Origin of the sequence: Streptomyces sp. NPDC007088 (assembly GCF_042869355.1) — a bacterium.
Lineage (GTDB): Bacteria > Actinomycetota > Actinomycetes > Streptomycetales > Streptomycetaceae > Streptomyces.
In genome coordinates this window covers 479,127-528,941 of the sequence record NZ_JBIAFO010000003.1, presented here as the reverse complement: position 1 = coordinate 528,941, position 49,815 = coordinate 479,127, and the positions used below count along the sequence as shown (strand labels likewise).

Genomic DNA, 49,815 nt, shown 5'->3' with positions numbered 1-49,815 from the left:
GACTGCCCAGCGGCGCCCTCGTCACCCGCACCACCTCGTACAACCAGCCGAAGGGGGAGACCGCCCCCACCGTCGTCACCCGCGTCGCCCGGGTGACCGGCGCGTCGCGCGCCACGGCCGTGCCCCCGCAGCGACAGCCACGGCCGCAGCGGGAGGTCCGGTTCCCACCGCGCCCGCAACCGGAACCGGAACCGGAGCCGGAACCACGGCCCCGCGAGGACGCGTACGAGGACGCGTACGAGGACCGGCACGAACCCACGCCACCGGCACCCGTCGCACCCGCTGCCTCTGCACCGGTCGTACCGGTCACACCGGCCGTACCGGTCGCACCGGGTTCCGGCGTCGGGGCCGGGGCCGGGGCCGAGTCCTCGTCGCCCCTCTCCCTCGTGCACGCGCGAGCGGTCCGCATCCTGGTCTCCCTGCGCCACGCCGACCCCCGGCTCCTCCTCTCCGAAACAGAAGTCGCCCGCCTCACCCCGGCCGTCACCCAATGGCTACTCCGCGAAGCAGGCCCCGAAGCCATCCGCACCGCCCTCACCACCAACCTCCCCGAACCCATGCACCGCCCCGCCGCCGTCCTCACCCACCGCCTCCGCACCGGACTCCCACCCCTCCCCCATCCACACCCCCGACCCACCCCGCACACCACACCCCCACTCACACCCCTCCGCACCACCGGCTGGACCAACAGCTGCGACACCTGCGAACGCGCCCTCCCCAACAACGCCCCCCAATGCCGGGACTGCGCGAGGGCGGGCACGTCCTGACCCGGTGGGCCGCCGTTCGGTTCGTAGCGGCCGACGGTGCCGGTCCGGCCGGCCGTCGCGCGGACGGCGAGCGGGAGGACACGGCGGCGCTCCCGTGCGGCCGGTGGCCCGGCCACCGCGGTGGATGCACGACAGCCCGCCGCAACGGACGTACGACAGCGCCGAGCCCCGCCCGGCGCGTAGGCCGGACGGGGCTCGGTGCTGTATTCAGTCCCTCCGAGGGGCCCGTCGGACGGGTGTCAGAGGGCCCTGTCGGAGGTGTGTGTCCGAGGGGTTTAGAAGTAGTGCTTCCGCCCGCCGACCGCGCGGCCGGTCGCGCCGAGAATCCACAGGACGGCACCGACCACGAGCAGCACCCCGCCGATCGTCGTGAGCAGCGGAATACCGACCAGCAGGCCGATGATGAGCAGAATGACGCCAAGAATAAGCATGACAGTTACGACCTTCACGTCTCTTAGGTGCGTACGGACTCTTTAACGCCGAACCCGCACCACCCTGTTCTCCACGCTGGACAACTTGGATCAAGGTGCAGTCCGGCCGCCCCGGCTGGGCGGCGGCTGTTGGATCACGGCTTCACAACCGCCGTGTGCCCCGGTCCCGCCCACCCATGCACGCACTTGTCAGCTACCTGTCATCAACTTGGCGTGGACCTGTCGCCGGGCCCCGCCTCGCGCGTCGGCGCGGGCGTGTCTCAGCGCGGCTCGATGTCCCCGGAACGGGAGGGGACGGCGTCCAGGGCGGCGAGTGTCGCCGCGTCCAGCTCGACCGATCCCGCCGCGACGTTCGCCTCCAGGTGCCCGGCGTCCGCGGTGCCCGGGATGAGGAGGACGTTCGGGGCGTGGTGCAGCAGCCAGGCCAGCCCGGTCTGCGCCGGGCTGACGCCGAGCGACTTGGCGGCGGCGAGCACGGCGGGCTCGTCGGTCACCTTGGGCAGGCCGGGGAAGGCGCTGCCGAGCGGGAAGTACGGCACCCAGGCGATGTTCTCGCTCACGCACAGGGCGAGCAGGTCCTCGTCCTCGCGCGACACGAGGCTGTAGGCGTTCTGCACGCAGGCGATGCCCGCCGGGAGCGCCCGGCGCAGGACGTCCAGGCTCACGCTGCTGAGCCCGATCGCGCCGATCTTGCCCTCGTCGCGCAAGGCGGTCATCACGGCGAGCTGGTCATCGAGGGGCACCAGCTGGTCGCCCTCGGCCTTCAGGCCGGGCCCGGAGTCGGGGCGCCGCAGGTTGACCAGCGGAATCTGTTCGAGGCCGAGGCTGCGGAGGTTGTCCTCGACGCTCGCCCGCAGCTCCTCGGGCTTCTGGGCGAAGCGCAGCGGGACCGGACCGGGGTCGGGGGTGGCGCCCACCTTGCTGACGACGGTGACGCCGTCCTCGGGGCGGATCGCCTCACGGATCAGGTCGTTGGCCAGGCCGTTCCCGTAGAACTGGGCGGTGTCGATGTGGTCGACGCCGAGTTCGACGGCGCGGCGCAGGATCGCGAGCGCCGTGGCACGGTCCTCGCCCAGACGCGGCAGCTGCATCGCGCCGAAGCCGACGCGGGAGACGGTGCGGCCCGCGAGCGCGAACGCGCCTCCGGGGCGCGGGACGCCGGTGGCCGTGGTGGACGCGGAGGAGGGGGAGGCTGGGGAGGAGGACGGGGTCTTGGACGTCATGAGCGTGTGCCCTCGTGAGACGATAGGAGAAACGGAGGTACCTCCGTTCTTTCGACACTAGCACTACCGGAGGGACCTCCGTTTTGACTGGGCCCACCTCGACGCCGCCCGGAGTCCCACCCGGGCGGCCCAGCGCCGACGGCGTCCGGACCGGCGCGAGCGCCGATTCCGGCACGGCTGCTTCCGGCGCCGCTGCTTCCGCCACGACTCCTTCCGGCGCGGCGGGCGGTCGTCCCGCGCGCGCGGACGCCCGGCGCAACCGCGAGAAGCTGCTGACGGCCGCGCGGGCCGTCTTCACCGCCGCCGAGGGCACCGTCCCGCTCGAAGCGGTGGCCCGGGAGGCGGGCGTCGGCATCGGCACGCTCTACCGCCACTTCCCCACCCGCGAGGCGCTCGTCGAGGCCGTCTACGGCGCCGAACTCGACGAGGTCACCGGCAGCGCCCCCGCCCTGCTCGCCGAACTGCCGCCGGAGGCCGCGCTCCGGGCGTGGATGGACCGGTACGCGGCCTTCGTCGCGACCAAACGCGGGATGGCCGACACGCTGCGCGCCGGGATGGCCTCGGGCAGCATCGCCACCCCCGCCACGCGGGAGCGCCTGACCGCCGCGCTCGCGGCGATCCTCGCGGCCGGGGCGCGTACGGGCTCGCTGCGCGCGGACGTCGAGCCCGAGGACGTCACCACGATGCTCCTGGGCGTGTTCCTGTCCACGGCCAACGCCGGTACGCCGGAGCGGACGGGGCGGCTGCTCGGCCTCCTCGCCGACGCGCTGCACACGGGGGCGGCGGGGAGGTAGGGCGCCGGAGCGGCCGGTCCCGGGCGGCTCCGGCCCGGGACCGGCCGCTCCGGCCCGGGACCGGCCGCACGGGGTGGCTCGAACCGGTGGCCGGGGGCTCGCACGGGTGGGCCGGGGGCTCGCACAGGTGGCCCAGGTGGCTCGTACCGGCGCGTTGGCGGCTCCCTCGCGGCCGTTCCGCCGCGCGGCCTCGGCGCGGTTCCGCCGGGGCCGCGGTCCTTCCGTCAGTCCTCGCGCGTGCCGCCGCGCATCAGCAGGTGGCCCCGCCGGAACCGTTCGCCCTCGCCCGGCTCGCGCAGCATCCGGCCGATCTCGGTGAAGCCCGCCGCGCCGGCCAGCCCGGCGATCCCGTCGACGGGCCACCGGTACGCCGTCGTCACCTTGTGGTCGAAGGCCGACACCGGGCCGCCCTCCGACTCGAAGAAGCCGAGCAGGAGGTGGCCGCCGGGGGCCAGTACGCGCCGGAACTCCGCGAAGTACGCGGGCAGTTCCTCCGGCGGGGTGTGGATGAGCGAGTACCAGGAGACGATGCCGCTCAGCGCGGCGCCGGGCAGGTCCAGCGCGTCCATGGAACCCAGCTCGAAACGCAGGCCGGGGTAGGCGGCGCGGGCGAGTGTGATCATCGCCGGGGAGAGGTCGACGCCGAAGACGTCCAGCCCGAGTGCGCGCAGGTGCGCGGTCCCCGGCCCGGGGCCGCAGCCGAGGTCCGCCACCGGTCCCGGGCCGGAGGCCCGTACCAGTTCGGCGAAGGCGGAGAGCATCGCGCGGTCCAGGGGGAGTCCGGCGAGCGAGTCGCGGGACAACTCGGCGTACAGGTCGGCGACGGCGTCGTAGGCGTCCGCCGTCCCGCCCGGGTACGCGGCGGGTCCGGCCGTGGCGGACGGCGCGGTGGGGGTCCCGGTAGAGGTTTCGGTGGGGGTCCCGGTAGAGGTTTCGGTGGGGGTTTCGGCGGTGGTTCCGGCGCTCTCGGCCGCGCGCTCCGGAAGGGTCCGGGAGGCGGTCTCCGCGGTGCGGGAAGGTTCGGTCATGAGTGAGGAGGGTAGGGCCTGTCCGCACCCCCTCGGCCACCCGCGCGCGCACCGGCGTGGACGGGGCGGCGGAGGCGGTGCCCGGGGTCGTCCGGCTGCGTCAGCCGGGGCCCCGCGCGTCCAGGTCCTGCCCGATCTCCCGGGCGACGTGCGCGAAGGAACGATTGCGCGGCCCGTTGCCGGACCTGAGCCAGGTGGCGGCCCACTGGATGGGCGGCGCGTCGCTGAAGGGCACGTAGACGAGGTCGGGGCGCTGGTAGAAGCGGGTCACCTGCGCTCCGACGATGACGCCCGCGCCACTCGCCCCGGCCTGGAGCAGCGCCTCCTGGAAGGTCACGGCCCTCGGGCCCGGCGGTACGGGGCGGCCCGAGGGGGTGCGCTCCGGCATGCGGTCGGAGGGCCAGTCGTCCGGCAGCGCGCCCGCGAGGCGCACCAGCGGGATGTCCGCCAGGTCCTCCGTCGTCACACTCGGCCGGGCGGCGAGCGGATGCCCCACCGGTACGGCCAGCATGCGCGGTTCGGAGACGAGGACCGGGCCGACGACGATGTCCGGCCGGCTGAGCGGCAGGCTCAGCACGAGCACGTCGACGGACCCGTCCCGCAGCCGGTCGAGGGCCTCACCGATCTGGACCTCCCTGACCTCCGCCAGCCCGCCGGGCACCCGCTGGGGGTACACGGCGGCCGTCCGGTGGACGACCTGGCCCGCGAGCACGCCGACGAAGCCGACCCTGAGCGCGTCCCGCGCGCCGCGCACGGTGTCGGCCGCGCGTGCCAGACCCGCCCTGATCTGCTCGTACGCCGGGTGCAGGTCCTCGTACAGCTGCTGCCCCAGCGGGGTGAGCCGGACGCTGCGGTTGGTGCGTTCGAAGAGCGGGCCACCGATCCGGCTTTCCAGCCGCCTGACGACCTGGCTGACCCGGCCGGTCGTCACAGCCAGCCGTTCGGCGGTCCGGCCGAAGTGCAACTCCCCGGCCAGGGTGAGGAATGCCTCCAGTTCCACGCGTTCCAGCACGACCGGGCACCTCCACGTTGAGCAGGATTAAACACGGGTTGCAGTATGACCGCTTGTTCGAACACCGCCGCCCGGACAGCATGGTCAGCGGCAAGGGAGACGGCGCCACCGCCCCGGGACCCCCCCGACACGTGCGCCGCCTCCCCGGGCCCGCACCGCCCTGCCGGCCATTCGGGGGACGGCAGGGCGGTGCGATCCGGCGCTGACGGGGCGAGGACGCGTCGGGCCCTCCTCGGCCCGCGCCTTCCCCGGCACCCCCGGGCACACCCCCGGCCCCGCGCCTGCCCCCGCGACGCCGTGGGCGCGAACACCGTGACGACCGGCCCGGAACCGCGCCCTTACGTCTTTCTGTGTGCTGGCCTGCCGGGCCGGCGAGAAGGCCGGGACCGCCTCACCCGTCCGCGGCGGGGTTCCCCGGGCGCCTTGTCAGGTGGGTCCGGGCCGAGCGGCGCAGGGTGCTCAGGAGACGGCCCCGGTCCTCGGCGCGGGTCGCGAGGACCACGTGGCTCGGATCGACGTCCAGGAGGGGGATCGCGACGAGGTCGGGGCGCAGCGCTCCGGGGCGCTGGCTCGCCGTGACGATCACCGCCTCACCGGCCGCGACGCTCTCGAACTTGTCCTCGAAGTTGCTGATGTACGGACCGTCCGGCGGCCGGCTGCCGTCCGGGCGGGGGTCCAGGCGCCAGAAGGCGCTCCACGCCGGGTCGACGCCGCGCATACGGGGGATCGGTTCCCCCGCGAAGTCGTCGAGGCGGACGGAGTCCCGGCCGGCCAGCCGGTGTTCGCGCGAGACGACCAGGACGCGCGGCTCGTCGTACAGGACCGTGACCTGCAACTGGTCGGTGCGCAGCGGGAGCCGGGTCATGACCGCGTCCGCCCGGTGCTCCAGCAGGGCGGCCCGCGCGTCGTGCCAGGCCAGGCTCACGGTGCGCACCTCGGCGTCGGGGTGCCTGCGCCGCACCTCGCGTACCGCCGGAGTGACGATGAGGCCCGCGGTGTAGCCGACGACGAGCCGGGCGGGCCTGGCCGCCGCCCGCGCCTGCCCCATGGCCTGCGCCGCCGTGCGCAGCAGGGTCTTCGCGCGGGGCAGGAAGACCTCTCCCGCGTCCGTGAGCCGGGTGCCGCGCGGGGTGCGGTCCAGGAGGCGGGCGCCTACCTGCTCCTCCAGCCGGCGGATCTGCCGGCTCAGCGAGGGCTGCGTGATGTGCAGTTCCCCGGCCGCGCGGCCGAAGTGCAGGTGGCCGGCGACGACGACGAAGTAGCGGACCAGCCGCAGGTCGATGTCCGGGCGCACGGTGGCCGGGAGCACCGGCCCCCGCGGGGCGCCCGCGTCCCGGTCCGGCTCCTCGCCCAGGCCCCGGACCGCCTCCTCGTCCTCCGCCACGTCTCCCCCTCGGAAAGCCGCCGGGTCCCCGGGATCGCCGTGCGGGTCCCTGGGGTCGCCGTGCGGGCCCGCGAGGTCGCCGTGCGGGCCCGCGAGGTCTCGCGTGCCTGAGGGGTCTCGCGTACCTAAGGGGGCTGCCGGTTCCTCCGGGGGGGTCGCGCCTGTCATGCTTCGAGTGTAGGACGCTCCCGGAGTGTGTGCCCGGAGAAGAACCCTTCTGAGCTGCGGTGATGCCTTGTACGCAACGCTCCATGCGGAACAGGTCTTGGACAGCGGTACGGCGGGTTCTTAGCGTGGACGTATCGAAACCGTCGCTCGCTCCACCCCCGCCGGACTCCCACGGCCCGGGGAGGGCGCGGGCGGCTCAGCGTCCGGACAAGGGATTGCACCATGCGCGTATTCGTCACCGGAGCGACCGGATTCATCGGTTCCGCCGTCGTCCGCGAACTCCTCCAGTCGGGACACGAGGTCCTCGGTCTCGCCCGCTCCGACTCCTCCGCGGCCGCCCTGGAGGCGACCGGGGCCCAGGCCCACCGCGGCGACCTGGAGGATCTCGACAGCCTGAGCGCCGGGGCCGCCGCCTCGGACGGCGTCATCCACCTCGCCTTCGACCACGCGTTCACCGACTTCGCCGGGGCCGCGGGCAAGGACCTGCGCGCCGTCGGGGCGCTGGCGGGCGCGCTCGAAGGCTCCGGCAGGCCGCTCGTGATCACCTCGGGCACGCTGCTGCTCGCCGGGATCGCGCCGGGCCGGACCGGGACCGAGGAGATCGTGGCCCCGCCCGGGACCGAGATCCCCCGGCTGGCCTCGGAGGCCGCCGCCCTGGAATGGGCCGGGCGCGGGGTGCGTACGAGCGTCGTACGGCTGTCCCCCTCCGTGCACGGTGACGGGGACAAGGGTTTCCTGCCCGTCCTCATCAACACGGCGCGAGAGAAGGGGGTGGCCGCTTACGTGGGCGAGGGCGACAACCGCTGGCCCGGCGTCCACCGGCTCGACGCGGCCCGGCTGTTCCGTCTCGCGGTGGAGTCCGCGCCGGCCGGATCGGTGCTGCACGGAGCGGGCGAGGAGGGCGTGCCGATGCGCGAGATCATGGGCGCCGTCGGCCACGGGCTGAACCTGCCGGTCCGGAGCGTCACCGCCGAGGAGGCCAAGGAGGGCGGGTACTTCTCCTTCCTCACCGACTTCGTCCAGCTCGACAACCCGACCTCCAGCGCCCTCACCCGGAAGCTGCTCGACTGGCACCCCGAGGGGCCCACCCTTCTCCAGGACCTCGCGGACGGCCGCTACTTCGACCACCTCGACGCCTGAGACCGAGACCGGGCGGAAGCCGGCCGGACCCCGGGCCACCGGGGGCCTCGGAACAGCGGGGCCTCGGGACAGCCGGGGGCAGGGGGCCGCGGGACCCCGGGGGCAGGCGGGTCTCCTGGGGTCGCCTGCCCCCAGGGTCCCGCGGCCCCGGGAGACCCGTTCGCACTGCCGTCCGGCCGCCCCGGCCGCCCGTTGACAACTACTGCTTGTTCCTCAACAGTTACTCTTTGTGGACCTTGATCTGACGCTGGTGCGGTCCTTCGTGGCCACCGCCGAGGAACTGCATTTCGGCCGGGCGGCCGAGCGGTTGTCGGTGAGCCAGCAGGCGGTGTCCCAGCGGGTACGGCGCCTGGAAGCCGCCCTGGGGGTGGCCCTGTTCCTGCGCGGCGGGCGGGGCGCCGAACTCACCGAGGAGGGGCGGCGGTTCCTCGCGCCCGCGCGGCAGGCGCTCGACGCGGCGCGGGCCGCCGTCGCCTCGGTACGGCCGCTCCAGCCACCGGCCCCGCTCCGGGTGGACGTGGTCGACGGGCGGCTCGCTCCGCTGCGGTTCGTGCGGCGGCTCACCGAGGAGTGCCCGGGGCTGCCGGTCCATCTGGGCATGCGACAGACCCTCGCCGCCGCGCTCCCGGCCCTCGTGCGCGGGGAGATCGACGCGGCCTTCGGCCGGGTCCACGACGTCCGGCCCTGGCCCGCCGAGGCCCTCCACCACCTCGTCCGCCTCGAACCCCTGCACGCCCTCGTCCTGCCGGACCACCCCTGGGCCGGGCGGGCGTACCTGCGCGTCGGGGAACTGCGGGAGGGCGGGGTGTGGTTGCCGCACTACGGACAGGCCTCGGAGTGGGAGCAGTACGTGCGCCGTCTCGCGGAGGGCTTCGCCCTGCCGCTGACCCGCTGCGGCCCCGCGTTCAGCGAGGAGCACGTCCTGCACCTCATGCGCGAGCACCCCGCACAGGTCACCCTCGCGGGGGCCGACGTCGACTACGCGCACGGGGCGGCGCTGCGCTCCGTCCCACTGATCAGCCCGGCCCCGCTCTACCCGTGGTCGCTCGTACGGCACCGGGACCGGCCGCATCCGGCGGTGGAGCTGCTGACCCGGCTCGCCGAACGGTCCGCCCCCACACTCCTGCGCTACGACGCGGACACCCACTGGCTGCCGGACGCCGATCGCACACTGCTCGAACATCCCCCGCGGGCGGCGCGGCTCGCCCACTGAACCGGCCATCGTGCGCCGGGCCCGGCCCGGCGGTCACGTCGCGAACTCATTCGTTTACCGAGTGTGACCTATGGGTAACTCGGCATACTCGGGCCCGACCCGGTGACGGGCGACGGGGACGCGGGGCGGGCGCGGCGCCCAGGGGCCGCCGCGACGGTCCGGTGTCACCCACGGTAACCGAACGGGAATTCGTGGGAATTCCACGTTCGGGCGGCCTTCCGCCGCCCTTCCGCCGTTTCCCCCTCCGCCTCCGCGCACGGGCCGTACACCCTGATCCGGACAGGACGACAACGGCCGTAAAGGCGCTGCCGGCATTGACCGGGGAGGCCGGCCCTCGTGATGATCGGAGCGGAATTCCGGTGGTCACTCCTCCACCAGCCGCACCACACCACGTACCGGGAGTCAGCCCTTGCCCCCCGCCCCGAGCCGTGCCCGTCCCCCCGCCAAGGCCCGCGCCGCGGTCCGCCGCCGTACCGCTCACGTCCTGCTCCGGCCGGGGCTGGCCGCGACCGTGCTGGCGCTCGCCGTGCCGGCCGCCGCGCCGGGCCCGGCGCAGCGCGTGACCCCGGTCTCCGCCCCGGCGCAGGCGCGGGCCGTCCCCGCCCCACCCGGACTCGCCCGTATCGAACGGCATGTCGAGAAATTCCAGCGCGTCGCGGACCGGAACGGCGGGCGGCGCGCCTCGGGAACACCCGGCTACGACGCCTCGCTGCGTTATGCGGAATCGCTGCTGGAATCCGCCGGATACCGGACCCGGCGCGAGGAATTCTCCTTTCCTTACACCGAGACATTGAAAGAGCAACTGCTTCTGGCGGGCGGACGGTCACCGCGTGTGGTCGTCGCCGGCTACGCCCCCTCCACCCCCGCCGCCGGGCTCCGCGCCCGTTTCGCCGTCCTGAGGGGAGGCGCGGAGCGGGCCCGTGGGTGCGCCCCGGCCGCCTACGAAGGGGTGCGGACGGCGGGGAGGTTCGCCGTCGTACGGGCGGGCGGCTGCGCTCTCGACCGGAAGGAACGGCTCGCGGCCGGCGCGGGTGCCCGAGCCCTGCTCGTCGTCAACGAGGCGCCGGGGCCGTCGCACGGCTGGCTCGCGGCGGACGGCGCCGCCCGGCTCCCGGTCGGCGGGGTGAGTCCCGGGACGGGCCGTCTCCTGGCGCGGGAGGCGGCCGCGGGGAGGACGGGTGTGCTGACGCTGCGCTCGCGCACCGAGCGGCGCCGTACCCACAACCTGCTGGCCGACGCCGGGCCCGCCGCCTTTGGCCGTACGGTCGTGGCGGGCGCCCACCTCGACTCCGTACCGGACGGGCCGGGGATCAACGACAACGGCGTCGCGGCCGCCGTCCTGCTCGAAACGGCCCTGCACGCGGCCCCGTTGACGGGTGCCCGGGGCGACGGGGCGGGGGTGCGGCGGCGTTTCGCGTTCTGGGCGGCGGAGGAGTTCGGGCTGCTCGGCTCGCGCCACCACGTCGCCTCGCTCGGCGCCCGGGAGAGGGCGCGGGTGACGGCGTACCTCAACCTGGAGATGGTCGGCAGCCCCAACTACGGGCTGTACGTCCTGGGCGCGGCGGCCACCGCGCCGGGGCCGGGACAGCCGCCGGCCGCCGGCTCGGGCGGGATCGAGCGGCGCTTCCGCGCGGCCTTCGCCGCCCTCGGGGAGCGCACCCGCCCCGCCCCGGCCGACGGACGCTCCGACTACGTGCCCTTCGTCGCCGCCGGGATTCCCGCCGGGGGCCTGTACGGGGGCTCGTTCGAGCCGAAGACCGCCGGGCAGGCCCGGCTGTGGGGCGGGCGGGCCGGGGCGCCGCACGATCCCTGCTACCACCTGCCGTGCGACCGGTCCTGGCAGTACAGCCGCCGCGCCACGCGCCTCAACAGCGCCGCGTTCTGGCGGGTCTGGGCCTCCTACGCGCTGAGCCCCCCGGCGCGGAACACCCACCCGCGGCGCACCGCCGCTCCCCCGGAGCCGCCCTCCCCGCCGGTGCCCGCGGCCCCGGTGCCGCTCCTGACGCGGGGCCGGTCGTGACGGCGGGGCGGGCCGTGGTCGGGGCGCTCGTGGTGGACGGCCTGGGCCGGGTCTTCGTCCAGCGGCGCTCCCCGGACCGGCGGCTGTTCCCCGGCTGCTGGGACGTGGTCGGCGGCCGGGTCGAGGACGGGGAGCGCCCGCTCGCGGCGCTGCGCCGCGAGATCGAGGAGGAGACGGGATGGCGGCTGCGGCGCGTGCTCGGCCTGCTGTCCGTGCGGGACTGGGAGGCGGACGGCGTCACGCACACCGAGCACGACTACCTCGTCGAGGTCGACGGGGACCTGGCGGCGCCCCGGCTGGAGGCCGGGAAGCACACGCGCGGCGCGTGGCTCGGGCCAGGGGACCTCGGCCTGCTCGACGTGAACCTGCGCCTGAGCGGCTCCCCCTTCGTCCACGACCTCGTGCGCGCCGCGCACACCTGGCTCGGCCGGCACCGGACGCCGGGACCGGCCCCCCGCTGATCCACCGGAGGCCACCGGCTTCCGGGCGGGCCCTGCCCGCCCCGGCACCGGCGCGTTCCGTCCGCCCCGCCCGTCCGGTTCTCACCGTCGAAGGAGGAGCCCCCGCATGCCCCCACGTATGCCCGTGCGGCGCCGCCGCGTCCTGCTCGTCGGCTTCGCGGGCCATCAGGGCCGCGAGTACCTGGGGCCGGTACGCGAGCAGGCCGAGGTCGTCGGCGGTGTCGAAGTGCGCGCGGAAGCCGCCGAGTTGGCGAGGAGCGCCGGGTTCCCCTGTTTCGGCAGTGTCGGTGAGGCGCTGCGGGAGGCCGAGTTCGACACCGCGCTCGTCACCGTCCCGCACCACGCGCACTTCGCGGTGTGCGAGGAGCTGTTACGGAACGGCAAGCACGTCGTCAAGGAGAAGCCGTTCGCGGTGACCGTCGCCGAGGCCGAGCACCTCGTGTCCCTCGCCGCCGCCGTGGACCGCGGCGTTCTCACTCTGCTCCAGCGCAACTTCAACCCGGTCTTCGCCTTCGCCCGTGAGCAGCTCGGCCGGATCGGTTCGCCGTACTGGTTCTCGTACGACTACCACCTGGCGCTCGGCCGGGCGACGAGCGGCTGGCGGGCCTCCCGCGACCAGGCGCTCGGCGGGGTCCTGCTCGACATGGGCTACCACCTGATCGACGTCCTCGCGGGGCTGTTCCCGCCGCCCTCCCGGGTCGAGGCGGTCTTCACGCACCGCTACGCGGAGATGCGCGACCGGCGGCTGGAGGATCTGGTGTGCCTGCTGTGCGGCTACCCCTCCGCGACGCTCGCCGGTTCGCTGCGGGTGTCCCGGCACCACTACGAGAAGACCGAGCGGCTCCTCGTCCTCGGCACGGCGGGCGCGCTGAGCGTCGAGCCGGACCGGGCGCTGCTGCACCTGCCGGGCGATCCGCCGCCCGTGCGCTTCCTGCGCCCGGGGACCAAGGCGGACATGGTGCGGGCGATGTTCAGCGAGTACTTCGGGCGGCTCGACGACCGCGCGTACCGCTCCGCGCACCTGGGCCGCCAGCTCAGCACCGTACGGACCATCGAGGCGGCGTACCGGGGGCGGGCCGGGGCGGGTGCGGCGGCCACGGTCCCGCGTCCCGCGGCGGCTCCCGTCCCGCCCCGTACGCCCACCCCGGGGGAAGGGAACGGCCGTCCGTGACGATCCTGCTCGCGCGCTCTCCCGCGCAGTACCTCGCCGCCGCCCTGGCCCGCCCCGGTGGCGGCGGCCGGGAGGTGCCCGCGCTCGACGTGGGGGGCGCGCACGTGTGGCCCCGGCGGATCGCGGCGCGGCTCGGGCACGAGGTGGCCGTGGCCGGGGCGGGGACCGCCGAGCCGGGCGAGGCGGTCGCCTACCTCGCGCGGCACGGGCGCGCGGACCATCTCGTCCTCGCGGTGGGGCCCGGGGAGTTCGCGTATCCCGCCGCCGTCTTCGCGCTCGCCAAGGGCGCCCGGCTGGCCGTCCTGCCCGGCCCGGAGACGGACGCGGTGTGCGCGGCGCTCGCGCGCGAGCCGGACGCCCGGTACGTGACGCTGGCCGGCCCCTCCGCGCTCCTGAGTTTCCGGCTCACCGCCGCCCTGCGCGCGCGTTTCCCCGCGGTGGACCTCGGGGTGCTGTGCGCGGGTACGGTGGCGGCCCTGTCCGATCTGGTGTGCAAGACCCTCACGCACCAGGAGGCCCCGGCGGGCTCCGACGTGTTCCTCGCGCCGCTGCTCAAGGGGGCGGAGCCGCTGCGGCAGGGGCGGCTGACGGTGTACCCGCAGGACGCGGTGGACCCCTCGCTGTTCGCGGACCGGGGCCCGCAGTACGAGGACGAGCGTGGGGAGGCGGCCCCGACCGGGGCCGGGGCCGCCCCCGGCGCCGCCCTCGACAGGCCGCTGCACCGCGTGTTCAGCCTCCTCACGCACGGCAGCGAGGACTACCTGCGGCTCACCTCCGGGGACCTGCTGTGCGGGCTGACCGGGGACCCCGGTGAGCGGGCGGCGGCGCTGCGGGAGCCGACGTCGGCGCCCGCGTGCCTGCGCGGCGACGGGTGCGTGTACCCGCGGACGAGGCGCTGGGACCCGGCGAGCGTGCCCGCGCAGATCGTCTTCGTCAACGCGTGTCTCACGGTGAAACTCGGCACTCAGCTCTTCGGGGGCGGCGAGCGGTTCACGGTGGGCCGCCGTTTCCTCGACGCCTGGGCCGGTACGTACGTGGCGAGCCCGCTGCTCAAGGACGGCTCCCCGGCCGAGAACCTCCTGTTCCACCAGCTCCTCGACGAGGGGCTGTCCGTCGCGGCCGCCGTACGCGTCGTCAACGACAACCTCCGGCGCTGGGGCGTCGACGCGCCCGAGATCCTGGTTTTCGGCGACCCGGAGGCGGTGTACGCGAGCCCGCCCCCGGGCGTCCCCGACCCGGCGGTGCGGGTACGCGGTTCGTCCGGCGGCGGGGTACGGATCGAGTTCACCGGGGAGCTGCCCGCGCGCGTCCGCGTCCCGCTTCCCGGCCCGGAGACGCGCGAGGCGTACCGCGCGGGGCGGCTGCGGATCACGGCGGGCGCGCCGTTCGGCGGGCGGCTGCCGGTGTACGGGGCGCTCGGCGAGGTGGACGGCGAACTCTCCGCGTTCGTCCTCGGCTTCCGCACGCGCCCGCTCGACCCGGACGGCCCGCCGTGCGCCGTGACCGTCACCGGCCGGCCGCAGGTCACGGACGCCGAGCGGATCGTGCGGGCCGTCGAGCGCTACGACAACCTCGCGAGCCTCGACATCAGGCTCGACAAGACCCGCTCGGTGCTCGCCGACGCCGCCAACAGCCTGCCCGCCGTGGCCCGCCGCACCCGCGCCCTCACCGCCGAACTCACCCAGTCGGAGCCGCTGCACCGGGCGACCGCCCGGGTCCTCGACAACTGCGCGCGCCTGGACCGGCACCTCCTGGACACCCTGCTGCGGCTCACCGAGACCCGCGAGTACCACTTCGTGGAGGCGTACCGGCCCACGTACGCGGTGTGCCGGGTCGACAGCCCGCACGGCGCCTGCCCGTACTGCGGGGAGGCCCTGTACCGCTACCACAGCGCCCATGTCCTGCGGCCCGCGCTGCGCCGGCTCCTGCTGTCCTGCCCGGTGTGCGGCGCGGTGCAGGACACCGAGGACGACTCGGTGCGGCTGCGGCTTTCGGGCCCGGGGCTCCTCGTCCCGGGGCGGTCCACCGAGGTGCGCGCGGAACTCGCCAACGACGGGGCCGCGCCGCTGGACGTGCTGCTGGGCGCGCGGATCACCCGGGGCAGGCCGTACGGCTTCGGCTTCCGGCTCGAACCCGACCGGCTGCGCGTGGACCCCGGCACCTCCGCCACCGCCCGGCTGACGGTGACCACGCCCGCCCCGCTGCCGCCCGGCGCCGTGCGCCACACCGTACTGCTGCGGCTGTACGCCGTCGGCATGGGCCGCATCGACTTCGCGGGCCGCGACCTGCGGTTCGGCGAGCCACCGGGGGGCGGGGGGCCGGAGGCCCGGGAGCCGGGGGGCGGGGGGCCGGAGGCCCGGGAGCCGGGCGGCCCGGAGCAAGGGACCCGGGAGCTGCGGGGCCGGGAGCCACAGGCCCGGGGGCCACGAGCCCGGGAGCCAGAGACCTGAGAGCCAGAGGCTCCGGACCGCGAGGGCCGCGCGAGGACCGCCCGGACCGCGAGGACCGCGAGGACCGGCCTCAGCGCCCGGGGCCGCGCGGTACGCCAGCGCCTTCTCCTCTCCTCCTCTCCCCTCGACGACCGCCTCTCTCCCCCTTCGACCACCTGGACCACCGCGACCACCGCGACCCGTAAGGACGACGCCCCGCCCATGAGCACGCGCACCCCTACCCGTACCCATCCCGCCCCGGACGCGCTCGCGCTCCTCGGAGGCGCGCCCGCCGTCACCCGCCCGCTGCCGCACGAGGTGTGGCCGCCGCCCGCCGGGGAGGCCGAACTGGCCGAACTCGCCCGGCAGCGCGACACCGACATCTCCATCAAGGGCAGCAGCGGCCCCGTCAAGGCGCTGGAGGAGGCGTTCCTCGGCTTCCTCGACCACGGCGCCCGCTGGGCCGTCACCTTCAACTCCGGTACCAGCGCGCTGCTCGCCGCCTACTTCGCGCTCGGGGTGCGCGAGGGCGTCGAGGTCGTCGGGCCCGCGCTCACCTACCACGCGGCGCTCAGCCCGGTGTTCGCGCTGCGCGGCGACGTCGTACTCGCCGACATCGACCCGGTCACCCGCTGCCTGGACCCGCGCGCCCTGGAGGCCGCGATCACCGAGCGGACGAAGGTCGTGACCCTCGTCCACCAGTGGGGCCACCCCGGGGACGTCGACGCGGTGCTCGGCCTCGCCCACAAGTACGGGCTCAAGGTGGTCGAGGACTGCTCGCACGCGCACGGCAGCCGCTACCGGGGCCGGCCCGTCGGCACCTTCGGGGACGCCGCCGTCTTCTCCCTCCAGGCGAACAAGGCGGTGTACGCGGGCGAGGGCGGCGTCCTCGTGACCAGCGACGCCCGGGTGCACGACCGGGCGACGCTGCTGGGCCACTACCGGGACCGCTCCCGCGAGGAGGTGACGGATGCCGCGCTGCGCGCCCACTGGGTCACCGGGTTCGGGCTGAAACTGCGCATCTCGCCGTTCAACGCGATCGTCGCCCGGCACGCGCTCGCGGCGTTCCCCGCGCGCATGGCCGGCCGCCACCGCTGCCTGCGCCACCTCGGTGAACTCCTCGCGGACGTACCGTATCTGGAGCCGGTACGCGTCGCCGACCACGTCGACATGGGCGCCTGGTACGGCTACAAACCGCTCTACCGCCCCGAGGCGCTCGGCGGGGTCGACCGCCGCGTGCTCATCGCCGCGCTGCGCGCCGAGGGCCTGGAGACCGGCGCCCCCTCCGGCCCGCGCCTGGGCACCCTCCCGCTGTACACGGCCCCCGAGAACCCCCTGTTCCCCGGCGTCCCGAAACGCCCGTCGGGGCCGATGCCCGGTTCGCACGCCGAACACGTCGAACGGCACGCGCTGTCCCTGCCGACCTTCACCGACTGGCCCGGCGACCGGCCCCTCATCGAGGAGTACGCGGCCGGCTTCCGCAAGATCGCCCGGCACGCGGACGCCCTCGTCCGGTACGCGGCCGGCGAAGGGCGTCCCACCGCACACCCCCAGCCCGCCTGAGCCCGCGCGCCGAAGGACGCGCCGCGCGCAACGCACCACGGAAGAACGCACCACGGAAGAACGAACCACGGAAGAACGCACGGAAGAACGCACCACGGAAGTAGGACACATGACCGTCAAGGAATCCCCCGAAGCCGCCGCCCGGGTCCTGCGCCACGCGATGGAGGGCGAGGACCTGCCCGACTCCTTCACCCTGCTGGGCCGGGAGTGGGACCTGCACCGGGGCGTCTTCCCCGGCACCCTGACCGCCGCGACGGAGGTCATGGCCTCCGCGGTGCCGTACCCGGTGGGCGGCTCCTTCCTGGAGGTCGGCTGCGGGACGGGGGTCGTCGCCGTCACGGCGGCCCTCGCGGGCTGCGCCCACGTCACCGCGCTCGACATCAACCCGAAGGCCGTCGCCAACACCCGGGCCAACGCGCGCCGTCACGGCGTCGGCGACCGCGTACGGGTCCTGCACAGCGACCTGTACGGGTCGCTCGGCCCCGAGGACCGCTTCGACGCCGTGTTCTGGAACGTGCCGTGGACGTACGTCGAGGAGGACTTCGCCCTCAGCAGCGACCTGCACTCCGCCGTGTTCGACCCCGGGTACGGCGGTCAGGCCCGGTTCGTGTCCGGCGCGGCGCGGCACCTCGCTCCGGGCGGCCGGCTGCTCATCGGCACCGCCGACCTCGGCGACCGCGAACGCCTCGACGCCTTCGCCGCCGAGGCCGGCTACCGGGTCGAACTCCTGCGCCGCGTACGGCGGATCGAAGTGGTCCGGGTCATGGAGTACCACCTGCTGGAACTGCGGACGGCCACCGCGTGACGGCGAGGAGGGACCGTCCGTGACCACCGCCGCGGACCCGTACGCCGACGGGCCCTACGCCGACGGGCCGTACGCCGCCGATCTCGCGCTGGCCCTGCGGCTGGCCCGGCGGGCCGGCACCCTCACCCTGTCCCGGTTCGGCGCGCGGGACCTGCGGGTGCACGGCAAACCCGACCGGACCCCGGTCACCGACGCGGACCTGGCGGTGGAGGACGTGCTGCGGCGCGCCCTGGCCGCCGCCCGGCCCGCCGACGCCTTCGCCGGTGAGGAGGGCGGTGGCGAGGCCGGACCGGGGCGCACCTGGCTCGTGGACCCCGTCGACGGGACGAAGAACTTCCTGCGCGGACTGCCCGTGTGGGCCACCCTGATCGCCCTGCTGGAAGGCGGCGTCCCGGTGCTCGGCGTGATCGGCGCGCCCGCGCTGCGCCGCCGCTGGTGGGCGGTACGCGGCGGGGGCGCCTGGCTGAGCGAGAACGGCGCGTCGCCCCGGCGGCTGGGGGTCTCCCGGGTGACGGAACTCGCGTCGGCCTACCTGTCGACGACCCGGGTCGACACGTGGCGCGCCTTCGGCCGGGCCCCCTCTTACGCGGCGCTCGCCGCCGCCTGCTGGGAGGACCGGGGCTTCGGTGACTTCCTCCAGCACTGTCTCGTTGCGGAGGGCGTGCTCGACCTCGCCGCCGAACCCGCCGTCGCGCCCTGGGACATCGCCGCCGTCCAGATCCTCGTGGAGGAGGCCGGCGGCCGGTGCACGGACCTCGACGGCGGCGACCCGCAGCACGGCACCGGCGCGGTGTCGGCCAACCCGGTCCTGCACGCACGCGCGCTCAGCACCCTGGCCGCCGCCCACACCCCGCACCACTGACACCCCGCACCCCTGGCACCCCCACCCGCCCGCCTCACCTCCACGACGAGCGCACTCACCACGAGGAGCAAGCCATGACCGCATCGACCCCGGTCCCCCCGACGCAGCCGCGCGAGAGCGAGGTGCGCCGGGCCCGCCCGGACGACGTACCGCGCGCCGTACGGACCCTGGGGGCGGCCTTCGCCGACTACCCGGCGACCCGCCACACCGTCGACGCCGGGGACCACGCCCGCCGGGTGGCCGAGGTGCAGGAACTGCTGCTGACCCGGGTGGGTATGGAGGCCGGGGAGGTGTGGGTGGCCGACGACGGCGACGCCGTCGCCGTCTGGACGACGCCCCGGCACGACAACGTCGGCGCGGTGTTCGCCGAGATCGGCCCGCGGCTCGCGGAACTGTCCGGGGACCGGATCGGCGCCCAGGCCACGATGGAGGCCGCGCTCGCCCCGCACCGGCCCACCGGACCGGTGTGGTTCCTCGCGACGGTGGGTGTCGCCGACGGCCGCAGGGGCCACGGGCTCGGCAGCGCCGTGCTGCGCCCCGGGATCGAGGGGGCCGCGAAGGACGGCGTCCCCGCATTCCTGGAGACCTCCGACCGCCGCAACCTGCCGTTCTACGCGCGCCTCGGCTTCGCGGTCACCGCCGAGGTCGACGTACCGGACGGCGGCCCCCGCACGTGGTGCCTGACCCGGCCGCCGCACTGACCGGCCGCCGCACTGACCGGCCCCGCGCCCCGTCACCCCGCCCGTTCCCGCCCGCTCCGACCGGCTCCGACCGGTTCCGACGGGCTCCCGCCAACGGAAGGACGTACGCCGCCATGCCCGACCCCGCCTCCCGGCCGGCAGCGCCGCCGCCCTCGCAGCCCGTCCCGGCAGGTCCTCCCGGGGAGGGAGCGGCGCACCCGGAGCGGTTCGCCGATCAGGTGCTCCTGTTGCGGCTCATCTGGGGCTACATGTCCTCGGACCTCGTGGACCTCGCGACCCGGCTGGGGGTGCCCGAACTGATCGGGCGGGACGGGGCGAGCGCGGAGGAGGTCGCGCGGTCGGTGGGCGGGCGGGCCCGGGACGAGACGGGACCGCCCGGCGGGGCCGAGGACGGCGCGCACCCCCTCTCCGTACTCCGCTTCCTGCGGGCCCTCGCCTCGCTCGGGCTGCTGACGGAGGACGCGCCCGGCCACTTCCTGCTGACCACCGCGGGCGACCGGCTCCGCCCCGGCGCGCCCGACTCCCTGTACGCCTTCGCCCGCCAGGGCACCGGCGTGTTCCGGCAGGCGTGGAGCCGGCTCGAACACAGCGTGCGCACCGGGGCACCCGCCTTCGACGAGGTCTTCGGCACCGGTTTCTTCCCGTACCTGCGGGAGCGGCCCGAGCTGTCCGCGACCTTCGCCGCCTCGATGCGCGAGGCGACCCGCACGCTGAGCGCGGCGCTGGCCGGGGAGTACGCGTTCCCGGCGACCGGCACCGTGGTGGACGTGGGCGGGGCGGACGGCACCCTGCTGGCCGCCGTACTCGGGGCGCGGCCCGGGGCGGACCGCCTGACCGGTGTGGTGTTCGACTCGGCGCAGGGCGCCCGGGACGCGACCGCGACGCTGCGCGCGGCGGGGCTCGCCGACCGCGCCCGGGTCGAGACCGGCGACTTCTTCACGGCCGTGCCCGCGGGCGGGGACCTCTACGTCCTCAAGAGCGTCCTGCACGACTGGGACGACGACAAGTGCGGGCTGATCCTGCGGAGTTGCCGGGAGGTGGTACCGGCGGGCGGGCGGCTGCTCATCGTGGAGGTGCTGCTCCCGGGGCGCGTCACACCGGGCACGGACCCGCTGGCGTACCTCAGCGATCTGTACATGCTGGTGAACATGGGCGGACGCGAGCGCACCGAGGAGGACTTCCGCGCGCTCCTGGCCGCGACCGGCTTCCGCACCCTGGCCGTCACCTCGCCGTCCACGCTCGCGCCGTTCTCCCTGATCGAGGCGGAGCCGGTCTGAGGCGGAGCCGGTCTGAGGCGGAGCCGGTCTGAGGCGGAGCGCACGAGTCGTCGCATACCGTACCGTGCCCGACAAGCAGCCCTTGTCGTCGAAGTCTCGCTCATTGTTGGACAGTTCACCGCGTCTCCTGGTGTGCTGGTCCACGGTGGCGGCGGGCACGCTTCAGCGCTCCCCCCAGCTCGCCGCCCCACCCTCCCCCGTCCCGCTCCCGTACGCGCGTGAGCCCCAGGAGACCCGCATGTCCCCCGCCCGAGGCCCCGCCCCCACCCTGCCCCGCCCCGAGACGGCGGCGCCGGACCCCCGCAGGTGGTGGGGGCTCGCGGTGATCGGCCTCGCGCAACTGCTGGTCGTGCTCGACGCGACCGTCGTCAACATCGCGCTGCCCTCGGCGCAGCGCGACCTCGGCATGTCGGACACGGACCGGCAGTGGGTCGTCACCGCGTACACCCTGGCCTTCGGCGGGCTGCTGCTGCTCGGCGGGCGGGTGGCCGACCTCGCGGGCCGCCGGCGGCTGCTGCTGACCGGTCTCGCCGGGTTCGCGCTCGCCTCCGCGTGGGGCGGCCTGGCACCGGGCGCCGGATCGCTGTTCGCGGCCCGCGCGCTCCAGGGCGCCTTCGCCGCGCTGCTGGCCCCCGCCGCGCTGTCCCTGCTCACCACGCTGTTCCCCGAACCGGCCGGACGGGCACGGGCCTTCGGCGTGTACGGGGCGCTCAGCGGAGGCGGGGCCGCGGCCGGGCTGCTCGCGGGCGGGGTGCTCACGGAGTACCTGGACTGGCGCTGGTGCCTGTTCGTGAACGTACCGCTCGCCGCGCTCGCCCTCGCGGGCTGCGCCCTGCTGCCGCGCGACCGCCCCTCGGGACCGGCCCGCCTCGACCTGCCGGGCGCGCTGCTGGGCTGCGGCGGACTCCTCGCGCTCGTCTACGCGTTCGCCGAGGCGGCGGGCGGCTGGAGCGAGCCCCCGGTCCCGCTGCTGCTGCCCGCCGGACTCGTGCTGCTCCTCGCCTTCGTCGCGGTGGAACGGCGCGGCACGCATCCGCTGCTGCCGCCCCGGCTCCTCGCCGACCGGCGGCGCGGCGGCGCGTTCCTCGCCGTGGGGCTGCCGCAGGTCGGCCTGTTCGGCCTGTTCCTCTTCCTGACGTACTACTTGCAGGAGGTGCTGCGCCTGTCCCCCGTCGTCACCGGGCTGGCGTTCCTGCCGCTGTCGGCCGCGATGGGCGTGGGCGCGACGGTCGTCGCGGGCCGGGCGCTGCGCCGGGGCGTCCCGGCGAGGACCCTGGTCGTGGCCGCGCTGACCGTCGCCGCCGTCGGCATGGCCCTCCTGACGGGACTCGAACCGGACACCGCCCACGTCTACCCGACCCGCCTCCTGCCCGCCCAGCTCCTCATCGGCCTCGGCATCGGCTGCACGATGATGCCCGCGATGATCACCGCCTCCGAGGGCGTGGCCCCCGGGGAGGCGGGGGTGACGGCGGCGATCGTCAACAGCGCCCAGCAGGTGGGCGGTTCCCTCGGCCTGGCCGTCCTCAGCACGGTGTCCACGACGGCGACACAGACCTACCTCGTACGCCACGGGGGCGAGGGGACCGGCCGGGCGGCGGCGACCGTCCACGGCTACACGACGGCGATCACGGCGAGCACCCTCGTCCTGCTGCTCACGGCGGCCCTCGCCTGGGTACTGCTCCGGCCGGGGCCGGGGGCGCGCCCGGCACCGTACCCGTCACCGGGGGCACCACCGGCGCCCTGACGGGAACGGGGCCAGGACCTCACCCTCCCCGCCGCAGACCCGCCAAACGACTGAAATCCGGGAGCGGCACCGGTAGCGTCGCAGATCAGTGAGGGTCTTCCCCGCGTGCGCAGGGGTGGTCCCCATGGTCACGGTGAACGATTGAAGGGTGAGCCGTCTTCCCCGCCTGCGGGGGTGGTCCCCTCTGCGTGGTGGCGGCCTGGAGAGAGAGGACGCCCTCCCCGCGTACACGGGGATGGTCCCCGCCGTTTCCGCTGCCGGCCCGCGCCCACGCCGCCTTCCCCGCGCACGCGGGGGTGGTCCCCACTACGTCATCTCGGTGACGCTGGACGGCGGCGTCTCCCCGCCGACGCGGGGACGGGCGGGCCGCTCCTCACCGCCCCGGGCGGCTCTTCGCGCGGTCGAGGGCCGCTACGCCGACGGCCGCGAGGACGGTCTGGATGGCGAGTTCGACCCAGTCGACGCCGTCGGTGTCGGCCACGTCGAAGCCCGCGGCGATCGCCGTGCCGATGAGGGCGGCGACGATGCCGACCGCGATCGTCCACAGGACGCCGATCCGCTGACGGCCCGGTACGACCAGGCGGCCCAGGACGCCGATCACGACACCGATGACGATCGCGCTGATGATTCCGGAGATTTCCATGATCGCGTAGCCCCTCTCCCGATGGCGCGGCCGCGCTCCGCGGCCGCTTCTACAGCTCTGTAGATTGATGCTGCCCGGGATCGCGCCGCGCAGTCCCCCGGGGCGCGCCTCCGCTACCGCCACCGGGCCGGTCCGCGTCCCTCCCGGCCCTGACGCCCCCCGGATGGTTTGCTGAGCGGATGATCGAGCGTACGGAGACCGGGGCCGGGGACGAGGCCGTCGCCCAGGCGGCCGCCGAGGCGGTCGCGCGGCGGGACCTCGCCGTGCGGGCCGCCGTCGTACAGGGGATCGTGGGCGAGCGCCGGCCGCTGGCCGGGCTGCTCGACGTGACCGGCGTCCGGCGCACCGCGCGGGCGCTCAAGTCCGCGTTCGCCGCCGTCGTACCGGACGCCGCCCTCGTGCAGCACACCTTCGCCGTCAAGGCCACGCCGCTCGTGCCGCTGCTGCGGCTGCTGTACGAGGACAAGATCGGCGCCGAGGTCGCGAGCGCCGGGGAACTCGCCCTGGCGCGGGCGGCCGGGGTGGGGCCCGCGCAGATCGTGCTGGACTCGCCCGCGAAGACGGTGCCGGAACTGCGCGAGGCGCTGGACGCCGGGGTCATGGTCAACGCGGACAACGCGCTGGAGCTGGAGCGGATCGACGCCCTGCGCGCCGAACTGCCGGACTCCGCCTCGACGTTCGGGCTCCGCGTCAATCCGCAGACCGGGACCGGCGCCATCGCGGCCACCTCCACCGCCGGGGCCACCTCCAAGTTCGGGGTGCCGCTGCGGGACGAGGGCGCGCGGGAGGCGGTGCTCGCGGCCTTCGCGCAGCGGCCCTGGCTGACCCGACTGCACGCCCATTCCGGTTCGCAGGGGATGGAGCCGGCCGCGCTCGCCGAAGGGGTGCGGGTCGTGTACGAACTGGCCGAGGAGATCAACGCGGCGGCCGGACGGCCCCAGGTGGACACCGTCGACATCGGCGGCGGGCTGCCCGTCGACCTCACCTCCGACCGGGCCCTGCCGAGCCACGCCCAGTACGCCGCGCTGCTGAAGGAGACCGTGCCCGGCCTGTTCGACGGGCGGTACACGGTGATCACCGAGTTCGGCCGCTCCCTGCTCGCCAAGCACGGACTGGCCCTGGCCCGCGTCGAGTACACGAAGACCTCCGGCGGCCGGTCCGTCGCGATCACCCACGCCGGGGTGCAGATCGCCGCCCGCACCGTGTACGCGCCCGGCTCCTGGCCGCTGCGGGTCGCGGCGTACGACGCGCAGGGCCGGCCGAAGGAGGGCGAGGAGCGGGAACAGGACGTCGCGGGGCCCGCGTGCTTCGCCGGGGACCTGCTCGCGGAGCGGCGCCCGTTGCCGCCGCTGGAGCCGGGCGACTGGATCGCGGTGCTCGACACGGGGGCGTACGGGTTCGCGCACCACTACTCGTACAACAGCCTGGCCCGGCCCGGGGTCCACGGCTTCGCGGCCGGTCCCGAGGGCGTGCGCTTCGCGACCGTGCGGGCCGCGCAGACGCTCGCCGAGATCGTCGCCGAGTCCGGGGGCGAGCACACCCGGGCGCTCACCGACGACCTGTGACGGTCCGCCCCGACGTCCACCGCGTCGCGATCGCCGGCCTTCACCGCACCCGCCGCGGCCGCCGCACCCGCGCCCGCACCGCCCGGCGGCCGTTTTCCGCCGGGGCGGCCTGAACCTACCCCGGCGCGGGCCCCGTTGACCCGTCTGTCGGGAAAGAGGCCCGAGGCTTCCCTCCCGGCCCTCATTCTCACCTTCAGGGCGGCTTCCCGGCCGCACTTGGGGACTTACCGCACCATTCGGCGCGTTCGGGACGGGATGGTAACCCCGTTCCGCATGTTCCGCTGGAAAATGCCAGAACTCCTGTCCGGCGTGCGGGCGTTGCGTAATCTCACCCTCACAACCCGTACACCGCACCGGGGAAGGGGTAGTTCCGCGTGCCCGGAATCGACGAGTGCCTGCTCGACGCCATGAGGCTGCCCGGTGCCCGCGGAGCCTCCGTCGTGGACTGGATCAGCGGGCTCGCCCTCGGCACGATCGGCGACTCCCCCAACGGGGACCACGAGGCCACCGCCGCCGAGTCCGCCGAACTGGCCCGGATGGCGGCCGAACACCGGGCGTTCGCGGCGACCGACGAGGTGACGCCACCCCCGGCCCCCGGCGGCGCGGGCTCAGGCGGCGCGGGCTCAGGCGGTACGGCCCCCGGCGGCGCGGCCGCAGGCGGTGAGGCCGACTCGCCGCCGCCGGTGGAGGACGTCATCGTCACCAACCGCGACAGCTACCACGTGATGCGTTTCGTGCGGACCACCTTCGACAGCGGCGTCTTCCTCCACCTGTGGCTCGGCCGCGCGGAGGGGAACCTCGCTCTCGCGCGTATCCGGCTGGGCGAGATAGCCGAACGGCTGGTGCTGTGAGCGTGAGCGCGACCCGGACGACACCCCCCGCCTCCCCGGACTCCCCTGTCTCGGCGCTGCTGCGCCGGCTGGCCGCCGAGCGCGCGACGGGCGCCCTGATACGCGACCGGGGGACGCTCTACCTCGCCGACGGCCGGGTCGTGCACGCCGAGGCACCCGACGCGCCGACCCTCGACGTGCTGCTCACCACGGGCGGTCCGCTGGCCACCGAGGGGTGGTGGGCCGCGGTCGCCGAGGCGGGCGCGGACAGCAGCGTCGCCCGCCGGCTCGTCGACTCGGGCCGGGTCCCCGGCGGCACCCTGGAGCTGTGCCGTCTCGGCGCGCTGTACGACGCGGCGTTCTTCGCCCTCGGCCCCTCCAGCCACCCGGCCCGCTTCCGGTACGGCGTCTCGCACTGGCTGGGCGACCTGCACCCGGTGGAGGCGAGGGCCCTGGAGCGCGAGACGGTGCGCCGCCGTGAACTGCTCGACCGCATCTGGCCCGAGGGCGACGTGGACACCGCGCCGCTGCGCCGGCTCGGGCCCCCGCCGGACGGGGACTCCTCCCCGGTCTCCGCGCGCCAGCGGCCCGTACTCGATCTCGTGGACGGGTCCCGCGGCGCCCCGGAGATCGCCCGGCTGCTGGGACGCCCCGCCTTCCACACGCTCGTGGACCTGCGCAGGCTCGCGGCGGCGGGCGTCGTCGCCGCCGTCCGCGCGCCCGCGCACCCGGGCCGGCTCGCCTCCTCCGTACGGGAGTTGCTGCCGGACGTCACGCCCGACCCGGACGTCGCCCTGCTGCGCCGGCTGCGTGACGCGCTGGAGGCGACTCTGTGATCCGGGGCCTGCGACAGCGCGCCGAAAGGAGACAACTGATGTCGGCGGAGGCCGAAGTCCTCGACGAACTGCACCGGCTGCGGGCGCGTGTACCGCTGTTGACCGGGGCGCTCGCGGCGAGCATCGACGGACTCGTCCTCGCCCAGGACACCCCCGGTGTGGAGGCCGAGGGCGTCGCGGCGCTCACCGCCGCCTCGCTCGGGGTGTCCCTGCGGATGGCCGAGGTCACCGGCCGGGGCGAGTTCAGGGAACTGCTGGTGCGGGGCGAGCGGGGGTACGTCGCGACCTACGCGGCGGGCGGCTCCGCCGTCCTCACCCTGCTGGCCGGCGAACGTGTCAACGTCGGCCGGCTGCACCTGGAGGGGCGACGCTCCGGGGCACGCATCGGCGAACTGGTCGACGGCGCGCTGGAGCGCGTCGACCCACGGGAAACGGCACGGTCACCGCGGCCGGCCACGGAAAGGACGTAGCGACTCATGGCCAACACCGAAGCCTCTCTGAAGGAAGCGATGACCTCGATCGAGGGGACCCTCGGGGTCGCCCTCGTCGACTACACGAGCGGGATGGCGCTCGGCACGCTGGGCGGCGGCAAGGACTTCAACCTGGAGGTCGCCGCCGCCGGGAACACCGACGTGGTCCGCGCCAAGCTGCGCACCATGGAGCACCTCGGGCTCCAGGACGACATCGAGGACATCCTCATCACCCTCGGCACGCAGTACCACCTGATCCGGCTGCTCAAGGCGAAGGGCGGCAACGGCCTGTTCCTGTACCTCGTCCTCGACAACCAGCGCTCGAACCTCGCGATGGCCCGCCATCAGCTCAAGAAGATCGAGGCCGAACTGGAGGTGTAGGCCCCGCGCCCTCGCGCTCCCGCGCCCCGGCGCGTCAGCGGCGCCGTGCCCCGCCGGGCGCGGCGTCGCCCGCTTTCGGGCCGGTGGTCCGGTAGCCCTTGACGCGCTTGCCGGCCGGGTCGCCGAAGCGGGGGCCGAGCCAGTCCACGCGCAGCCACACCAGGGCGTCGGCGGCGCGTTCGCGGCGGCCGATCCAGCGGGCCTTGAGCCACAGTCCGCTCCCGCAGCCGGCGAGCAGCAGGCCGCCCGCGGCGGGGGCGGCGAAGGCGCTGCCGAGCGCGGCGAGGAAGGCGAGCGCGAGCCACCAGCGGTGCCCGCGCCGCCAGCCGCGCACCGTCACGGCCCGGTCCTGGAGGACGTCCCCGCGCGCGGCCCGCGTCGCGGTGTCCAGGCGGTGGGTGTAGCGGGAGCGGTGGACGCGCGCGACGACGAGGGCCGCGAGGACGTACAGCACGACTCCGCCGAGCAGGCCGGTACGGCGTCCGGTGAGGCCGCCGACCGCGAGCCCCGCCGCCGCCGCGAGGAGGCCGGACCAGAACAGGGGCGCCGCCCCCGCCCGTACGACGACCGCGACCCGCGCGAGCCCCTGACCACCCCGTACGCCATCCCGAACGCCACCCGCCATGACCTGCTCCTCCCGCTCCCCGGTGTCCCGTCGTCACCGTCCGCCGCGTGGTGAGCGGGAGGCTAGCGGCGCTTGATGAGGAGACCGTGAGAGGGCGCGGGCGGCGGCCCGGCGGTCAGTCCACGAAGAGGCCGCGGGCCGCCGCCTTGCCGTCGAACTCCTCCAGCCGGGCCTGAGCGTCGGGCAGGTGGTCGCACATGGCCTCCAGGAGGACCCGGCCGAGCAGCATCGGCCCGCAGGCCGTGTCGAAGGCGAGGCCGGTGCCGACGGCGGCGGGCAGCAGCAGGTCGGTGTGGGCGGCGACCGGGGCGAAGGCCGAGTCCGCGACGGTCACGACGGACAGCCCGCGGGCCCGCGCGTGGGCGAGCGCGTCCACGACCTCGCGCGGATGACGCGGCAGCGCGAAGCACAGCAGGGCGCTCGCCCCGGCCCGTACCGCCGCGTCGATCCTGTCCTCCAGCATCGTGCCGCCCTCATCGAGCAGGCGGACGTCGGGGTGCACCTTGGCGGCGAAGTACGAGAAGCCGAACGCCTGGGAGGCGGCGGCGCGCAGGCCGAGCACGGGCAGCGGGCGGGAGGCGGCGAGCAGCGCGGCGGCGCGTTCGACCGGCGCGGGATCGGCGAGGACCTCGGCGAGCCGGCGCAGGTTCTCCATCTCCCCGGCCACGGCCTGCTGGTACTCGTTGGGCTCGCTCTCGGTCGTCCCGGTCGCGGGCGGGACGGTCTCGCGCAGGTGACGGCGCAGGGCCGGGTAGCCGTCGAAGCCGAGGGCGACGGCGAAGCGGGTCACCGAGGGCTGGCTGACCCCGGCCAGTTCCGCGAGTTCGACGCTGGACAGGAACGGCACCTCGTCCGCCGCCCGCACCATGCAGTGCGCGATCCGCCGCTGGGTCGGGGTGAGCCGCCGGCCCTCGAACAGGACCTGGAGCCGGGCTGCGGGGCTGTCGCTCATGCCATTCAGTTAAGCAGAGTCCTGCATGGATGTATGCGGAACCGGAGAGGAAGGTGCGGGGGCGGAGAAAATCCCTGAGAAGGACGGGATTGGGCGGGTCCGGAAGCGGGCAGGGGTCGGAGCGGCAAAGAATTACCAACCGGCACAAATCCCGCACTCTGACCCGGTACGGGCTGACGGAAGGAGACCGCATGTCCTCGAAGCGACGCCGCAAGAAGAAGGCGCGCCGCAAGAACGCGGCCAACCACGGACGCCGGCCCCAGAGCTGAGCGAAGGGCCCCGGGCGGGCCCGTTCGGGAGAGGGGGGGGGGGGGGGGGGTGCCCCCCCCCCCCCCCCGCCCGCGGGCGGCGGGGGGGGGGGCCCCGGCGGGCCCGCGCCCCCCCCCCCCCCGGGGGGGGGGGGGGGGGGGGGGGGGGGGGGGGGGCGGGGGGGGGGGGGGGGGGGGCGGGGGGGGGGGGGGGGGGGGGGGGGGCCCCCCCCCCCCCCCCCCCCTCTCGCGTACGCGCTGCCGGGTGGTCACCGCGAGGGACCGGCCGCCGCCCCACGACGGGCGAGGGCGGCGGGGAGCACGCTCGCGGTCACGGCGAGCACCGCGCACGCGCCGGCCGTCGTGGCGAGCGCCGCCCACGGGAGGGCGAGGGTGACGGGCGCCGACTGAAGCGCCATCGCGCCCCACAGCCCGCCCAGCCCCACAGTTGCCGCCCCGCCGCCGTGATCCGCTGGAACGGCTCAGTCCGCGCGAACGGGAGGTGCTGGCGCTGGTCGCCGAGGGCCGGTCGAACGCGGCCGTCGCCCGTGAACTCGTCGTGTCCGAGGCGGCCGTGGGCAAGCACATCGGCAACATCCTCACCAAACTGGACCTGCCCCCGGCCGCCACGACCCACCGCCGCGTCCTCGCGGTCCTCGCCTATCTGCGCGCCTGACAGGGGCCGGGGCCCGAAAGGGGGGGTAGCCCCCGTGTGCGGAAAGGCCCCGCTGCATAGCGTTTGCGGCATGGAAGCCCATGACCAGGAGCTCAGGAAAGAGCTGAACGCGACCCTCCAGGCGCGCCGCGAGCTGGGCGAGGACTACGACTCCGCGCTCGTGGAGTCGTTCCTGGAGAAGGTGGACCAGCGGATCGACGGGACGGTCGACCGGCGGGTGCGCAGGCAGCTGGCCGAACAGCAGATGGTCGTCGCGCGGGGCAGCGCCGCTCCGCCGGCGGGGCTGCCGGCGGGCCGCTGGTTCCACCGCTTCGGCTTCGGCGCCGTCTCGCTCGTCCTGGCGATCCCGCTGTCCGCGATCGGCGCGAGCACCGCGCACCTGCCGGGCCTGATCGTGGCCTGGGGCGGGATCGTCGGGGTGAACCTCGCGCACGCGGCGCACCACGCGCCGTGGTCGCGGCACTCCGGCCGCGAACGCGGCGCGCGGACCGGGCAGGACTCCCCCTGGGAGGAGTGAAGGGCCGGGGCGCGCGCCTCGCGCCCGCGTCACGGCGGGGCGGTGAAGGGCCGCGCGGGGGAACGAATGACCGATACGCGGGGACCGCCGCACCCCCGTTGAACGGGGGGCGGGACGACGGCGGTCCCCGCGGGGGACGCGGGCCGGGTCAGGGCCGGGCCGCACGTCCTAGGCGTCCTTGGAGGTCCGGGAGCCGCTCCGGAGGTTCCATGGCGCCGTTTCGGTCGCCGGCCAGAAGGGGAGCCGCTCCCTTCCTGCCGACACCCACTAATGTGCCGGACGCGTGTTAACCGGGTGCTGCGTCGACGTGACGCCCTCGTACCACTTGCGCGAGAAGTTCGAACATACGGGCGAACGAAGAGTCAACGCGCGGTGAACGCGCAGGACGATCACCGCGTACGGGACCATTCCGCGCGTACCTCGCAGCACCTCGCCGCGCCGCGCCGCGCGGGGCCACGGGCCGGGACCGGCGACGCGGCCGGGCGCTGCGGCGGCCACGGTCCGGCCCGGCCCGCCGCAGCGCGCCGCTCCCCGGCTCCGGGACTACTTCCCGGCCTCGCGGGCGAGGAAGGCGAGGAGGTCCTGGCGGCTGACGACCCCGGTCGGCCTGCCCTCGACGAGGACGATCGCCGCGTCGGCGGTACCGAGCACCGCCATCAGGTCGGAGACGGGCTCGCCGGAGCCGACCTGCGGCAGCGGGGAGGACATGTGCCGCTCCAGCGCGTCGTCCAGGGTGGCGCGGCGGGCGAACAGCGCGTCGAGCAGTTCGCGCTCCACGACGGAGCCCACGACCTCGGCCGCCATGACGTCCGGGTGACCGGCGCCGGGCTTGACGATGGGCATCTGCGAGACGCCGTACTCGCGCAGCACCTCGATGGCCTGCCCCACGGTCTCCTCGGGGTGCATGTGCACGAGGGAGGGCATCGGCCCCTCCTTGTACTTGAGCACGTCACCGACGAGCGGGTCGCCGCCCGCGTGCTCCAGGAAGCCGTAGTCGTTCATCCACTCGTCGTTGAAGATCTTGCTGAGGTAGCCGCGACCGCTGTCCGGGAGCAGGACCACGACGACGTCCTCGGGGCCGAGGCCGCGCGCGACCTCCAGGGCCGCCACGACCGCCATCCCGCAGGAGCCGCCGACGAGCAGGCCCTCCTCCTTGGCGAGCCGGCGCGTCATCTGGAAGGAGTCCTTGTCGGACACCGCGACGATGCCGTCCGCGACGGTCCGGTCGTAGGCGGTGGGCCAGAAGTCCTCACCGACGCCCTCGACGAGGTACGGGCGCCCCGAACCGCCCGAGTAGACGGAGCCCTCCGGGTCGGCGCCGATCACCTGGACCGCGCCGTCGGAGACCTCCTTGAGGTAGCGGCCGGTGCCGGAGATCGTCCCGCCGGTGCCCACCCCTGCCACAAAATGGGTGATTCTGCCCTCGGTCTGCTTCCACAGCTCCGGACCCGTGGAGTGGTAGTGGGAGAGCGGGTTGTGCACGTTGGAGTACTGGTCCGGCTTCCAGGCGCCGGGCGTCTCGCGCACGAGCCGGTCGGAGACGTTGTAGTACGAATCGGGGTGCTCGGGGTCCACGGCGGTCGGGCAGACGACGACCTCCGCGCCGTAGGCCCGCAGCACGTTGATCTTGTCCGTGGACACCTTGTCGGGGCACACGAACACGCACTTGTACCCCTTCTGCTGCGCCACGATGGCGAGCCCGACGCCGGTGTTTCCGCTGGTCGGCTCGACGATGGTGCCGCCGGGGAGGAGTTCCCCGCTCTCCTCGGCCGCCTCGATCATGCGCAGCGCGATGCGGTCCTTCACGGAGCCGCCGGGGTTGAAGTACTCGACCTTGGCCAGGACCGTGGCCTGGATTCCCGTGGTCACCTGATTGAGCTTCACCAGCGGGGTGTTGCCGACGAGGCTGATCATCGAGTCGTGGAATTGCACCGTTGTCTCCGGGCTCCGTGTAAGGGCTCGCTATGGGTGTCGCCAGCCTACGGGGACCACCCGGTGTTCACGGTCCGGCCGCCCGGACCGCGATTGGCGCACCTCCCTCACGGGGCATGGAGTGAATGTACGGCTACGAGGAGGTGCTGCGTCGCATGTCGTCCAGGGCGAGGGTGGCACGGCGGATCGCCGCGGGAGCGGCGTACGGCGGTGGCGGGATCGGGCTGCTGTCGGCAGCCGGGGTCGGGCTGGTCCTGGCCGAGGTCCAGTTGGCGAAACGCACGGTGGGCACCGGCGAGATGGTGGTGCCGCCGCACGCGGACGGGCGGTACGGCAGGACCCTGTCGGCGCTCGCTCTGAACGAGGTCGCGCGGGAGGGTCCGGGCAGCGGGCCGGGCGCCGCGGCGAGCGCGGGCACGGAGGAGCCGCTGCGGTTCGCGATGCTCGGGGACTCGCTCGCGGCCGGACAGGGCGTGTACCGGGCCCGGCAGACCCCGGCGGCGCTGCTGGCCTCGGGGCTCGCGGCGGTCGCGGAGCGCCCGGTGGACCTGCGGAACGTCGCGCTGCCCGGGGCCCGCTCGGACGACCTGGACCGCCAGGTCTCGCTGATCGTGTCCGATCCGGACGGGGTGCCCGACGTGTGCGTCCTCATGATCGGCGCGAACGACGTGACACACCGGATGCCGGCGACCCAGTCCGTTCAGCTGCTGAGCGCGGCGGTACGGCGGCTGCGTACGGCGGGGGCGGAGGTCGTCGTCGGCACGTGTCCCGACCTGGGCACGGTCGAGCCCGTGTACCAGCCGCTGCGCTGGCTGGCCCGGCGTGTGTCCCGGCAGCTCGCCGCGGCGCAGACCATCGGCGTCGTCGAGCAGGGCGGCCGCACCGTCTCCCTGGGCGACCTGCTGGGCCCCGAGTTCGAGGCGAACCCGAGAGCCATGTTCGGCCCCGACAACTACCACCCCTCGGCCGAGGGCTACGCGACCGCGGCGATGGCCGTCCTGCCGACCCTGTGCGCGGCGCTGGGCCTGTGGCCCGAGGAGGAGCACCCGGACGTCACCCGCCACGAGGGCTTCCTCCCGGTGGCGAAGGCGGCGGCCGAAGCGGCCTCCGAGGGCGGCACCGAGGTCACTGCCGTACCGCCCTCCCCGGGCCGGGGGCCCCTGGCCCTCCTCAAACGCCGCCGCCGCGACCGCATCCACCCGGAGGAGGACCAGGGGCCCGCACCACGCCCCCACCAGGAACCCACCGCCTCCGGCCCCACATCCAGCCCGTCCGGCGCGTGAGGACCGGGGGTGCGGAGGTTTCGGGGGTGGAGCCCCCGGTCCCCGCCCCCACCGCTCCCACGGCCCTGAGCAACCGCTTAGAAATGCGTGACGCGTCACAACCCGCGCCTGATGACCGCGAGCCAACCGACCGGTAACTTCACCAGGGCCCGACTGTTTCTCCGACAGGAGCCGTGATGCCCGAAGCCGTGATCGTCTCTGCCGCCCGGTCCCCCATCGGCCGTGCCTTCAAGGGTTCCCTCAAGGATCTGCGTCCGGACGACCTGACCGCGACCATCATCAAGGCCGCGCTCGACAAGGTGCCGGAGCTGGACCCGCGCGACATCGACGACCTGATGCTCGGCTGCGGCCTGCCGGGCGGCGAGCAGGGCTTCAACCTGGGCCGGATCGTGGCCGTACGGATGGGCATGGACCATCTGCCGGGCTGTACCGTCACGCGCTACTGCTCGTCCTCGCTCCAGACCTCCCGCATGGCCTTCCACGCGATCAAGGCGGGCGAGGGCGACGTCTTCATCTCGGCGGGTGTGGAGATGGTGTCCCGGTTCGCGAAGGGGAACTCCGACAGCCTGCCGGACACGCAGAACCCGGTGTTCGCGGAGGCACAGGCGCGGACCGCGAAGGTCGCCGAGGAGGGCGCCGACAGCTGGCACGACCCGCGCGAGGACGGCCTCTTCCCCGACCCGTACATCGCGATGGGCCAGACGGCGGAGAACCTGGCGCGACTCAAGGGGGTGACGCGCCGGGACATGGACGAGTTCGGGGTGCGTTCGCAGAACCTCGCCGAGCAGGCCATCGCGAAGGGCTTCTGGGAGCGCGAGATCACCCCGGTCACGACGCCGGACGGCACGGTCGTGAGCAAGGACGACGGTCCGCGCGCGGGGGTCACCCTGGAGGGCGTGGAGGGCCTGAAGCCGGTGTTCCGCCCGGACGGCTACGTCACGGCCGGCAACTGCTGCCCGCTCAACGACGGGGCGGCCGCGCTCGTCGTCATGAGCGACACGAAGGCGCGTGAGCTGGGCCTGACGCCGCTGGCCCGCATCGTGTCGACCGGTGTCTCGGGGCTGTCCCCGGAGATCATGGGCCTCGGCCCGGTCGAGGCGTCGAAGCAGGCGCTGAGCCGCGCGGGCCTGAGCGTCGGGGACATCGATCTGGTCGAGATCAACGAGGCGTTCGCGGCGCAGGTCATCCCCTCGTACCGCGACCTCGGCATCGACCTGGACCGCCTGAACGTCAACGGCGGCGCGATCGCGGTCGGCCACCCCTTCGGCATGACGGGCGCGCGGATCACCGGCACCCTGATCAACAGCCTCCAGTTCCACGACAAGCAGTTCGGCCTGGAGACGATGTGCGTGGGCGGCGGACAGGGCATGGCGATGGTCGTCGAGCGGCTGAGCTGAGGCACCCACCCCTCGGCGCGACCGAAGCGGAACGCGGAGAGAAGGACGCGCGGCCGAGTCGGGGCGGAGCGCCCCTCTTGCGCCACCCAGCGTGAGCGTCCCGCCACCCGGCGCCGTCTGATCAATTCGTGACCCGATCTCCCCCGGGATGTGATCTAAATCCCGGGGGAGTTTCGTTTGCCCAGGTCAGCGAGGTTGAAGGGTCAACATCCAGCCGGAAAAAACCTCCCAAATGGTGACGTTACGCACTGACAGGTCAGGCGTTCAGGGCTCAAGCTGTTGTAGAAGTTCGGGGGTCTCGTCGGAATCAGGAGTAACGACAGTGAGCGCCTTGCCTCTTGCCCTGTTGATCGTCACGGCCACCGCCGTCGCGGTCGGTGTCGTCGCCCTCCGCGTCGTGCACGTCCTCCGTCGTGAGATCGCCGCGCTGCGGTCCGAACTGGCCGCGCACGGGCGGCCCGCGGCCCGCCTCGCGGTGCCCGCGGCCCGTGCCGACACCGATGCCATACGCGCGGCGGTCGCCGACGCCCTCGCTGAGGAGCGGGAGCGCGAACTCGCCGAGGCGCGCGCGTTCTGGGCCGCGCAGGAGGCGCGGGACGCCTCCGACGCGCCGTCCCTGCTGGGCGGGGTGGCCGGGCTCGGCGAGGAGCTGTTCGGGCCGCGCGGAAGCGAGACGGCCGGGGCCGACGGCCTCTTCGGCGAACTGGGCGAGCCGGGCGGAGCGGGCGAGGCGTCCCTCGCCTACGAGTACGACCTCGCGGACCCCGACGCGGTGTCCGGGGGCGAGGCCCAGGACCGCGGGTTCCCCGCCGACTCCCCCGAGCTGGCGGCGGCCCGCAGGCGTCACCCCTCGCACCCGGACTTCGTCCCCTCGCAGCCCTCGCCGATCGGCGACCACGACCTGACGGTGGCGCGCCTGGAACAGCTGGCCGCCGACCGCACGACGCTGTCCGACGTACGCCCGGGTCCGCTCGGCACCCTCGACGTGTACGTCTTCGAGGACGGCACGACGCTGTGCACCACCCCGGGGCACCGGGAGACGGCCGAGCTGCTCGCGGCGGCGGTGCGCGAGGGGCGGGAGCCCTTCCTGCTGGGCGGCTCCGGGGTGTCCGGCGCCTTCGCGCTGACCTTCGGCTGCGGCGAGGAGAACGTCTACCTGCTCGCCGACCGCGTCATCGCCTCCGTCTGAGCCCCGCTCTCGTGGCCCGCCGGCCCCGAGGGGCCCCGCGCCTCATCCGTGCCGGGGTGAGCGGGCCCGTTCCGCGAGCGTGAGGGTGCGGCGGGCGCCCGCGACCACCGCCGCGTCCACGAAACGCCCGTCGGGCAGAGCCAGCGCCCCGGCCTCCCGTCCGGCGGCGGCCAGGGTCTCCCGGGCCGCCTCGACCTCCTGGGGCGTCGGCAGGTAGCACCGCTCGATCACCGGCAGTTGACGCGGGTGGATCGCGGTCCGGCCGAGGAAACCCAGCGACCGCCCCCGTACGCACGAGGCCGCGAGCCCCTCGGCGTCGCGCACGTGCGGGTACACCGACTGCGCGGGCGGCGCGAGCCCCGCCGCGCGGGCCGCCACGACGGCGCGGGCCCTCGGCCAGCCCAGCGCGGCCTCGTCACGCATCCCGAGGTCGGCGCGCAGATCGGCCTCGCCGAGCGCGATCCCGCGTACCGCCGGATCGGCGCTCGCCACGGCGTAGGCGTTCTCGATGCCGAGCGCCGACTCCAGCAGCGGGTACAGTCCGGGCACCGCCGCGGCCGCGCCCGCCTCCTCCCGCTCCCCCAGCAGCCGTACGACGTCCAGGACCTCGCGCGGCCACTCGGTCTTCGGCAGGCGCAGGCCGGCCAGGCCCGGCAGTCCGGACAGCGCCTCCAGGTCCGCGCGGGCGAACGGGCCGGACAGCGCGTTGACGCGTACGTGCACGGCGGCCGGGCCCGGGTGGGGCGCGGACAGCAGCTCGGCGGTCGCGGAACGCGCGTACCCCTTGCGGTCGGGGGCGACGGCGTCCTCCAGGTCGACCAGGACGACGTCGGCGCCCGAGCGCAGCGCCTTGGCGACCACCTCGGGCCGGTCCCCGGGGGCGTACAGCCAGGTGAGGACGGGCTCGTCGGCGGTGCCGGCGGAGGCGGGCGGCGGACTGGTCACGGAACCGGTGCTCACAGCGCACCGCCTTCCCGCAGGGCGGTGATCTCCGCCTCGTCCAGGCCGAGTTCCCCGAGGATCTGCTCGGTGTCGGCGCCGTGCGGCCGGCCCGCCCACTTGACGGCGCCGGGTGTCCCGGAGAGCCGGAAGAGGACGTTCTGCATACGGACCGGCCCCAGCTCCTCGTCCTCGACGGTCGTGATGGTGTCCAGCGCCCGGTACTGGGGGTCGGCCACGACGTCCCGCACGTCGTACACCGGGGCGACCGCCGCCTGTGCCCGCTCGAAGGCGGCGACCACCTCGGCCCGGTCGTGGCGGGCGATCCAGCCGCCCACGGCCTCGTCGAGGGCGTCGGCGTGCTGGGCGCGGCCCGCGCCCGTCGCGAACCAGGGCTCCTCGGCGAACTCGGGCCGGCCCACGAGCCGCACCACCCGCTCGGCCACCGACTGCGCGGAGGTCGAGACCGCGAGCCACTTGCCGTCGGCGGTGCGGTAGGTGTTGCGCGGCGCGTTGTTGGTGGAGCGGTTGCCGGTCCTGGGCTGGACGTAGCCGAGCTGGTCGTACCAGATCGTCTGCGGGCCGAGCACCGCGAGCATCGGCTCGATGATGGCCAGGTCGACGACCTGTCCGTGCCCGGTGCGGTCCCGTCCGGCGAGGGCCGTCATCACCGCGTACGCCGTGGCCAGCGCGGCGACCGAGTCGGCGAGGCCGAAGGGCGGGAGGGTCGGCGGGCCGTCCGGCTCCCCGGTGGTCGCGGCGAAGCCGCTCATCGCCTCGGCGAGCGTGCCGAAGCCGGGGCGCGCGGAGTAGGGCCCGAACTGGCCGAAGCCGGTGACGCGGGCCAGGACCAGCCGCGGGTTGACCGCCGACAGCTCCGCCCAGCCCAGGCCCCACTTCTCCAGCGTGCCGGGGCGGAAGTTCTCGATGACGACGTCGGCGCGGGCGACGAGCCGCAGCAGCACCTCGCGCCCGCCCTCGGTGGACAGGTTCAGCGTCAGGTTGCGCTTGTTGCGGCCCAGGTGCTTCCACCACAGGCCCACCCCGTCCTTGCTGGGGCCGTGGCCGCGCGAGGGGTCCGGCTTCGTGGGGTGCTCGATCTTCGTGACCTCGGCGCCGAAGTCGCCGAGCATGGTGGCCGCGAGCGGTCCGGCGAAGAGCGTCGCGAGGTCCAGGACGCGCAGCCCGTCGAGCGGCCCGGGTCCCGGCGCCGTCGCGGTCCGCCGCGTGCCGGGGGCGGGGCCGGGTTCGCGCGTGCCGGGGTCGGGTTCCTGCGTACGGGGGTCGTGCATGGGCGGTCCTCCAAAGCCTCTGAACTGGTGCCCGGCGGTGGGGCCTTGCGCGGTGGGGGCGGTCAGGGGGACGTGGCGGCCAGCGCCTCGACGTCCGCGCGGGCGGGCATCGACGAGGAGGCCCCGGCCCGTTGCACGGACAGCGCGGAGGCGGCCTGCGCCCAGGAGAGCGCGCGCCGCGTGGGGACGCCCTCGCCGAGCGCGACCGCGAGGGCGCCGACGAAGGTGTCCCCGGCCGCCGTCGTGTCGACCGCGCGGGTGCGGTAGGCGGGGACGAGTAGGGGTTTCGCGCCGCGCCGGGCGTGCAGGCAGCCCCGGGCGCCGAGGGTGACGACCACCTCGGGCACGGCGTCGAGCAGGGCGCGCGCGGCCGCGTGCGCGTCGGGGAGGCCGGTGAGCGTCGCCGCCTCGTGCTCGTTGGGCACCAGCAGGTCGATGACGTTGAGTAGTTCGTCGGGCAGCGGCTGGGCGGGCGCCGGGGTGAGGACGGTGCGCACGCCGTGCCTGCGGCCGGCCCGCGCCCCGTCCAGGACCGCCGCGCAGGGCAGTTCGAGCTGGAGCAGGAGCGCTCCGGACGCGGCGATCGTCTCCTCGTCGCCGTCGACGAGCGAGGTCACGGTGCCGTTCGCGCCGGGCACGACGACGATCGAGTTCTCCCCCGCGTCGTCCACGACGATGTGCGCGGTGCCGCTGGGCCCCGGGACCGTACGCAGCCGGTCCGTGGCCACGCCCGCGCCGGCGAGCACGGAGCGCAGTTCGCCGCCGAAGTCGTCCTCGCCGACCGCGCCGATCAGCGACACCGCGCCGCCCGCGCGGGCCGCCGCGACGGCCTGGTTGGCGCCCTTGCCGCCGGGGACGGTACGGAAGGTGTGGCCCGTCACCGTCTCCCCGCGCTCCGGCGCGACCCGCGTATAGGCCACGAGGTCCATGTTGGTGCTGCCGAGCACCGTGATCCGGGCGGTGCCCGGCGAACCCCCGCCCGCGCGGGCCGGGTTGTCGGCCTCGGTCATGGCGTGCCGCCCTTTCCTGTTCCTGTTCCGGTACCGGCCGGGGCCCCGGTCACCGCGAGCGCGGCGGTGCGGGCGGCCAGTGCGTCGAAGCCGATTCCGTCGAGCCCGGCCACGGTCGTGGCGAGGCGGTTGCGCAGCGGGGCGGTCCACCGCTCGGGGAGCGCCCGGGGTCCGCCCGCGAGCAGGCCGGTCACCGAACCGGCGGTCGCCCCGTTGGAGTCGGTGTCCCAGCCGCCGGACACGACCCGGCACACGGAGCCCTCGAAGTCCCCGTCGGCGTGCGTGAGTCCGGCGGCGAGCAGGGCCGCGTTGGGCAGGACGTGCACCCAGTGGTGGTCGCCGTACTCGGCGTGCAGCCGGTCCACGACGGACGCGAAGCCCTCGGCGCCGCCGGTGGGTTCGGCGCGGGCCGCCTCGATACCGAAGCGCACCGCGCGCGCCAGCCGGGAGCGCGCGGGCACGACGGAGAGTCCCGCCGCGAGCGCCCCGTGGACGTCCGCGCGTCCGCCGGCCGCCTCGGCCACCGTCGCGGCGGCGAACATCGCGCCGTACACGCCGTTCGCGGTGTGGCTGAGGACCGCGTCGCGCCACGCCTGCCCCGCCGCCGCGTACGGGTCCCCGGGGTGGGTCCAGCCGAAGACGTCGGCGCGGATGAGCGCGCCGATCCACTCGCGGAACGGGTTGCGCAGCGCGCCCGTCGCCGGGGGCTCGACCCCGTCCAGGAGGTTGCGGTAGGCGACCCGTTCCGCGGTGAAGGTACGGCCCGCGGGGAGTTCGTCCAGCCACAGCCGCGCGACGTCGGCGGTGGTGAAGCCGTGGCCGTACCGCTCCAGCAGGAGCAGCCCGAGCAGCGGGTAGTTGAGGTCGTCGTCCTCGGGCGCCCCGTCGATGTTCTCGGCGAGGGAGGTGGGGCGGCTGCGGCGGTTCCACGGCCAGCGGGCCGCCGTCGCCGCGTCCAGCCCGGCCTCCGTGAACCACGTGCGCAGCGGCCAGTTGCCGGTCGCGGCGGCCAGCTCCCTGATCCCGGCGAGCGGCAGCTTCTCGACCGGTTTGCCGAGCACGCAGCCCGCCGCGCGGCCCAGCCAGGCCGCCTCCAGGCGGGCGGTGAGCCCGTCGGCGGCCCCGGGCGGCGGGCCGTCCGGACGCGGGCGGGCGCTCGCCGCGGCGCGTACGGCCGCGAGACCGGACGGCTCGTCGGCTCCGGCGGCGGGGGGCGCGGACAGCCCGTCGAGTTCGTCGAGGAGGGTGTGTGCGAGGGCACGCAGCCCGGGGGCGGCGGGGCCGGGCGAGGCGCCCGCTCGCTCCGGCGCGAGATGGCCCCCGGCGGCGAGCCAGCGCCGCTCGACGCGGGCGAGGGCCGCCGGGTCGCGCCCGTCCTGCGCGGCCTGCCGCAGCTCGTGCCCGAGCAGGTCCTCGGGCTGGACCCAGGTCACGCGCAGGGCGGGGCCCGCGCCGGGGCCGGTGGGCGGGTCCGTGGCAGGGCCGGTGCGCGGGGCCGTGCCGGGGCCGGTACGCGGCTCCGCGCCGGGCCCGGTACGCGGCTCCGTGCCGGGGCCGGTGCCCGCCCCGCCCCCGGTGCTCGTCGTCATCGCTGCCCCGCCAGCTCGGTGAAGGCCGTCTCGTGGGCGCGCCTGCGGGCCAGGTCCCGGTCGAAGACCTCGCGGGTGACGGCGGCGAGTTCGGCGGCGGGCGCGAGCAGGTCGAGCCGGCTGGCCCGCGCGACCTCCTCGCTCCACTGCGCGGGGACGCCCTCGGCCCCGTGGAGCACCCCGGCCAGGGCGCCGCTCATCGTCGCGATCGAGTCGCAGTCCCGGCCGTAGTTGACGGAGCCGAGCACACTGCGCCGGAAGTCGCCGCCGCCCACGAGCAGCATGCCGAGCGCGACGGGCAGTTCCTCGATGGCGTGCAGCCGCGAGGGCCTGCGCGCGCCGAGCGAGGGCTGCCGGTAGTGCGGGCCCACCGTGTCGAAGGGCGCGACGGCCTCCCGCAGCGGGACGAGGGCCCGCTCGAAGTCCTCGTACCGGCCGGCCACCTCGCACACCGCCTCTATCGCGGCGCGCGTGCCGTCCTTCGCGAGGTCCAGGGCCGCGCCGACGACGGAGTCCGGGGTGGCGTCCGGCCGGAAAGCCGCGGCCACGGCGGCGGCGAACACCCCGGCCGCCTCCCGGCCGTACGAGGACTGGTGCGGGGCGGCCACCTCCAGCGCCTCCGCGTAGGCGGCGGCCGGATTACCGGCGTTGACGACGCCGACGGGCGCCATGTACATCGCCGCCCCGCAGTTGACGATGTTGCCGACGCCCGCCTCGCGCGGGTCGACGTGCCCGTAGTGCAGCCGCGCCACGATCCACTTCTCCGCGAGGAACACGCGCTGCAAGGGGAGCGCCTCCGCCTCCAGCTCGGGAATCCAGCGCGGGGTGCCGATGAGGTCGGGCACGAGGTGGTCGGCGACGCTGTAGGCGTCGAGGTGGTCGCGGACCTTCGCGTAGACCCGTACCAGGGCGTGTGTCATGAGGGTGTCGTCGGTGACGTGCCCGTCGCCCTTGTGGTACGGCGCGATGGGCCGCGCGGTGCGCCAGTCCTCGTAGAACGGTCCGACGATGCCCTCGACCCGGCCGCCGTGGCGTTCCGCGATCTGCTCGGGGGTCCAGCCCTCCACGGGGCCGCCGAGCGCGTCGCCCACGGCGGCGCCGACCAGGCAGCCGGCGACGCGGTCCTCCAGCGTGAGCTTCATGAGAGGTGGGGTCCTTCCGTGACGGTTTCGCTGACGTGTTCGCTGAGCTCCCCGCCCGCGCTCCCGGCGGCGGCCTCCGCGGCCGGGCCGGTCGCGGCGAGCGCGCTCGCCAGGGCGACGAGGTCGGTCCCGGTCTGCCGGGGCAGGGCACAGCCCGCGAGGGTGCGGCAGGCGTCCCGCCAGGCGCGCGGCAGGGACTCGGCGCCGCTGAGCGCCCCGGCCAGCGCCCCGGCCAGGGCGGGCGCGGAGTCCGCCACCCGGGACAGGCAGGCTGCGGCGGGGACGGCCTCACCGGGCGCCCCGCCGGCGGCGAGGACCAGGGCGAGGGCGACGGGCACGGTCTCGGCGGCGGCGATGCCGTAGCTGTAGACGTGGTCGATGATCTGGTGTTCCAGCACGGGCACCAGCCCGAAGGCGTGGCCTGGCCCGCCCGGTTCCCGCTCGGTGGCGGTACGGGCGAGCGCGACCGCGTGGCGGGCGTTGCGGCCGATCTCCGAACCCTCGGGCAGTTCCCGCAGCGCCGCCTCGACGCAGGCGGCGGCGGGGTGACCGGCGAGGGCCAGGGACACGGCGGCGGCCATCGCGCGCGCGCCGAGCACCCCGTCGCCGTCCTGGGTGTAGCGCGCGTCGTACTCGGCGAGGTCGGCGGCGGCGGCCGGGTCCCCGGGGTGGACGACGGCGAGCACGCAGGCCCGGGTGCAGGCCGCGTCGTCGAAGTAGTGCGGGTTGTCGTGCCCGGTGGCCGGCGGGCGCAGCCCCGCGGCGAGGTTGCCGAGCCCGGCGCGTACCGAGATCCGGGCGCGCAGCGGTATGACGGCCGACTCGACCTCGGGGGCGCGGGCCGCGGCGGCGGAGATCTCCGCCGCGAGCGAGATCCACGACAGGTCGACGGCCGCGCGCACCCGGCGGTCCTTGCTCAGGTCGCTGAGCAGCGTCGCGTGCGAGGCGAGGATCGAGTCGGCGGTGAACGCGGCCCACTCGGCGTCGTCGGAGGGGCCCAGCCGCAGGGGCTCGGGGGGCTGGTTGAGGGCGATGGGCACGGGCAGGGTCGTCGTCGCGTTCTGCTCGGCGAAGGTGTCGAGTTCCCGGGTGAGCCTGCGGGTCCACTCGGGCATCCGCGCGGCCCGGTGCCGGGCGGCGGGCCACCCGGCGGCGTCCCCCGCCGCGAGCCCGAGCAACAGGCCCTCGACGCGGCGCGGTTCGAGGCCGGGAGGGGCGGTGGCCCCGGTGTCCGCCGTGGTACCGGTGGCTTTCGTGGCCCCGGCGGCCCCGGTGTCTTTCACGGTCCCGGCCTCTCCGGTGGCTCCCGTGGCCCCGGCGTCTCCCGTAGCTCCGGCGTCTCCCGTGGCTCCCGTTGTCCCGGCGCCCTCCTTGCTCCCCGCGTCCCCGCCGGTGCCCTCGCGGGGGGTGCGGCCCTCGCGAGGGGTGCGCTGCCCGGTGACGGGGGTGCCGGGAGCGGGCGCGCGGCCCCCGTCCGGACCGGCGTGCGGCACGGGGCCGCGTGCGGCGGCGGGGTCCTCACGCGCGGCCTCGTCCAGGACGGGGCCGCGCTCCCCCGAGGCGGCGGGGCGCGGCTCCCCGCCGGCGCCGGGGGTGCGGGCGGAGGTGGTGCGGATCGTCATGACGCGGCCCGTCCTTCTTCCTCGATGGTGCGGGCCTCCCGGGAGGCGGCCGCGGCGCGCCGGGGGCGCGGCGGGGCGGCCGGGGGTCCGGCGGCGCGCAGCCGGGCGCGTTCCAGGGTCTCGACGCGGTCGCGGTCGGCGCGGTCCCCGTCCCCGTCGGGTACGAGGAGGTCGGCGATGTCGCGTACGTGGTAGCCGGCCATGGCGGGCAGGCAGCTGCCGCGCACCGGTTTGACCGCCCGGGTCCAGGCGCCGGGGATCGCCGCGTATCCGGCGAGGGCCCCCGCGAGCGCCCCGGCCAGGGCGGCGGTGGTGTCGGCGTCCCGGCCCATGTTGACGGCCGTCAGGACCGCGCCGCTGAAGTCGCCGTCGGCGAGGGCGAACGCGCCGAAGGCGAGGCCGATCGCCTCGGGCGCGAGGTCCGTCCAGGGGTAGCCGCCGATGACGACGGCGGAGCGCACCGCGCGTTCCCGCTCCAGCCGGCTCATCGAGGTGTCGAGCCGGGCGCGGCCCGCCGTGGTGACGGCGCGGCGCAGGGAGCGCGCCGTCCAGGAGTCCTCGGGGATGACGGAGAGCGCGGCGGTGACGACGGCCGCGCTGCCGCCGCCCACCATGGCCGCCGCGACCCCGGCGGCGGCGGCCTGACCGCCGTAGATGCCCTCGCCGTCGTGGCTGACGGTGCCGTCGATGGCGACGAGCCTGGCGGCCTCGGCGGGCCGTCCGGCGGCGAACACGCCGAAGGGGGCGGCGCGCATCGCGAGCCCGTCGCTCCAGGCGTGCCGGTGCTGCGCGGTGATCGGCGCGGCGAGTCCGCGCCGCAGGTTCTCCAGGGTGCCGCGCTCGCTGAACCCGGCGCCCCGGAAGGGCCCTTCGTCGCGGTCCGCGATCCAGTGGTGCCACGCGGCCTCGACGTCGGCGGTGGTGAGCGCGGCTCCGTACTCGGCGAGCAGCAGCCCGGAGAGGATCGCGTACTCGGTGTCGTCGGTACCGGCGGGGTCGTCGGTGACGAAGTCCTCGATGCGCCCCCAGCGTTGGCGGATCTGGGAGGGCTTCATGTTCTCGGCGGGCGCGCCGAGGGCGTCGCCGACCGCGAGGCCGGTGAGCGCGCCGCGCGCGAAGTCGCGGGGGCTGCCGGGGGCCGGGGCGGGCCGTCCCGTGCCGCCGGGTGGCGGGGGGCCGGGCGGGCGGCCGGGCGGAGGGGGTGAGGCGGTCGGTGCGCTCATGCTGTGCCGTTTCCTGGTGCGTGGTGCGGGGCGGTGCCGGGTGTCCGGGCGGGGCGGGGAGCGGGTGCCCGTGCCTGCCCAACGGGTGGCGGTCATCGGTGGTAGCGGTCGAAGACGCGATTGCCGTCGCGCACGAGCTTGGTCCGCAGTTCGTCGAGCCCGATCGCCCCGCTGTAGTACCGCTGGAGGGCGGGGGTGGCGATCTTGTCCATCCACTCGGGATAGCCGCGTACGCCGAGCGCGGGTGAGGCGGTGAGGTGTTCCGCGACCTCGACGCCGGTGCTCCAGCCGTCCTTCGCGGTGTTCAGGAGCGGGTCGCGCAGGGCGGCGGTGCCGGTCGGCAGGAGCCAGTCGCCGCGCGCGAGGCGGGCGAGTTCCTTCGTCCGGGTGAGGAAGGCGATGAACTCGACGGCCGCCTCCTTGTGGGCGCAGGACCGCGCGACGGACAGGGTCTGCGGGCTGACGCCCTGGGCCCGGCCGCCGTCGGGCGCGCCGCGTCCCACGGGCAGCGGCAGCGTCACCCAGTCGAAGCCGTCGGGGGCCTGCTGGCCCACCTGCTGGCGGTAGGAGAAGCCGAGCGGCAGCATCGCGTAGTGACCGGCGAAGAAGCCGGGCAGGGTGTCGCCACCGCCCATGCCGAGCCCGCTGGAGGGGGCGGTGCGGTCGGTGTGCACCTGTCGTCTGATGAGTTCGGCGACGGCGGAGTCGGCGGCCTCGAAGCGGACCTCGGTGCGCTCCCCGTCCCGGTGGATGATCCTTCCGCCGGTGCTGAGCGCCATGTTGAGGGTCTGGCTGACGGGTTCCTTCATCGCCCAGGCCACCCCGTAGCGGCTGCCGGTGCCGGAGCGCCGGCGGGTCAGCTCCTTCGCGACGTCCTCGAACTCCTGCCAGGTCCACGGGTGTTCGACGGTGGGCAGGCGGATACCGGCCTTCTCCAGCAGCGGCCGGTTGGCGATCAGGACGCGCGGCTCCTGGAGGAAGGGCACACCGTAGAGCCCGCCGTTGAAGCGCGCGGTGTCCCAGGAGGCCGCGGGTATGCGGCGCCGCAGGTCCGCGGGGAGCAGGCCGGTGAGGTCGGCGAGGTCGCCGCCGGAGCCGAAGTCGGTGAGGTCGCTCGCCTCGTCGTGGATGATGTCGGGCGCCGCCCCGCCCTCGAAGGAGGTGAGGAGCTGGTCGTGGACGTTGGTCCAGGAGCCCTGCACGTAGCGGACCCGGACGGCGGGCCGCCCCCGGTTCCACTGCGCGACGAGCGCCTTGTTGGCGGCGACCGACTCCTTCTGCCAGGCCAGGGACAGGAAGTCGAGCGTGGGAGGGCCGCCGTCCCCGCCGGAGCCGCAGGCGGTGAGCAGGGACGTGGAGGCGGCGGTGGCGGCGGTGGCGGCCGCCGCGCCGAGGAAGGCGCGCCGGCGCATCAGCCCTTCACCGCCCCGTTCATCATGCCGCCCACCAGGCGCCGCTGGAGGAAGGCGAAGAACAGCAGGCTGGGCACGGTCGCGAGGACGGAGGCGGCGGCGAGCGGGCCGAGGTCGGCGGCGCCCTCCGCCCCGAGGAAGTGGGTCAGGATCACGGACATCGTCTGTTTCTCCGGTGACTTGAGCAGGACCAGCGCGAAGAAGAACTCGTTCCACGCGGTCACGAAGGAGAACATGAGGGTCGCCACCAGGCCGGGCGTCAGCAGCGGCAGCACGACGCTGCGCAGGGTGCGCAGCCGGCCGGCGCCGTCCATCGCCGCGGCCTCCTCCAGGGAGGCGGGCACCGCCTTGACGTAGCCCTGGAGCATCCACAGCGCGAAGGGCAGGTTCCACACCACGTAGACGACGATCAGGCCGGGCAGCGAGTCGATCAGCCGCACGTTCTTCAGTACGAGGAACAGCGGGATGATGATGAGGACGAACGGGAACATCTGGCTGACCAGGACCCAGCCGGTGCCGACGCGGCCGATCAGCGACCGGTAGCGCACCATGACGTAGGCGGCGGGTACCGCCACCGTCACCGAGACCAGGGCCGCGACGCCCGCGACGATCAGGCTGTTGAACCCCGAGCGCACGAGTGGCTGCTGGTCGAGCGCCGCGCGGAAGTTGTCGAGCGTGGGGTGCCTGGGCAGCCACGTCGGGTCCACCGAGCCGAGTTCCTGCGGGGACTTGAACGCCGTGGACAGCAGCCACAGCAGCGGGAACCCGAGGAACACCAGATAGCAGACGAGGGCCAGGTACTGCCCCGAACGGCCCGCGAGGCGCCGCGCGGAGGGCCGGGCCCCCGCCCCTCGCGCGGAACGGGTGGTGGTGTGCCGGGAGTCGCTCACTGGTCGTCCCCCTTCAGTCGGTTGCGCAGGAAGACGGTGAGGATGACGGCGACGACCGCGACCATCACGAGGCCCATGGCCGCCGCGTAGCCGAACTGGCCGTAGCGGAAGGCCTCGTCGTAGGCGAAGAGCATGGGCAGCCGGGTCGCGCCGCCGGGCCCGCCGCCGGTCAGGACGTAGACCAGCCCGAAGGAGTTGAAGTTCCAGATGAAGTTGAGCGCGGTGATCGACAGCACGACCGGTTTCAGGGCCGGCCAGGTCACCGTGCGGAAGCGGCGCCACAGCCCCGCCCCGTCCAGCGAGGCCGCCTCGTGCAGTTCCAGCGGCACGTTCTGGAGACCGGCGAGCAGGACGACGGTGGTCTGCGGCATGCCCGCCCACACCCCGACGGCGATGACGGCGGGCAGCGCGAGCGACAGGTCGGAGAGCCAGTCGACGTTGGCGGAGATCAGGTGCAGATCGCGCAGCGTGCTGTTGAGGATGCCCGCGTCCGGGTTGTAGACGAGCCGCCACATGATGCCGATGACGACCTCCGGCATCGCCCACGGCACGAGCGCCAGGGTCCGCGCCAGCCAGCGCAGCCGCAGGTTCTGGTTGAGCAGCAGCGCGAGCCCCAGCGACATGAGGAACTGGAGCACGGTCACACACACCGCCCAGACCAGCCCGATCCGGAAGGAGTCCCAGAACAGCGAGTCCAGCCGCAGGTCCGCGAAGTTGTCCAGCCCCGTCACCGAGGTGCCGCGCGCGCTGCCGGACTGCGCGTCGGTGAACGCGAGCGACACCCCGTACAGCAGCGGCCCCACGCTCAGCACGAGGATCGGTATGAGCGCGGGCAGCAGCAGGAACCAGCCGTCCCGGTCCAGGCCGAGCACGCGCCGCCGCGCGGCGGGCGTCCGGGGCGGCGCGAGCCCCGCACCGGTACCGGTGCGGCGCGTGGGCCGCGAGCCGGGCCGCGCGCTCACGCCGCGCCGCCGGGAACGGGCGCCGAGGAGCCCCGTACGACCAGCCGGGGCGCCACCGTCTCGCAGCGCACCGGGCCGCCCGGCGGGGCCTCACCGCCCTCCAGCCGGGACACGAGCATCCCGGCGGCGATCCGGCCGCGCTCGGCGGAGCCCAGGTCGACGCTGGTCAGCAGCGGCCAGCTCGCCCGCGCCAGCTCGCTGTCGTCCATGCCGACCACCGCGAGGTCACCGGGGATGTCGAGCCCCCGGTCGTGCGCGGCGTGGGCGGCACCCAGGGCGAGCTGGTCGTTGGCGCAGAAGATCGCGTCGACCGAGGGATCGGCGGCCAGCAGCCGGTGGGCGGCGGCGGCCCCCGCCTCGATGCCGAACTCGGTCGTCTCGACGAGCGCGGGCTCCGGCTCGCGCCCCGCCCCGGCGAGCGCCTTGCGGTAGCCGAGCAGCCGGCTCGCGCCGGGCACGGTGTCGGCGGGCCCGTTGACGAAGCCGATACGGCGCCGCCCGCCCTCCAGCAGATGGCGCACGGCGAGCACCGCGCCGGACACCGAGTCGGCGCGCACGCTGTCCACGGCGGTGCCCTCGGGCAGCGTTCCGATCACGACGATCGGGCGGGTCGCCTCGCGCAGCGCGGCCAGATGCTCCTCGGTGACCCGGATCGGGCACAGGATCAGCCCGTCGCTGGTCCGGTCGGCGAGGCTGCGCACGACGCTCAGCTCGTCCTCGGCCACCGCGTCCGTGGAGTGCAGCAGCAGCCGGTAGCCGAGCGGCTTCGTGACCGCCTGGATCTCCCGGACCATCGAGACGTACGCCGGGTTGCCGATGTCCTGCATCGCGAAGGTGAGCTGCCGGGTGCGGCCGCCCTTGAGCGAGCGCGCCACCGCGTTGGGCACGTAACCGAGTTCGGCGGCCGCCCGCTCCACCCGCCGCACGGTGTCGGGCCGTGCCCCGAGCCCGTTCAGGACCCGGGAGACCGAGGCGATCGACACACCCGCGCGCCGGGCGATCGTCTCCACGGTCGGCGGACTGGTTGATCCCGTCATCGTCGCCCCTTTGCTGACATGACACCCTGCTGAAAACGTTTACAGCCCCGGCCCCGAGGAGGCCCGGACGGGAGGTTTGTTTCGGCCATGTTGCGGACGCCGACGGTGTGACGTCAACCAATTGTGGCCCGCGTCACTCGTGGTGGGGGCGGTGCGGGTGGGCGTACGGGAGCGCGGGGACGCGAGTGCGCGGGGGCGCGAGGTGCGGGGGGTACGGGCTCCGTGCGGGGGTGCGCGGGGCGCGTGAAGGGCGCGGGGCGGGCGGGGCGTGCGAAGGGCGCCGGGCGGGCGGGAAGCCGCAGCGTGGCGCCGCGGCCGGCGAGTAGCCGCAGCGTGTGGCCACAGCCGGCGAGAAGCCGCGACGCGCGACCACAACCGACCGGCCGTGGCGGGTCAGATCCCGGCGCGCTGCTGTGCCTCCTCGACGAGGGCGGCGGCCTCGACGACCTCGGCGGGCTGGCGCAGCACCTCGGCGAGATCGTGGGCGGCGACGACGAGCTGGTCGGCTACGGCGAACATGCCCGCGTCCGGCATGACCCGGACCTCGGCCGCCGGGTCCTCCAGGTGCTGGGCGCGGGCGGACAGCGCACGGGCGAGTTCGAGCGCCTCGGCGGCGGCCCCGCGCTGGAGCCTGCTCTGCGGGGCGGCGCGCAGCCGGTCGGCGAAACGGTCCGCGGCGGAGGTGAACGGTGTCGTATCAAGCACCCCGCGACCCTACGCGCCGCCCCGCGACCCTCGCCAACGACGCGAGCCCGCGGCACCGTGCCGGGAGGGCCCGGCCCCGCCGGCCTTGCTCAGGCCCCGGTGCCGCGACCGTTCCCCGAGGGGACCCACCGCGACCTGCCCGCCCGCGTCCCCGGACGCGCCGGCCGCGAGGTGCCCGACTGGCCGCCGGCCCTGGACGGGGGACCGTCGCCAGGACGGTTCGGGCGGAAGGTGAGCCGGCTGCGCGACGAGCAC

General features: G+C 75.3%; 44 protein-coding genes and 2 pseudogenes. 24 read left to right on the top strand and 22 right to left on the bottom strand.

All coding sequences use genetic code 11. From position 1 onward, the window contains the following. A pseudogene (locus tag ACFYMP_RS07990) lies at positions 1 to 767 on the top strand (hypothetical protein); the annotation flags it as partial. Between the two features lie 275 nt (positions 768 to 1,042). Here ACFYMP_RS07990 and ACFYMP_RS07985 read toward each other — a convergent pair. Both ACFYMP_RS07985 and ACFYMP_RS07980 read right to left on the bottom strand, forming a co-directional pair. Beyond that, on the bottom strand, positions 1,043 to 1,198 hold the full coding sequence (locus tag ACFYMP_RS07985) for a hypothetical protein (protein WP_363144620.1): 156 nt from the start codon (positions 1,196 to 1,198) through the stop codon (positions 1,043 to 1,045). 260 nt (positions 1,199 to 1,458) lie between these two features. Beyond that, positions 1,459 to 2,421, bottom strand: coding sequence for an aldo/keto reductase (locus tag ACFYMP_RS07980; protein WP_388852232.1), 963 nt, complete (start codon positions 2,419 to 2,421; stop codon positions 1,459 to 1,461). An 83-nt stretch (positions 2,422 to 2,504) separates the two neighbouring features. On the opposite strand from ACFYMP_RS07980, the gene ACFYMP_RS07975 reads away from it, so the two are divergent. Continuing rightward, positions 2,505 to 3,215, top strand: a complete 711-nt coding sequence (locus tag ACFYMP_RS07975) for a TetR/AcrR family transcriptional regulator (protein ID WP_388852229.1) — start codon at positions 2,505 to 2,507, stop codon at positions 3,213 to 3,215. Positions 3,216 to 3,439: 224 nt separating this feature from the next. On the opposite strand, the gene ACFYMP_RS07970 is transcribed toward ACFYMP_RS07975, so the two are convergent. The 3 genes from ACFYMP_RS07970 to ACFYMP_RS07960 all read right to left on the bottom strand — a co-directional run bounded on the left by ACFYMP_RS07970 (position 3,440) and on the right by ACFYMP_RS07960 (position 6,564). Further along, positions 3,440 to 4,243, bottom strand: coding sequence for a methyltransferase domain-containing protein (locus ACFYMP_RS07970; protein WP_388852226.1), 804 nt, complete (start codon positions 4,241 to 4,243; stop codon positions 3,440 to 3,442). Positions 4,244 to 4,343: 100 nt separating this feature from the next. After that, a complete protein-coding gene (locus tag ACFYMP_RS07965) occupies positions 4,344 to 5,255 on the bottom strand; it encodes a LysR family transcriptional regulator (protein WP_388852223.1) in 912 nt (303 codons plus the stop codon). A 391-nt stretch (positions 5,256 to 5,646) separates the two neighbouring features. Beyond that, complete coding sequence (locus tag ACFYMP_RS07960; protein WP_388852326.1) at positions 5,647 to 6,564, bottom strand: LysR family transcriptional regulator; 918 nt, start codon at positions 6,562 to 6,564, stop codon at positions 5,647 to 5,649. Between the two features lie 465 nt (positions 6,565 to 7,029). Here ACFYMP_RS07960 and ACFYMP_RS07955 point away from each other — a divergent pair, with 465 nt between their 5' ends. The 12 genes from ACFYMP_RS07955 to ACFYMP_RS07900 all read left to right on the top strand — a co-directional run bounded on the left by ACFYMP_RS07955 (position 7,030) and on the right by ACFYMP_RS07900 (position 22,193). Next, a complete protein-coding gene (locus ACFYMP_RS07955) occupies positions 7,030 to 7,947 on the top strand; it encodes an SDR family oxidoreductase (protein WP_388852220.1) in 918 nt (305 codons plus the stop codon). Positions 7,948 to 8,176: 229 nt separating this feature from the next. After that, positions 8,177 to 9,160, top strand: a complete 984-nt coding sequence (locus tag ACFYMP_RS07950) for a LysR family transcriptional regulator (protein ID WP_388852217.1) — start codon at positions 8,177 to 8,179, stop codon at positions 9,158 to 9,160. 409 nt (positions 9,161 to 9,569) lie between these two features. Beyond that, positions 9,570 to 11,180 (top strand): M28 family peptidase, encoded by a 1,611-nt coding sequence (locus tag ACFYMP_RS07945; protein ID WP_388852214.1) that lies wholly within the window; start codon positions 9,570 to 9,572, stop codon positions 11,178 to 11,180. Next, positions 11,177 to 11,641 carry an NUDIX hydrolase gene (locus tag ACFYMP_RS07940; RefSeq protein ID WP_388852211.1) on the top strand — a complete coding sequence of 155 codons (465 nt, stop codon included), beginning with the start codon at positions 11,177 to 11,179 and terminating at the stop codon, positions 11,639 to 11,641. The genes ACFYMP_RS07945 and ACFYMP_RS07940 overlap by 4 nt, the downstream gene beginning before the upstream one ends. 106 nt (positions 11,642 to 11,747) lie before the next feature. Next, the gene (locus ACFYMP_RS07935; RefSeq protein ID WP_388852208.1) at positions 11,748 to 12,812 is read left to right on the top strand and encodes a Gfo/Idh/MocA family protein; all 1,065 of its coding nucleotides are present in this window, start codon (positions 11,748 to 11,750) and stop codon (positions 12,810 to 12,812) included. After that, the gene (locus tag ACFYMP_RS07930; RefSeq protein ID WP_388852205.1) at positions 12,809 to 15,262 is read left to right on the top strand and encodes a hypothetical protein; all 2,454 of its coding nucleotides are present in this window, start codon (positions 12,809 to 12,811) and stop codon (positions 15,260 to 15,262) included. Before ACFYMP_RS07935 ends, ACFYMP_RS07930 begins: the two co-directional genes overlap by 4 nt. A 201-nt stretch (positions 15,263 to 15,463) precedes the next feature. Beyond that, the gene (locus tag ACFYMP_RS07925; RefSeq protein ID WP_388852202.1) at positions 15,464 to 16,804 is read left to right on the top strand and encodes a DegT/DnrJ/EryC1/StrS family aminotransferase; all 1,341 of its coding nucleotides are present in this window, start codon (positions 15,464 to 15,466) and stop codon (positions 16,802 to 16,804) included. Between the two features lie 109 nt (positions 16,805 to 16,913). After that, a complete protein-coding gene (locus ACFYMP_RS07920) occupies positions 16,914 to 17,609 on the top strand; it encodes a class I SAM-dependent methyltransferase (RefSeq protein WP_388852199.1) in 696 nt (231 codons plus the stop codon). Between the two features lie 19 nt (positions 17,610 to 17,628). After that, entirely contained in the window at positions 17,629 to 18,471 is an 843-nt protein-coding gene (locus ACFYMP_RS07915; protein ID WP_388852196.1) for an inositol monophosphatase family protein, read from the top strand. Between the two features lie 74 nt (positions 18,472 to 18,545). Further along, positions 18,546 to 19,172, top strand: a complete 627-nt coding sequence (locus ACFYMP_RS07910; RefSeq protein ID WP_388852193.1) for a GNAT family N-acetyltransferase — start codon at positions 18,546 to 18,548, stop codon at positions 19,170 to 19,172. 113 nt (positions 19,173 to 19,285) lie between these two features. After that, complete coding sequence (locus tag ACFYMP_RS07905) at positions 19,286 to 20,449, top strand: methyltransferase (protein ID WP_388852190.1); 1,164 nt, start codon at positions 19,286 to 19,288, stop codon at positions 20,447 to 20,449. A gap of 238 nt (positions 20,450 to 20,687) precedes the next feature. Further along, complete coding sequence (locus ACFYMP_RS07900; RefSeq protein ID WP_388852187.1) at positions 20,688 to 22,193, top strand: MFS transporter; 1,506 nt, start codon at positions 20,688 to 20,690, stop codon at positions 22,191 to 22,193. Between the two features lie 373 nt (positions 22,194 to 22,566). On the opposite strand, the gene ACFYMP_RS07895 is transcribed toward ACFYMP_RS07900, so the two are convergent. Beyond that, positions 22,567 to 22,836: a GlsB/YeaQ/YmgE family stress response membrane protein gene (locus tag ACFYMP_RS07895; protein ID WP_388852184.1), complete on the bottom strand. Its 270-nt coding sequence runs from the start codon at positions 22,834 to 22,836 to the stop codon at positions 22,567 to 22,569. A gap of 179 nt (positions 22,837 to 23,015) precedes the next feature. Here ACFYMP_RS07895 and ACFYMP_RS07890 point away from each other — a divergent pair, with 179 nt between their 5' ends. The 5 genes from ACFYMP_RS07890 (at position 23,016) to ACFYMP_RS07870 (ending at position 26,918) form a co-directional block, all read left to right on the top strand. Next, entirely contained in the window at positions 23,016 to 24,401 is a 1,386-nt protein-coding gene (locus ACFYMP_RS07890; RefSeq protein WP_388852181.1) for a diaminopimelate decarboxylase, read from the top strand. A gap of 374 nt (positions 24,402 to 24,775) precedes the next feature. Continuing rightward, complete coding sequence (locus tag ACFYMP_RS07885; RefSeq protein ID WP_388852178.1) at positions 24,776 to 25,252, top strand: hypothetical protein; 477 nt, start codon at positions 24,776 to 24,778, stop codon at positions 25,250 to 25,252. 2 nt (positions 25,253 to 25,254) lie between these two features. After that, positions 25,255 to 26,067, top strand: coding sequence for a transcriptional regulator (locus ACFYMP_RS07880; RefSeq protein ID WP_388852175.1), 813 nt, complete (start codon positions 25,255 to 25,257; stop codon positions 26,065 to 26,067). Between the two features lie 38 nt (positions 26,068 to 26,105). Continuing rightward, positions 26,106 to 26,537, top strand: a complete 432-nt coding sequence (locus tag ACFYMP_RS07875; protein WP_388852172.1) for a roadblock/LC7 domain-containing protein — start codon at positions 26,106 to 26,108, stop codon at positions 26,535 to 26,537. 6 nt (positions 26,538 to 26,543) lie between these two features. After that, positions 26,544 to 26,918 (top strand): hypothetical protein, encoded by a 375-nt coding sequence (locus ACFYMP_RS07870; RefSeq protein ID WP_388852169.1) that lies wholly within the window; start codon positions 26,544 to 26,546, stop codon positions 26,916 to 26,918. Between the two features lie 34 nt (positions 26,919 to 26,952). Here the strand turns inward: ACFYMP_RS07870 and ACFYMP_RS07865 are convergent, their stop codons facing one another. From ACFYMP_RS07865 to ACFYMP_RS07855, 3 genes are all read right to left on the bottom strand, one after another. After that, positions 26,953 to 27,543: a hypothetical protein gene (locus ACFYMP_RS07865; RefSeq protein ID WP_388852166.1), complete on the bottom strand. Its 591-nt coding sequence runs from the start codon at positions 27,541 to 27,543 to the stop codon at positions 26,953 to 26,955. 115 nt (positions 27,544 to 27,658) lie between these two features. Then, positions 27,659 to 28,495, bottom strand: coding sequence for a MurR/RpiR family transcriptional regulator (locus tag ACFYMP_RS07860; RefSeq protein WP_388852163.1), 837 nt, complete (start codon positions 28,493 to 28,495; stop codon positions 27,659 to 27,661). A gap of 517 nt (positions 28,496 to 29,012) precedes the next feature. Next, the gene (locus tag ACFYMP_RS07855) at positions 29,013 to 29,162 is read right to left on the bottom strand and encodes a hypothetical protein (protein ID WP_388852160.1); all 150 of its coding nucleotides are present in this window, start codon (positions 29,160 to 29,162) and stop codon (positions 29,013 to 29,015) included. A 26-nt stretch (positions 29,163 to 29,188) separates the two neighbouring features. On the opposite strand from ACFYMP_RS07855, the pseudogene ACFYMP_RS07850 reads away from it, so the two are divergent. Beyond that, positions 29,189 to 29,419: pseudogene (locus ACFYMP_RS07850) on the top strand (response regulator transcription factor); the annotation flags it as partial. A gap of 70 nt (positions 29,420 to 29,489) precedes the next feature. After that, a complete protein-coding gene (locus ACFYMP_RS07845) occupies positions 29,490 to 29,936 on the top strand; it encodes a hypothetical protein (RefSeq protein WP_388852158.1) in 447 nt (148 codons plus the stop codon). 543 nt (positions 29,937 to 30,479) lie between these two features. Here ACFYMP_RS07845 and ACFYMP_RS07840 read toward each other — a convergent pair. Further along, positions 30,480 to 31,868 (bottom strand): cystathionine beta-synthase, encoded by a 1,389-nt coding sequence (locus ACFYMP_RS07840; RefSeq protein WP_388852155.1) that lies wholly within the window; start codon positions 31,866 to 31,868, stop codon positions 30,480 to 30,482. Between the two features lie 125 nt (positions 31,869 to 31,993). On the opposite strand from ACFYMP_RS07840, the gene ACFYMP_RS07835 reads away from it, so the two are divergent. The 3 genes from ACFYMP_RS07835 to ACFYMP_RS07825 all read left to right on the top strand — a co-directional run bounded on the left by ACFYMP_RS07835 (position 31,994) and on the right by ACFYMP_RS07825 (position 35,737). Then, positions 31,994 to 33,151, top strand: a complete 1,158-nt coding sequence (locus tag ACFYMP_RS07835) for an SGNH/GDSL hydrolase family protein (RefSeq protein WP_388852152.1) — start codon at positions 31,994 to 31,996, stop codon at positions 33,149 to 33,151. Positions 33,152 to 33,327: 176 nt separating this feature from the next. Continuing rightward, positions 33,328 to 34,548 (top strand): acetyl-CoA C-acetyltransferase, encoded by a 1,221-nt coding sequence (locus ACFYMP_RS07830; RefSeq protein WP_388852149.1) that lies wholly within the window; start codon positions 33,328 to 33,330, stop codon positions 34,546 to 34,548. 322 nt (positions 34,549 to 34,870) lie between these two features. Beyond that, on the top strand, positions 34,871 to 35,737 hold the full coding sequence (locus ACFYMP_RS07825) for a hypothetical protein (RefSeq protein WP_388852146.1): 867 nt from the start codon (positions 34,871 to 34,873) through the stop codon (positions 35,735 to 35,737). Between the two features lie 42 nt (positions 35,738 to 35,779). Here the strand turns inward: ACFYMP_RS07825 and ACFYMP_RS07820 are convergent, their stop codons facing one another. The 12 genes from ACFYMP_RS07820 to ACFYMP_RS07765 form a co-directional block, all read right to left on the bottom strand. Then, positions 35,780 to 36,682, bottom strand: a complete 903-nt coding sequence (locus ACFYMP_RS07820) for an HpcH/HpaI aldolase/citrate lyase family protein (RefSeq protein WP_388852323.1) — start codon at positions 36,680 to 36,682, stop codon at positions 35,780 to 35,782. Positions 36,683 to 36,693: 11 nt separating this feature from the next. Beyond that, positions 36,694 to 37,968: a CaiB/BaiF CoA transferase family protein gene (locus ACFYMP_RS07815; RefSeq protein WP_388852143.1), complete on the bottom strand. Its 1,275-nt coding sequence runs from the start codon at positions 37,966 to 37,968 to the stop codon at positions 36,694 to 36,696. Positions 37,969 to 38,030: 62 nt separating this feature from the next. Then, the gene (gene rbsK, locus ACFYMP_RS07810) at positions 38,031 to 38,978 is read right to left on the bottom strand and encodes a ribokinase (RefSeq protein WP_388852140.1); all 948 of its coding nucleotides are present in this window, start codon (positions 38,976 to 38,978) and stop codon (positions 38,031 to 38,033) included. Continuing rightward, positions 38,975 to 40,567 carry an ADP-ribosylglycohydrolase family protein gene (locus ACFYMP_RS07805; RefSeq protein ID WP_388852137.1) on the bottom strand — a complete coding sequence of 531 codons (1,593 nt, stop codon included), beginning with the start codon at positions 40,565 to 40,567 and terminating at the stop codon, positions 38,975 to 38,977. The genes rbsK and ACFYMP_RS07805 overlap by 4 nt, the downstream gene beginning before the upstream one ends. Further along, complete coding sequence (locus ACFYMP_RS07800) at positions 40,564 to 41,709, bottom strand: ADP-ribosylglycohydrolase family protein (protein ID WP_388852134.1); 1,146 nt, start codon at positions 41,707 to 41,709, stop codon at positions 40,564 to 40,566. The genes ACFYMP_RS07805 and ACFYMP_RS07800 overlap by 4 nt, the downstream gene beginning before the upstream one ends. Then, positions 41,706 to 43,331, bottom strand: coding sequence for an ADP-ribosylglycohydrolase family protein (locus tag ACFYMP_RS07795; protein ID WP_388852131.1), 1,626 nt, complete (start codon positions 43,329 to 43,331; stop codon positions 41,706 to 41,708). The genes ACFYMP_RS07800 and ACFYMP_RS07795 overlap by 4 nt, the downstream gene beginning before the upstream one ends. Then, complete coding sequence (locus tag ACFYMP_RS07790; RefSeq protein WP_388852128.1) at positions 43,328 to 44,554, bottom strand: ADP-ribosylglycohydrolase family protein; 1,227 nt, start codon at positions 44,552 to 44,554, stop codon at positions 43,328 to 43,330. Before ACFYMP_RS07790 ends, ACFYMP_RS07795 begins: the two co-directional genes overlap by 4 nt. 92 nt (positions 44,555 to 44,646) lie before the next feature. Further along, a complete protein-coding gene (locus ACFYMP_RS07785) occupies positions 44,647 to 45,966 on the bottom strand; it encodes an ABC transporter substrate-binding protein (protein WP_388852125.1) in 1,320 nt (439 codons plus the stop codon). After that, complete coding sequence (locus ACFYMP_RS07780) at positions 45,966 to 46,763, bottom strand: carbohydrate ABC transporter permease (protein WP_388852320.1); 798 nt, start codon at positions 46,761 to 46,763, stop codon at positions 45,966 to 45,968. Before ACFYMP_RS07780 ends, ACFYMP_RS07785 begins: the two co-directional genes overlap by 1 nt. A gap of 89 nt (positions 46,764 to 46,852) precedes the next feature. Further along, positions 46,853 to 47,818 carry a carbohydrate ABC transporter permease gene (locus ACFYMP_RS07775; protein WP_388852121.1) on the bottom strand — a complete coding sequence of 322 codons (966 nt, stop codon included), beginning with the start codon at positions 47,816 to 47,818 and terminating at the stop codon, positions 46,853 to 46,855. Beyond that, positions 47,815 to 48,855 carry a LacI family DNA-binding transcriptional regulator gene (locus ACFYMP_RS07770; RefSeq protein WP_388852118.1) on the bottom strand — a complete coding sequence of 347 codons (1,041 nt, stop codon included), beginning with the start codon at positions 48,853 to 48,855 and terminating at the stop codon, positions 47,815 to 47,817. The genes ACFYMP_RS07775 and ACFYMP_RS07770 overlap by 4 nt, the downstream gene beginning before the upstream one ends. 393 nt (positions 48,856 to 49,248) lie before the next feature. After that, on the bottom strand, positions 49,249 to 49,560 hold the full coding sequence (locus tag ACFYMP_RS07765) for a hypothetical protein (protein ID WP_388852115.1): 312 nt from the start codon (positions 49,558 to 49,560) through the stop codon (positions 49,249 to 49,251). Between the last annotated feature and the right edge of the window lie 255 nt (positions 49,561 to 49,815).

Bases quoted from the DNA above. Each gene is read 5' to 3' on its own strand.
- ACFYMP_RS07830 (WP_388852149.1), top strand. From the start codon at position 33,328: ATGCCCGAAGCCGTGATCGTCTCTGCCGCCCGGTCCCCCATCGGCCGT.
- ACFYMP_RS07845 (WP_388852158.1), top strand. From the start codon at position 29,490: ATGGAAGCCCATGACCAGGAGCTCAGGAAAGAGCTGAACGCGACCCTC.
- ACFYMP_RS07770 (WP_388852118.1), bottom strand. From the start codon at position 48,855: ATGACGGGATCAACCAGTCCGCCGACCGTGGAGACGATCGCCCGGCGC.
- ACFYMP_RS07920 (WP_388852199.1), top strand. From the start codon at position 16,914: ATGACCGTCAAGGAATCCCCCGAAGCCGCCGCCCGGGTCCTGCGCCAC.
- ACFYMP_RS07855 (WP_388852160.1), bottom strand. From the start codon at position 29,162: ATGGCGCTTCAGTCGGCGCCCGTCACCCTCGCCCTCCCGTGGGCGGCG.
- ACFYMP_RS07935 (WP_388852208.1), top strand. From the start codon at position 11,748: ATGCCCCCACGTATGCCCGTGCGGCGCCGCCGCGTCCTGCTCGTCGGC.
- ACFYMP_RS07785 (WP_388852125.1), bottom strand. From the start codon at position 45,966: ATGCGCCGGCGCGCCTTCCTCGGCGCGGCGGCCGCCACCGCCGCCACC.
- ACFYMP_RS07985 (WP_363144620.1), bottom strand. From the start codon at position 1,198: ATGCTTATTCTTGGCGTCATTCTGCTCATCATCGGCCTGCTGGTCGGT.
- ACFYMP_RS07895 (WP_388852184.1), bottom strand. From the start codon at position 22,836: ATGGAAATCTCCGGAATCATCAGCGCGATCGTCATCGGTGTCGTGATC.
- ACFYMP_RS07900 (WP_388852187.1), top strand. From the start codon at position 20,688: ATGTCCCCCGCCCGAGGCCCCGCCCCCACCCTGCCCCGCCCCGAGACG.
- rbsK (WP_388852140.1), bottom strand. From the start codon at position 38,978: ATGACCGAGGCCGACAACCCGGCCCGCGCGGGCGGGGGTTCGCCGGGC.
- ACFYMP_RS07890 (WP_388852181.1), top strand. From the start codon at position 23,016: ATGATCGAGCGTACGGAGACCGGGGCCGGGGACGAGGCCGTCGCCCAG.
- ACFYMP_RS07790 (WP_388852128.1), bottom strand. From the start codon at position 44,554: ATGAGCGCACCGACCGCCTCACCCCCTCCGCCCGGCCGCCCGCCCGGC.
- ACFYMP_RS07795 (WP_388852131.1), bottom strand. From the start codon at position 43,331: ATGACGATCCGCACCACCTCCGCCCGCACCCCCGGCGCCGGCGGGGAG.
- ACFYMP_RS07870 (WP_388852169.1), top strand. From the start codon at position 26,544: ATGGCCAACACCGAAGCCTCTCTGAAGGAAGCGATGACCTCGATCGAG.
- ACFYMP_RS07875 (WP_388852172.1), top strand. From the start codon at position 26,106: ATGTCGGCGGAGGCCGAAGTCCTCGACGAACTGCACCGGCTGCGGGCG.
- ACFYMP_RS07800 (WP_388852134.1), bottom strand. From the start codon at position 41,709: ATGAAGCTCACGCTGGAGGACCGCGTCGCCGGCTGCCTGGTCGGCGCC.
- ACFYMP_RS07925 (WP_388852202.1), top strand. From the start codon at position 15,464: ATGAGCACGCGCACCCCTACCCGTACCCATCCCGCCCCGGACGCGCTC.
- ACFYMP_RS07970 (WP_388852226.1), bottom strand. From the start codon at position 4,243: ATGACCGAACCTTCCCGCACCGCGGAGACCGCCTCCCGGACCCTTCCG.
- ACFYMP_RS07860 (WP_388852163.1), bottom strand. From the start codon at position 28,495: ATGAGCGACAGCCCCGCAGCCCGGCTCCAGGTCCTGTTCGAGGGCCGG.
- ACFYMP_RS07865 (WP_388852166.1), bottom strand. From the start codon at position 27,543: ATGGCGGGTGGCGTTCGGGATGGCGTACGGGGTGGTCAGGGGCTCGCG.
- ACFYMP_RS07835 (WP_388852152.1), top strand. From the start codon at position 31,994: ATGTACGGCTACGAGGAGGTGCTGCGTCGCATGTCGTCCAGGGCGAGG.
- ACFYMP_RS07815 (WP_388852143.1), bottom strand. From the start codon at position 37,968: ATGCACGACCCCCGTACGCAGGAACCCGACCCCGGCACGCGCGAACCC.
- ACFYMP_RS07980 (WP_388852232.1), bottom strand. From the start codon at position 2,421: ATGACGTCCAAGACCCCGTCCTCCTCCCCAGCCTCCCCCTCCTCCGCG.
- ACFYMP_RS07955 (WP_388852220.1), top strand. From the start codon at position 7,030: ATGCGCGTATTCGTCACCGGAGCGACCGGATTCATCGGTTCCGCCGTC.
- ACFYMP_RS07910 (WP_388852193.1), top strand. From the start codon at position 18,546: ATGACCGCATCGACCCCGGTCCCCCCGACGCAGCCGCGCGAGAGCGAG.
- ACFYMP_RS07905 (WP_388852190.1), top strand. From the start codon at position 19,286: ATGCCCGACCCCGCCTCCCGGCCGGCAGCGCCGCCGCCCTCGCAGCCC.
- ACFYMP_RS07805 (WP_388852137.1), bottom strand. From the start codon at position 40,567: ATGACGACGAGCACCGGGGGCGGGGCGGGCACCGGCCCCGGCACGGAG.